This is a genomic window from Aeromonas salmonicida, assembly GCF_028355655.1.
In the GTDB taxonomy this organism is placed as follows: Bacteria; Pseudomonadota; Gammaproteobacteria; order Enterobacterales; family Aeromonadaceae; genus Aeromonas; species Aeromonas salmonicida.
Window position 1 is genome coordinate 2,372,227 of record NZ_CP110645.1, and the last position, 57,671, is coordinate 2,429,897.

The 57,671-nt window shown below is 58.9% G+C and carries 49 protein-coding genes (2 of these 49 only partly in view); 31 read left to right on the forward strand and 18 right to left on the reverse strand.

Features of this window, described 5'->3' with window-relative positions; translation table 11 throughout:
- From ONZ54_RS11415 to ONZ54_RS11515, 21 genes are all read left to right on the forward strand, one after another.
- A protein-coding gene (locus tag ONZ54_RS11415; RefSeq protein WP_271788209.1) for a tape measure protein crosses the window boundary here: on the forward strand, positions 1-290 show its 3' end. 3,277 nt of this gene lie to the left of the window's left edge; the window shows 290 of its 3,567 coding nt (coding positions 3,278-3,567); its start codon lies beyond the left edge, outside the window; it ends in the stop codon at positions 288-290.
- On the forward strand, positions 290-673 hold the full coding sequence (locus ONZ54_RS11420; RefSeq protein ID WP_271788210.1) for a hypothetical protein: 384 nt from the start codon (positions 290-292) through the stop codon (positions 671-673). Before ONZ54_RS11415 ends, ONZ54_RS11420 begins: the two co-directional genes overlap by 1 nt.
- Positions 670-4,284 (forward strand): curculin (mannose-binding) lectin protein, encoded by a 3,615-nt coding sequence (locus ONZ54_RS11425; protein WP_271788211.1) that lies wholly within the window; start codon positions 670-672, stop codon positions 4,282-4,284. Before ONZ54_RS11420 ends, ONZ54_RS11425 begins: the two co-directional genes overlap by 4 nt.
- A gap of 95 nt (positions 4,285-4,379) precedes the next feature.
- Positions 4,380-5,585, forward strand: coding sequence for a hypothetical protein (locus ONZ54_RS11430; protein WP_271788212.1), 1,206 nt, complete (start codon positions 4,380-4,382; stop codon positions 5,583-5,585).
- 2 nt (positions 5,586-5,587) lie between these two features.
- On the forward strand, positions 5,588-6,757 hold the full coding sequence (locus ONZ54_RS11435) for a LamG-like jellyroll fold domain-containing protein (protein ID WP_271788213.1): 1,170 nt from the start codon (positions 5,588-5,590) through the stop codon (positions 6,755-6,757).
- A 10-nt stretch (positions 6,758-6,767) separates the two neighbouring features.
- Positions 6,768-7,172 (forward strand): hypothetical protein, encoded by a 405-nt coding sequence (locus ONZ54_RS11440; RefSeq protein ID WP_271788214.1) that lies wholly within the window; start codon positions 6,768-6,770, stop codon positions 7,170-7,172.
- A 27-nt stretch (positions 7,173-7,199) separates the two neighbouring features.
- Positions 7,200-9,152 carry a hypothetical protein gene (locus ONZ54_RS11445; protein ID WP_271788215.1) on the forward strand — a complete coding sequence of 651 codons (1,953 nt, stop codon included), beginning with the start codon at positions 7,200-7,202 and terminating at the stop codon, positions 9,150-9,152.
- The gene (locus ONZ54_RS11450; protein ID WP_271788216.1) at positions 9,149-9,373 is read left to right on the forward strand and encodes a hypothetical protein; all 225 of its coding nucleotides are present in this window, start codon (positions 9,149-9,151) and stop codon (positions 9,371-9,373) included. Before ONZ54_RS11445 ends, ONZ54_RS11450 begins: the two co-directional genes overlap by 4 nt.
- 286 nt (positions 9,374-9,659) lie before the next feature.
- Positions 9,660-11,588: a threonine--tRNA ligase gene (gene thrS / locus ONZ54_RS11455; protein ID WP_021138702.1), complete on the forward strand. Its 1,929-nt coding sequence runs from the start codon at positions 9,660-9,662 to the stop codon at positions 11,586-11,588.
- Between the two features lie 21 nt (positions 11,589-11,609).
- Entirely contained in the window at positions 11,610-12,140 is a 531-nt protein-coding gene (gene infC / locus ONZ54_RS11460) for a translation initiation factor IF-3 (RefSeq protein WP_155603220.1), read from the forward strand.
- 86 nt (positions 12,141-12,226) lie between these two features.
- Complete coding sequence (rpmI, locus tag ONZ54_RS11465) at positions 12,227-12,424, forward strand: 50S ribosomal protein L35 (RefSeq protein WP_005315535.1); 198 nt, start codon at positions 12,227-12,229, stop codon at positions 12,422-12,424.
- Positions 12,425-12,439: 15 nt separating this feature from the next.
- Complete coding sequence (gene rplT, locus ONZ54_RS11470) at positions 12,440-12,796, forward strand: 50S ribosomal protein L20 (protein WP_005300683.1); 357 nt, start codon at positions 12,440-12,442, stop codon at positions 12,794-12,796.
- 322 nt (positions 12,797-13,118) lie between these two features.
- The gene (gene pheS / locus ONZ54_RS11475) at positions 13,119-14,102 is read left to right on the forward strand and encodes a phenylalanine--tRNA ligase subunit alpha (RefSeq protein WP_005315542.1); all 984 of its coding nucleotides are present in this window, start codon (positions 13,119-13,121) and stop codon (positions 14,100-14,102) included.
- 12 nt (positions 14,103-14,114) lie between these two features.
- Positions 14,115-16,502: a phenylalanine--tRNA ligase subunit beta gene (gene pheT / locus ONZ54_RS11480; RefSeq protein ID WP_271788217.1), complete on the forward strand. Its 2,388-nt coding sequence runs from the start codon at positions 14,115-14,117 to the stop codon at positions 16,500-16,502.
- Between the two features lie 3 nt (positions 16,503-16,505).
- A complete protein-coding gene (ihfA, locus tag ONZ54_RS11485; RefSeq protein WP_005300715.1) occupies positions 16,506-16,802 on the forward strand; it encodes an integration host factor subunit alpha in 297 nt (98 codons plus the stop codon).
- Positions 16,803-16,856: 54 nt separating this feature from the next.
- The gene (locus ONZ54_RS11490; RefSeq protein ID WP_271788276.1) at positions 16,857-20,819 is read left to right on the forward strand and encodes an ATP-binding protein; all 3,963 of its coding nucleotides are present in this window, start codon (positions 16,857-16,859) and stop codon (positions 20,817-20,819) included.
- Position 20,820: 1 nt separating this feature from the next.
- A complete protein-coding gene (locus tag ONZ54_RS11495) occupies positions 20,821-22,068 on the forward strand; it encodes a response regulator (protein ID WP_271788218.1) in 1,248 nt (415 codons plus the stop codon).
- 3 nt (positions 22,069-22,071) lie between these two features.
- Positions 22,072-22,671, forward strand: coding sequence for a GNAT family N-acetyltransferase (locus ONZ54_RS11500; RefSeq protein WP_271788219.1), 600 nt, complete (start codon positions 22,072-22,074; stop codon positions 22,669-22,671).
- 90 nt (positions 22,672-22,761) lie between these two features.
- Positions 22,762-23,535 (forward strand): Sir2 family NAD+-dependent deacetylase, encoded by a 774-nt coding sequence (cobB, locus tag ONZ54_RS11505; protein ID WP_005315566.1) that lies wholly within the window; start codon positions 22,762-22,764, stop codon positions 23,533-23,535.
- 87 nt (positions 23,536-23,622) lie between these two features.
- Positions 23,623-24,099: a putative pterin-binding protein gene (locus ONZ54_RS11510; protein WP_059167855.1), complete on the forward strand. Its 477-nt coding sequence runs from the start codon at positions 23,623-23,625 to the stop codon at positions 24,097-24,099.
- Entirely contained in the window at positions 24,099-25,751 is a 1,653-nt protein-coding gene (locus tag ONZ54_RS11515; protein ID WP_271788220.1) for a GGDEF domain-containing protein, read from the forward strand. Before ONZ54_RS11510 ends, ONZ54_RS11515 begins: the two co-directional genes overlap by 1 nt.
- A 61-nt stretch (positions 25,752-25,812) precedes the next feature.
- Here the strand turns inward: ONZ54_RS11515 and ONZ54_RS11520 are convergent, their stop codons facing one another.
- The 7 genes from ONZ54_RS11520 to ONZ54_RS11550 form a co-directional block, all read right to left on the reverse strand.
- Positions 25,813-26,823 (reverse strand): substrate-binding domain-containing protein, encoded by a 1,011-nt coding sequence (locus ONZ54_RS11520; protein ID WP_021138709.1) that lies wholly within the window; start codon positions 26,821-26,823, stop codon positions 25,813-25,815.
- Positions 26,823-27,755, reverse strand: coding sequence for a ribokinase (gene rbsK, locus ONZ54_RS11525; protein WP_271788221.1), 933 nt, complete (start codon positions 27,753-27,755; stop codon positions 26,823-26,825). Before rbsK ends, ONZ54_RS11520 begins: the two co-directional genes overlap by 1 nt.
- 110 nt (positions 27,756-27,865) lie before the next feature.
- Positions 27,866-28,741 (reverse strand): ribose ABC transporter substrate-binding protein RbsB, encoded by an 876-nt coding sequence (rbsB, locus tag ONZ54_RS11530; RefSeq protein WP_021138711.1) that lies wholly within the window; start codon positions 28,739-28,741, stop codon positions 27,866-27,868.
- 37 nt (positions 28,742-28,778) lie between these two features.
- Positions 28,779-29,747 (reverse strand): ribose ABC transporter permease, encoded by a 969-nt coding sequence (gene rbsC, locus ONZ54_RS11535; protein WP_021138712.1) that lies wholly within the window; start codon positions 29,745-29,747, stop codon positions 28,779-28,781.
- Positions 29,744-31,309 (reverse strand): ribose ABC transporter ATP-binding protein RbsA, encoded by a 1,566-nt coding sequence (gene rbsA / locus ONZ54_RS11540; protein WP_271788222.1) that lies wholly within the window; start codon positions 31,307-31,309, stop codon positions 29,744-29,746. The genes rbsC and rbsA overlap by 4 nt, the downstream gene beginning before the upstream one ends.
- A gap of 20 nt (positions 31,310-31,329) precedes the next feature.
- Entirely contained in the window at positions 31,330-31,749 is a 420-nt protein-coding gene (rbsD, locus tag ONZ54_RS11545) for a D-ribose pyranase (RefSeq protein WP_059112702.1), read from the reverse strand.
- Positions 31,750-31,972: 223 nt separating this feature from the next.
- Positions 31,973-32,590 carry a glutathione S-transferase family protein gene (locus ONZ54_RS11550; protein ID WP_271788223.1) on the reverse strand — a complete coding sequence of 206 codons (618 nt, stop codon included), beginning with the start codon at positions 32,588-32,590 and terminating at the stop codon, positions 31,973-31,975.
- 276 nt (positions 32,591-32,866) lie between these two features.
- Between ONZ54_RS11550 and ONZ54_RS11555 the strand changes: the two genes are divergently transcribed.
- Positions 32,867-33,604: a hypothetical protein gene (locus ONZ54_RS11555; protein WP_271788277.1), complete on the forward strand. Its 738-nt coding sequence runs from the start codon at positions 32,867-32,869 to the stop codon at positions 33,602-33,604.
- A gap of 76 nt (positions 33,605-33,680) precedes the next feature.
- Positions 33,681-34,361, forward strand: a complete 681-nt coding sequence (locus tag ONZ54_RS11560) for a DUF2987 domain-containing protein (protein ID WP_271788224.1) — start codon at positions 33,681-33,683, stop codon at positions 34,359-34,361.
- Between the two features lie 81 nt (positions 34,362-34,442).
- On the opposite strand, the gene ttcA is transcribed toward ONZ54_RS11560, so the two are convergent.
- From ttcA to ccoN, 11 genes are all read right to left on the reverse strand, one after another.
- Positions 34,443-35,351, reverse strand: coding sequence for a tRNA 2-thiocytidine(32) synthetase TtcA (gene ttcA / locus ONZ54_RS11565; RefSeq protein WP_155602655.1), 909 nt, complete (start codon positions 35,349-35,351; stop codon positions 34,443-34,445).
- Between the two features lie 82 nt (positions 35,352-35,433).
- The gene (gene uspE, locus ONZ54_RS11570) at positions 35,434-36,381 is read right to left on the reverse strand and encodes a universal stress protein UspE (protein WP_005315586.1); all 948 of its coding nucleotides are present in this window, start codon (positions 36,379-36,381) and stop codon (positions 35,434-35,436) included.
- Positions 36,382-36,522: 141 nt separating this feature from the next.
- Complete coding sequence (locus tag ONZ54_RS11575; RefSeq protein WP_005315591.1) at positions 36,523-37,278, reverse strand: FNR family transcription factor; 756 nt, start codon at positions 37,276-37,278, stop codon at positions 36,523-36,525.
- Positions 37,279-37,346: 68 nt separating this feature from the next.
- Positions 37,347-38,033 (reverse strand): sulfite exporter TauE/SafE family protein, encoded by a 687-nt coding sequence (locus ONZ54_RS11580; protein WP_271788225.1) that lies wholly within the window; start codon positions 38,031-38,033, stop codon positions 37,347-37,349.
- Positions 38,017-38,205, reverse strand: a complete 189-nt coding sequence (gene ccoS / locus ONZ54_RS11585; protein ID WP_005315597.1) for a cbb3-type cytochrome oxidase assembly protein CcoS — start codon at positions 38,203-38,205, stop codon at positions 38,017-38,019. Before ccoS ends, ONZ54_RS11580 begins: the two co-directional genes overlap by 17 nt.
- A 114-nt stretch (positions 38,206-38,319) precedes the next feature.
- Positions 38,320-40,710 (reverse strand): heavy metal translocating P-type ATPase, encoded by a 2,391-nt coding sequence (locus ONZ54_RS11590; protein WP_271788226.1) that lies wholly within the window; start codon positions 40,708-40,710, stop codon positions 38,320-38,322.
- 86 nt (positions 40,711-40,796) lie between these two features.
- Positions 40,797-41,285 (reverse strand): FixH family protein, encoded by a 489-nt coding sequence (locus ONZ54_RS11595; protein WP_021138722.1) that lies wholly within the window; start codon positions 41,283-41,285, stop codon positions 40,797-40,799.
- 130 nt (positions 41,286-41,415) lie between these two features.
- The gene (gene ccoP, locus ONZ54_RS11600; protein WP_271788227.1) at positions 41,416-42,393 is read right to left on the reverse strand and encodes a cytochrome-c oxidase, cbb3-type subunit III; all 978 of its coding nucleotides are present in this window, start codon (positions 42,391-42,393) and stop codon (positions 41,416-41,418) included.
- Complete coding sequence (locus ONZ54_RS11605) at positions 42,393-42,572, reverse strand: CcoQ/FixQ family Cbb3-type cytochrome c oxidase assembly chaperone (RefSeq protein ID WP_005315611.1); 180 nt, start codon at positions 42,570-42,572, stop codon at positions 42,393-42,395. Before ONZ54_RS11605 ends, ccoP begins: the two co-directional genes overlap by 1 nt.
- 11 nt (positions 42,573-42,583) lie before the next feature.
- Positions 42,584-43,198 (reverse strand): cytochrome-c oxidase, cbb3-type subunit II, encoded by a 615-nt coding sequence (ccoO, locus tag ONZ54_RS11610; protein WP_005315614.1) that lies wholly within the window; start codon positions 43,196-43,198, stop codon positions 42,584-42,586.
- A gap of 16 nt (positions 43,199-43,214) precedes the next feature.
- On the reverse strand, positions 43,215-44,639 hold the full coding sequence (ccoN, locus tag ONZ54_RS11615; RefSeq protein ID WP_219592367.1) for a cytochrome-c oxidase, cbb3-type subunit I: 1,425 nt from the start codon (positions 44,637-44,639) through the stop codon (positions 43,215-43,217).
- Positions 44,640-44,923: 284 nt separating this feature from the next.
- Between ccoN and ONZ54_RS11620 the strand changes: the two genes are divergently transcribed.
- The 8 genes from ONZ54_RS11620 to pyrD all read left to right on the forward strand — a co-directional run.
- Positions 44,924-45,382: a hypothetical protein gene (locus ONZ54_RS11620; RefSeq protein ID WP_271788228.1), complete on the forward strand. Its 459-nt coding sequence runs from the start codon at positions 44,924-44,926 to the stop codon at positions 45,380-45,382.
- Between the two features lie 109 nt (positions 45,383-45,491).
- The gene (locus ONZ54_RS11625; RefSeq protein ID WP_005315627.1) at positions 45,492-45,950 is read left to right on the forward strand and encodes a GAF domain-containing protein; all 459 of its coding nucleotides are present in this window, start codon (positions 45,492-45,494) and stop codon (positions 45,948-45,950) included.
- A gap of 106 nt (positions 45,951-46,056) precedes the next feature.
- Positions 46,057-46,689, forward strand: a complete 633-nt coding sequence (gene proQ, locus ONZ54_RS11630; RefSeq protein WP_017412180.1) for an RNA chaperone ProQ — start codon at positions 46,057-46,059, stop codon at positions 46,687-46,689.
- A gap of 8 nt (positions 46,690-46,697) precedes the next feature.
- A complete protein-coding gene (gene prc, locus ONZ54_RS11635; RefSeq protein WP_021138725.1) occupies positions 46,698-48,713 on the forward strand; it encodes a carboxy terminal-processing peptidase in 2,016 nt (671 codons plus the stop codon).
- A 136-nt stretch (positions 48,714-48,849) separates the two neighbouring features.
- Positions 48,850-51,474 (forward strand): aminopeptidase N, encoded by a 2,625-nt coding sequence (gene pepN, locus ONZ54_RS11640; RefSeq protein WP_271788229.1) that lies wholly within the window; start codon positions 48,850-48,852, stop codon positions 51,472-51,474.
- A gap of 113 nt (positions 51,475-51,587) precedes the next feature.
- Positions 51,588-51,809, forward strand: coding sequence for a DUF2835 domain-containing protein (locus ONZ54_RS11645; protein WP_005315647.1), 222 nt, complete (start codon positions 51,588-51,590; stop codon positions 51,807-51,809).
- A gap of 278 nt (positions 51,810-52,087) precedes the next feature.
- Entirely contained in the window at positions 52,088-56,929 is a 4,842-nt protein-coding gene (locus ONZ54_RS11650; protein ID WP_256688337.1) for an NAD-glutamate dehydrogenase, read from the forward strand.
- Between the two features lie 46 nt (positions 56,930-56,975).
- Positions 56,976-57,671 carry the 5' portion of a quinone-dependent dihydroorotate dehydrogenase gene (gene pyrD / locus ONZ54_RS11655; protein WP_005315654.1) on the forward strand. It continues 315 nt past the right edge of the window, so the window shows 696 of its 1,011 coding nt (coding positions 1-696); the start codon lies at positions 56,976-56,978; its stop codon lies off the right edge, out of view.

Genomic DNA, 57,671 nt, shown 5'->3' on the forward strand with positions numbered 1-57,671 from the left:
GGTCGAAATACTACGGAGAGAAGTTCCAGAAGGAGATGGAGGTAATGCGGGCTCAGCTACAGAAGGAGCTCGACAAGGCACAGCAGCAAGAAGTGGAGAAAGTTGCCAATAAGCTACCTGTAGAAACTGCCCAACCCAAGCCGCCTCAGAATGAACAACGTCAAGCTGCGAGCAGCAAGACGGTCACCATTCATCTTAAAACCCCCACCGGCAATGCAGAAGTCCAGTCCGATGAAGAGAATCTGGATGCCTTGCTACGCCTGTTGAAACAGCAAGGACTGAGAAGCTGATGATCAGACTAGCCGGCATTGAGTTACCCGATGATCTGGATTGGAGTGATGAGTTCGAATGGGAGCCTATCGGGCAGGTAATCACCCCGACCTTATCAGGCGCAATCATCGTGGAAGAGGCCGCTCAGTCAGAGGGGCGGCCCATCACGTTGCGATCCGATGGTGATTCATGGGTGAAGCGATCGATTGTTGTCGCCCTTTACGCCTTGGCTTCGGTGCGATCAACTCCAATGGTGCTCGAGCTCAATGGACGTCATTTCACCGTACTGTGGCGTCGTGAAAGTGGCGGGGGCTTTGAGGCAAAGCAGCTCTATCGAATTGCCGATCCGGATGACCAGACACCTTATGAAATAACTCTCCGCCTTATTGAGGTAGCCCCATGACTATTCTTTCCGGCGATATCAAGCTGATGGCCAGCCAGCGCATGACGGATACCACCGATGGCGGGGGCCGCCTCACCGGCAGGGAAATCGTCAGCGGCGAGCACAACAGCATATTCCCCGACATCAGCGATCTGGACCGCGCCTATGGTGTGGTCAATCTGCGCAAGGTGTTTCTGGCCGTGCAGACCGACGACACCGACACCTATTTCGGGGCCAATGCCACCGTGCTGCTGCCGCCGACCGACCCCAATGTGGGATTGGCGCTGATGACCACCAAAGACCACCACGACACCCGCGACAAAGCCCGCGACGTGGTGGAGCGCTATCTGGCCCGTGGGCCAAAGTGGCGGGGGTTTCTCTACGACACCCAGCTGGAAGGGCAGCGGGCGATCCGCTTCTTCCAGCGGGTCGAGGTGCGCCTGCCAGAGATTGGCGAGACCCTGGTGCTGGTCGGCAACGAGGGCAAGGCCGGCGAGTTCGAGCAGTATGTGCGCGTCCTTGAAGTGAATCAGCAGCTGGCCAAGTTCCAGGTGCAGGGGGTGCCCGAGTTCACCCGCAACGTCATCACCTGCACCCTGGCCGATCCCTTGCGCTACACCTTCGAGGGGGAACAGCCGACCCCCTATGACGTGGTGACCAACGTCAAGACCAGCCTGCGCGAAACCGTGGTGGCCGATGCGGCCAACTACTATGCCAGCACCAAGATGGCGGAAGATGCGGCGTTCGGCGCCCTGCAGGTGAAGGCCAAGACCATTTTCACCCAGCTGGTGCCGGCGGCCCGCAGTGAAACCCCGGCCGTGGATCTCACCGCCGCCGGCGAGCTGGCCAGTCTGGTGGATTCTGGTCAGGGGCTGGTGAGCTTTACCACTGCCGCCAATATCGCCCCGAGCAGGGGCCTGTTCCTTGGCAGCGGCGCCAAGCCAGGCACAGTGACCATCACCATAGGGGCGGCGGTGATCACCGACCGGGGCGGCGAACTGGTGGTGGCCGGGACGATAATCGGTGCCATCGACTATGGCCGTGGTCAATGTGAGTTCAATGCCCAGTGCCCGAACTACGGCGCGGCCAGCAAAACGGTGAGCTTCTGGCCAGCCGCCAGACCATCACGGATTGCCGACACGGCGCGGATCGAGGTCAAGGCCAACAACCGCGGTTATGCCTACACCATCACCCTGATGCCGACCCCGGCACCTGGCACCACCACTGTGTCATTCATGGCGCAGGGGAAATGGTACGACTTGAAGGACAACGGGCGAGGGGAGCTGCGCGGGGCGGATCTCTCCTATGGCTCGGGCACCATCAATCTGGCCACCGGCTCGGTCATGCTGACCCTGGGGGCGCTGCCGGATGTGGACACCTCCATCATGTTCAGCTGGGCCACCCCGGTGAACTACACCAACCGCAGCGGCCAGGCGATCAGCATCAGCAAGAGCGCCTGGCAACTGCCCCACACCGGGATCACCCCCAAGAGCCTGATCCTGACTTGGGGCGCGGGCCTGACCGCCAACGATTCGGTGGGGGATGGCAAGATCCGGGGCGACATCACCGGCACCATCAACTATGCCGAGGGCATCATCGATCTGGAGCACATCACCCTGCCAGCCCTTGGCCAGGAGTATGCGGCCCAGTATCAGTACGGTGAGCCGGTGACCGAGCGCCATATCGAACCGGGGCGGCTGAGCACACCGGGGCAGGTGGGGCACCTCTCCATCACCCTGGACGGGTCGGGCGGTGGGGCGACCAACCTCACCCCAGGCTCGGTGTTCGTCAAGTTCAATGCCCTGTACCACAAGTTTGACGTGGACGATCAGGAGCTGGTGATTGAGACCCGCGACCCCATCATCACCTTGCGCGATGACGGTCAGGGCAAGCTGCGCGATGCCAGCGGGGTGGAGCTGGGTGCCATCGACTACACGGCCGGCACCCTGCATTTCATGCCGGATGGCAGTGCCCCCTTGCCCAAGCCGACCTATGCCTGGGTGACGGTGGGCACCCGCTGGGATGGCAACAACCTGCTGGCGGTGCAGCGCTGGACCATGATCGGGATCGAGTACCACACCACGGCGTACACCTTCCCCGATGGTGAGCAGGGCTGGGTGGATGTGACCTACCGCAACAACAACAGTGCGCAGGCCCAGAATGCCACCCTGACCGCGCAGGCGCTGCGCATCGACGTGACCCCCGGCTTTGCCGAGGCGATCCTGGAGGGCTCGATGCGCTTTACCCTGGGCGGGTCTACCTACGTTGACCGGCAGGGGCTGCTCTATCGCAACCCTGACCCTGAAACCGGATCTGGCATTCAGGCAGGCACCATCGACTATTCCAACGGGTTGGCGGTGCTGGCTGACTGGGCAGCCGGGCAGGCGGCCCAGCCTGCGCTGCAATCCTTGGCCACCTCGTTCAGCGCCCAGTCGGTGGATGCGGTGACCTTCCGTACCCCGGGCGCCCCATTGGCCCCGGGTAGCCTCTACATCGCCGCCAACACCGCGAGCGGGCGCCGTATCGAGGCCACGGCAGACGGGGACGGCTATTTCACCACCACCGACATGGATGGCCGGGTGAGCTACCAGACCGGCATCGTACAGGTGCGCTTTGGCCGCAAGGTCACGGCCGCCGGCAACGAAAGCCAGCCTTGGTATGACGCCGAGGCAGTGGGTGAGGATGGCAAGATCTGGAAGCCCATCAGCGTGGTGGCTGACACCATCCGGTTCAACTGCGTGGTGTTCAGCTATCTGCCGCTCGATGCCGACATCATAGGGCTGGATCCGGTGCGGCTGCCGTCTGACGGCCGGGTGCCGTTTATCCGCAAGGGCAATATCGCCGTGGTGCATTCCACCCGCCGCAGTGCCTTCCCGATGGGGGTCACTGCGGGGCAGCAGCTCAATACCAACCGTGAGCGGCTGGCTTATGCCCATGTGGAGGACAAGGACGGCAAGCAACTGGCGCAGGCGCTCTACAGCGTCAACCTGGACAGCGGGATCGTCACCTTGGCCAGCCCGCTGGACCTGACCGGCTACGTGGAGCCGTTGGCGGTGGTGCATCGCATTGAGGACATGAGCCTGGTCACCGATGTGGAGATCTCCGGCCTGCTGCGCCTGGCTCGGCCCTTGTCCCATGCCTATGACGCCACCGATACCCATGTGTCGAGCGCGCTCATCATGGGGGATCTGTGGTCCCGTTACACCAGTCTGTTCGACCAGAAGGTATGGACGAACAAGTGGCAGGACTACGTGGACGGCGACCAGTCAACGGCCCAGTACAACGACACCGACTTTCCTCTGGTGGTGACCAACCGGGCAACCATAGAGGAGCGCTGGGCGATCATCTTCCAGTCCAGCACCTCCTTTGTGCTGGTCGGGGAGAACGTGGGCCAGATAGCGCTGGGTGACGTGAACACCGACTTTGCCCCGGTCAACCCCAACAATGGCCAGCCCTATTTTCGGCTGGACAAGCGGGGCTGGGGCACAGGTTGGGCCACTGGCAACGTGCTGCGGTTCAACACCAAATCGGCCAACTTCCCGGTCTGGGTTATCCGCACCATTTTGCAGTCGGTGGCGGCCAGTGAAAGCGACAAGTTCGAGCTGCAACTGCGCGGCAACGTCAACCGCTAATAGGTGGGGCACTCTTTTGCAGAGAGCGCCCCACCCCTTATTTTTCCGTGGGGCTGGACCTGACAGCCAGGGCCTCACTGATGGAGACTGACGCAATGGCTTATCCCGTGAAATGGTACGCGAGTGAAATGCAGGGCGCCCCGAGTCTGGGGGATACCGCCGATGGGGCGCTGGCTGCGCTGCTCAAGGCGGTCATGGTGACCGGCTTTGGCACCCTCACCATCAACGCCCTGGCCTGGGATGCGGCCAAGGGCTGGGCGGTGGCGACCTTCTCCGGTGGCCACGCCTACCTGCAAGACTCTGTGATTGAGGTTGGCGGGGTGAGCCCGGCGGCCTACAACGGCGAGCACAGGGTGATGCAGGTCAGCAGCACTCAGGTGTGGTTCGAGCTGGATGCAGGTGACCCGGGGGCGTCGGGGTCTGGCGCGGCCATGACCATGAAGGTGGCGCCGCTCGGTTGGACCATCAGCCACGAGAGCGGTGATGGCAAGGTGCTTATCATCCGGCCGACCAACGTCAGCGAGTCGGGCAATGTCTCTTTTCGCATCGACAACACGGCATTCAGCGGCTGGACCGGCACCTTTGGCGGATCAACCCATTACCTCGCCAAGATTGCCATGGTTGAGGATGTGGTGGACATCAACACCTACACCACAATCTACGAACACCGTTGGCCAGCGACCCAGCGTTATAGCCCAAAAGTATGGGATTTGATTGGTGACAGTCAGATGTTCTATTGGCTGCCCGCCATTGGCAACTATGGCTACCAGACCTTCTATTGTGCCGGGTATATCAAGTCTGTCAGGCCGGGGGATCGCTATCACGCTATCTTGCAGCATTATCCCGAGACCAATGCCGCCGCAGGCACCATCGTGTGGAGCAACAGGGATGGGTCAAACCCTAACTACTGGGGGACAACGCTGAGCGCATTTGATCAGTCAGGACAAAAGGCGATGGCGCGCCCCTACCATCAGCTGTTTGGCACCGTTGCGTGGTGGTTAAAAGGGGTGTTTGGCCGGTTTGGTACTGGTCTGGCTATGCCTAATGGACCTGACAATGCTTTCTATCTGTCAACCGATCCCGTCATGTTGCTGGAAACTGGCAACCACTTGCGTGGCTATATGCCAGGCCTGATTGTTCCGTATGCAGAAAGTGTGCCTTGGGCCCGCAAGAACTTTGCAAACTTGCCTGCTGTTGCGGGAAAAATAATCCGGTTTATCCGGCCGCTCTATCAGCTTGATGTGCGTGCCGCCGATCCCCGTTCCTTGGTCGGTTTCGACATCACCGGCCCCTGGAGGTAGCGATGAACCCAGCCTTGCATCAGCTAATCATGGATTCATCCCCCGCTTTTTACTTCCAGTTGGAAGATATGAGCGTTTACCCATCATTGGTGAACTTGGGCAATCAACCCATCACCAGCGCATGGAAAGGAGGAAGACCGTCTCTGGTGGAAACCCAAAACGGGAAAATGGCATGGCTAAAGGGGCCGGAATGGGTTGAGCTGAAAAATGGGCCTGCGGCCCTGGTGACAGGCAATGGGTTCACTATTGAAACCCTGTTGTTGATAGATGAAGAAAAACGCCTTTACTGGCGGTTGTTTGAGCTTGGGGTTAATACCACTAGCCCATTAATCGGTCTCTATTGCAATGGGTCATCTGATGACTTTGGTGTGCGTTATTGGACCCCCGCACAAAGCAGCTCATCCGCGATTGTCACCTATCCAAACATCAGGAATCGACTGCGCCATATTATGGCTGTGGTTGACCCGGTATCAGGGAAGGCAAGGCATTACATCGACGGCGTGCTTGTTGGTGAGGTGGCAAACACCTACTCCCTTGCCACATTGAACGCTGCCCTTGGCAACTTTTTCTTTTCTTTGTGGGGGCAGCTGGTCACATCAGGAGATCAAACATTCATCGGGTTAGCCAGCTATATCGCTGTTTATATGACGCCACTCAGCGCAGCGGATGCCGCTGCAAGGGCGGCCGAGATCAGCGGCTTGGGTGAAGACTGGGGGATAATGCAGATTGATTTCGTCAATCACAGGCAGACACTCACCCCCGCAAACCAGGAGCCCAGAGCCGTCTTCCAGCCGCAGGATGTGGCTTGGCGTGGCACCCCGCCGATGTATGCCGGTCCAGTCAATCAGCAACAGATGAGCCAGTCCATTGTCTGCAAGGGACATGACTATTTCTGGATCCGCGATGGGGTACAGAACGTGGCCCAGGGTTACATCAGCAACAGGGTGACCATCAACGGGGAGGGGGTCAGGCGCCGGGTGCTCTGCTTCAGCCAGGATGGGTATCTGGTGGACGAAACCTACAGCAGTGCCGTCGATGGGGTCTACCGGTTCGATCACCTCTGGTTGAACCGGCGTTACATGCTGGTCGCCCAGGACGATCCCGCCTTTGGCCCGGCCGATTACAACGCCGTGGCGGCTGACTACCAAGCCCCGACTCCTTACATCGTCTAGCGAGGTTTCCATGCTCACGTTCCACGACTCGGTGCGCACTGCCCGCGCCCAGATACTGGCCGACGCCATCGACCAGGGCAGTGCTGCCGCGGCCACCTTCAAGATCTACGGTGGCAGCCGCCCCGCAGTGGGTGCTGCCATCACCGACCAGCCGTTGCTGGTCACGCTGCAGTTCCAGCTGCCGTGTGCCCAGTCGGTGATGGGTGGAGTGCTGACCCTCAAGCCGCTGGCCGAGCAGATGGCCACCGGATCCGGTGCTCCCACCTGGGGGCGCTTTGCCAATCGGGATGGTGACTTTGTGGCGGATCTCGACGTGGGGCCACCGGGTAGTGGCGCCGATCTGGAGATCCCCACCAACGAGCTGTTTACCGGGGCCCTGGTGCGCATCAACACCGCCACCCTCACCGAACCGTAAGCCAAGACCTAACCACCGGAGCCACCTATGGCCAGAAAGGATGCGGCGCTTGAACTGCGCAAGGCGCGCCAGAGCAACGGCGATCTGGAGCTGAACCAGGCCGAGGTGGTGCGCTATGAGGCGGTGCTGCAGGGCACCTGCTTGCCGCCTGTGCTGGCCTGTTCGCCCGGGCTGGTGTTGCCTGCTGTGTTGGCTGGCCAGATAGCCGCCCCCGCGCTGGCTGCCGATGTGGGGCTCATCTTCCAGGGGGCGCTGGCAAGCCAACTCCCGGCTGCCGTGGCCGAGTTCCGGGGCACCATCGTCATTGAGTGCGCCATGGCCGTGACCACCGAGCGGGTGATCCACGACTTTGATGCCGGTTATGACGTGAACGTGTTCCGGGGGCCGAGCCATGCCAGCGCCAGTGATTGGGGGCGGGCGGATCTGGTGAGCGGTGGGGTGGCCAGTGACTGGCAACGTCCCGCCATTGAGCGGGCCACCTGCGCCGCTGATTGGCAAGAAGCCGCGCCGTTAGAGGCCGCCATTGCCGAGCACGGGGATCTGATGCCACCCCGCTATGAGCTGAACCGAGGGGTGTTTGAGGAAGGGGCACCGCTGGGTCATGCCCATGGCCAACAGGTTGACAACCTGCCCCCTGGCCATGCGGCTATCCGTTCGCTGTGGGTGGAGGGGGAACAGGTCGGCCGCTGGCAGTTAAGCGGCTATCGCAACCCGCCGCGCTTTGATCAGGTGTGGCAGGCCGACCAGTGGCAGGAAGGGGCCAAGCTGGGCAAGGTCATCGGTGGCCAGCGCTGGCAGTTGGGGGCCTCGCTGCATCTGCACTGGCTGGATGGTTGGGACGAAGCCATGCTGCCCCCGTGGGGCACAAGCCCACCACCCAAGCCGCCGATCACCCCGGAGCGCCCGGACAAGCGCACCAAGGCACTGGCGTTCGGCCGCCAGCGTGGCGATGCCAGCCTGGAGTTTGTCTGGCACGGGCAAGGCGCCCACATCGTTATCCCGACCCGGAGGGTTTATCTGGTGAGTAACACAGCAAGCATTGTGCGCGTGCGCGATGGCCTCGACATCCCGGCCACCGCTGTGAATATCGAGCTCGACACCGACTCCTGGGCCTGGCAGTTCAGCGCCCAGATCCCGCGCATCGCGGCGGCGGCCCTGACTGATAAGGAAGAGGTGAGCATCCACATCAACGGCCAGCAATGGGAGTGCGTGTGCGATGGCTGGCAGTCGAGTCAGAGCTTTGCCCGCGAGTCGGCCACCCTGACCGGTCGCTCTCGCACTGCCTACCTGTCGCCGACCCATGTATTGGCACAAGCGGTGAGCGAGAGTGCTGCGGCTACCATGGCCCAGTTGGCGGCCGCCGTGCTGCCGTTTGGCTGGACACTGGAGTGGCAGGCGGCGGATTGGCTGGTACCGGCCGGCTTCTTTAGCTTGGATAACCAGACGCCAATCGAGGTGGTCAAGTACCTGGCCGAGGCGGCCGGTGGCTTTGTGCTGCCACACCAGCGCAACCGGCATCTGGTCATCAAGCCGCGCTATCCCACTGTGCCCTGGCAGCTTGAGACGGCGTTGGCCGATGTGGCCATCCCCCGCGCCATCATTACTACCCTTGGCAGTGACTTCCAGCCGGGGCAGGCGGCCAACGGGATCTGGGTCAGCGGTGGTCATCAGGGGATCAGTGCGCGGGTCATGCGGCAAGGTACTGCTGGCGAGCAACTGGCCCAGAGCATCACCCATCCGCTGGTGTGCGATGTGGTGGCGGCCCGCGCCCAGGGTGTGGTGGGGCTGACCAAGACCATGCCCAAGCGCACCCAGACCATTGAGCTGCCGTTGTCTGCAGATACGGGCTTGATCCTGCCGGGGGCGCTGCTCGCGGTGGATGGCTGGAAGGGGTACAACCGGGGCGTCAGGGTCTCTGCTGCGTTGCAGAACAAGGCCATGACGGTGCGCCAGCAATTGAGTGTGGAGCGATTTGTATGAACCTGTTCAAGCGATTCCTGGAGCTGGTACCTGGTGCCGACCCGCTGCTGGTCGGTACCGTGACAGCCATGACCAGTACCACCACCACCCTGGATACGTTGGCAGGCGGTACCGTCACAGTACGAGGTGTCGGGGTAACCATCGGCAAGAAGGCATTTTACAGGGGAGGGGAGCTTGCCGGAGAGGCGCCGGACTTACCGACCTATGAGATAGAGGTGTAATTCGGTCCAACCTATTTGATGTACCAACTGCTTTGACAGCTTCTGAATTAACAAAGCAGTCGCTCAAGGAGCAACCAATCACGCTTGTCTGAGTCGTGACGTCTGATACAATCCTCGGCGTACATGCTTATTGATGGTTTCAGACACAAAATAAAGTGTGTACCGCTATGTGTACCAACCGTATTGTGAACGGTGAAACTCATAAGTGAACCTCTTGAAATTTAAAGATTTCTCTAGCCTACATGTGCCCTTTGGTAGGGGGCACCACTGTATAAGGAAACACACAATGCCAATCATTACTCTGCCTGACGGCAGCCAACGTCAATTTGCCCACTCCGTTTCCGTTATGGACGTGGCCGCGGACATAGGTCCCGGTCTCGCCAAGGCGTGCATTGCCGGTCGGGTAAACGGTGAACTGGTGGATGCCTGCGAGCTCATCGAAGCCGATGCCTCCCTGGCCATCATCACCGCCAAAGACGAAGAAGGTCTGGACATACTGCGCCACTCCTGTGCTCACCTGCTGGGTCATGCCATCAAGCAACTCTGGCCCCAGACCAAGATGGCCATCGGTCCTGTCATCGATAACGGTTTCTACTACGACATCGATTTGGATCGCACCCTGACCGACGACGATCTGGCTGCCCTGGAAGAGCGCATGCTGGCGCTGGCCGCCAAGGATTACGACGTCATCAAGAAAAAAGTCTCCTGGCAGGAAGCGCGCGACGTGTTCGAAGCCCGTGGCGAGACTTACAAGGTCGAGATCCTGGATCAGAATATTGCCCGTGATGATCAGCCAGGTCTGTATCATCACGAAGAGTACGTCGACATGTGTCGTGGTCCGCACGTGCCCAACATGCGTCACTGCCACCACTTCAAATTGCAGAAAATGTCTGGCGCCTACTGGCGTGGCGATTCCAACAACAAGATGCTGCAGCGCATTTACGGCACTGCCTGGGCTGACAAGAAGCAGCTCAAAGGCTACCTGCAGCGTCTGGAAGAGGCGTCCAAGCGCGACCACCGCAAGATAGGCAAGCAGCTCGACCTGTATCACATGCAGGAAGAAGCGCCTGGCATGGTGTTCTGGCACAACGATGGCTGGACTATCTTCCGTGAGCTGGAAACCTTCATCCGTGGCAAGCTCAAAGAGTACGACTATCAGGAAGTGAAGGGTCCCTTTATGATGGACAGGGTGCTGTGGGAGCGTTCAGGCCACTGGGAGAAGTATGCCCAGGCCATGTTCACCACCCAGTCCGAAAACCGCGAGTACGCCATCAAGCCGATGAACTGCCCGGGTCACGTCCAGATCTTCAACCAGGGTCTGAAGTCCTACCGCGATTTGCCGCTGCGCATGGCCGAGTTCGGCTCCTGCCACCGCAACGAACCGTCCGGTTCCCTGCACGGTCTGATGCGGGTGCGTGGTTTTACCCAGGATGACGCTCACATCTTCTGTACTGAAGAGCAGATCATGGAAGAGGTGTCTGCCTGTATCCGTATGGTCTATGACGTCTACGGCACCTTTGGCTTCGAAAATATCGTGGTCAAGCTCTCGACTCGTCCTGAGCAGCGTATTGGCTCCGATGAGGCCTGGGATCGCGCCGAGGCCGCTCTGGCCGAAGCCCTGGTGCTGAACGGCCTGAAGTACGATTTGCAGCCGGGTGAGGGGGCCTTCTACGGTCCCAAGATCGAATTTACCCTGCATGATTGCCTTGATCGTGCTTGGCAGTGTGGTACCGTGCAGCTCGACTTCGCCCTGCCTGGACGTCTGGGTGCCACGTATGTGGGTGAAGACAACGAACGCCACGTACCGGTGATGATCCACCGGGCCATTCTGGGTTCACTCGAGCGTTTCATCGGTATTCTGACCGAAGAGTACGCCGGATTGTTCCCGACTTGGTTGGCTCCGACTCAGGCTGTGGTCATGAATATCACAGATAATCAGGCCGATTATGCGGTAAAAGTAGCCAAAGCATTGAATGATGCGGGTCTTCGCGCAAAAGCGGACTTGAGAAATGAGAAGATTGGCTTTAAAATCCGCGAGCATACTTTGAAGCGAGTACCTTTCATGCTGGTCTGCGGCGATAAAGAAGTTGAAGCCGGTAAGATTGCAGTACGGACTCGTAAAGGGGCTGACCTGGGCACTTATCCTGTTGAAGAGCTAGTTGCTCTGTTGACCCAGGAAGTTCAGACCCGCGGACAAAAGAAAGTGGAGGAATAAGCTATAAAAGGCGGAAAAAAACTGGGCAAGCAACCGCAAGCCCGCGCTCACCGGATCAATACCGAGATTCGTCTGAAAGAAGTTCGTCTCACTGGTATTGACGGAGAGCCTTTGGGTGTCGTCGAGATCCATGATGCACTGAACTTGGCCCTTGAGGCTGGAGTAGATCTGGTCGAGATCAGTCCTAACGCTGAACCGCCCGTTTGCCGCATCATGGATTACGGCAAATTCCTCTACGAAAAGAGCAAAACAACCAAAGAACAGAAGAAAAAGCAGAAAGTCGTCCAGGTCAAGGAAATCAAATTCCGTCCTGGTACTGACGAAGGCGACTATCAGGTAAAACTACGCAACCTGGTTCGCTTTCTAGAAGACGGGGACAAGGCTAAGGTCACCCTGCGCTTCCGTGGTCGTGAAATGGCTCACCAGGATCTTGGTATCAAGGTTCTGGAGCGCGTCAAGAACGATCTGGAAGAGTTGGCCGTAGTGGAGTCGTTCCCGAAAGTCGAAGGCCGTCAAGCTGTGATGGTCCTCGCACCCAAGAAGAAATCTTAAGGCCCACAAGAAATTGACTCATGGGTTCGCGCCCATGAGTTGGTTCGCCTTGCGATTTTGTTGTCACTCACAATGCGGAGTATGAAATGCCGAAGATGAAAACCAACCGGGGTGCTGCAAAGCGCTTCAAAAAGACTGGCTCGGGTCGCTTCAAGTGCAAGCATAACCACCTGCGTCACATCCTGACCAAGAAGAGCAGCAAGCGTAAGCGCAAGCTGGGACCGAAGTTCATGGTTTCCGCTGCCGACCACAAACGTGTTGTCGCTTGTCTGCCGTACGCATAAGGGGGGATGTAAAAAATGCCAAGAGTTAAACGTGGTGTGACTGCTCGAGCTCGTCACAAGAAAGTAATGAAAGCCGCCAAAGGTTACTACGGCGCCCGTTCCCGTGTTTACCGCGTAGCGGTACAAGCGGTAACCAAAGCTGGTCAGTATGCCTACCGTGACCGTCGCCAGAAAAAGCGTCAGTTCCGTCAGCTGTGGATTGCGCGTATCAACGCTGCAGCCCGTCAGAACGGTCTGTCCTACAGCCGTCTGATCAACGGTCTGAAGAAGGCTTCTATCGAGATCGATCGCAAGATCCTGTCCGATATCGCCGTTCACGACAAGTTGGCTTTCACCGCCCTGGTTGAAAAGGCTAAAGCAGCACTGGTTTAATCCGGTTCTGTTATGAAAGATAAAAGGAGGCTCAGGCCTCCTTTTTTGTTGTCTGCAATTTATCCAGTTCTGTTGTCAGACCCGACTGTTACCTCTGCATATCTGCAACATGATTTCATCATATGCCAACAAACTAGTATTGTTTCCCCATATTTAACGGGGATAGGGGAGCGGGTCAGCCTCTTCCCCGATAACAAAATGATTTCTAGGGAGAAAAGGCCACCTTAACTATGGTCAGCGAAGGGGCTTTTTTTGTATTATTCCCCTCTTGACCTTATTTAGCCTAACAGGCTCCTGTTTCGGGAGTGGTGACGAGGAAGACATGCAACAGCTTGAAGAAGTAGTCGGCCAGGCCAAGGCCGAAATTGAGGGCGTCAACGACGTTGCGACCCTCGACGAAATCCGGGTCAAATATCTGGGTAAAAAAGGCTTTTTTACCGAGCAGATGAAGACATTGGGCGCCTTGTCCGCCGAAGAGCGTCCCGCCGCGGGCGCCGTGATCAACCAGGCCAAGCAGCAGGTTCAGGATGCCCTGAACGCACGCCGTGATGCACTGGTGGAGCAGGAGCTGAACCAGAAGTTGGCTGCCGAGACCATCGATGTGAGCCTGCCGGGCCGTCGCATCGAGAACGGTGGTCTGCACCCAGTGACCCGTACCATTGAGCGCATCGAACGCCTGTTTGGCGAGATGGGGTTCAAGGTGGAGCGCGGTCCCGAAATTGAAGATGGCTTCCACAACTTCGATGCGTTGAACATTCCGGCCCATCACCCGGCACGTACCGATCACGACACCTTCTACTTCAATCCCGATCTGATGCTGCGTACCCACACCTCGGGTGTGCAGATCCGCACCATGGAACATCAGCAACCTCCGATCCGCATCATAGCGCCGGGCCGCGTCTATCGTAACGACTACGACATGACCCACACGCCAATGTTTCACCAGGTTGAAGGCCTGCTGGTTGACGAGCATGCCAGCTTTACTGAGCTCAAAGGCATACTGCACGACTTCCTGCGCAACTACTTCGAGGAAGATCTCACCATTCGCTTCCGTCCTTCCTATTTCCCGTTCACCGAGCCGAGTGCCGAAGTGGACGTCATGGGCAAGAACGGCAAGTGGCTGGAAGTGCTGGGTTGCGGCATGGTGCACCCGAACGTACTGCGTTCGGTCGGTATCGATCCGGAAAAATACTCCGGCTTTGCCTTCGGCATGGGCGTTGAGCGCCTGACCATGCTGCGTTACGGGGTCAACGACCTGCGTGCCTTCTTCGAAAACGACCTGCGCTTCCTCAAGCAGTTCAAGTAAGGGCGAGAGAACATGAAATTCAGTAAATCCTGGGTGATGGAGTGGGTCCGCACCGAGTTGAGTGACAATGCACTGGCCGAGCAGATCACCATGGCTGGTCTGGAAGTGGACGCCGTGGAAGCGGTGGCTGGCCAGTTCAACAATGTGGTCGTGGGTGAAGTGGTCGAATGCGCCCAGCATCCGGACGCCGACAAGCTGCGGGTGACCAAGGTCAACGTGGGCGAGGCCGAGCTGCTGGACATCGTCTGCGGCGCGCCGAACTGCCGCGCCGGCTTGAAAGTGTGCGTGGCCAAAGTAGGGGCGACCCTGCCGGGTGATTTCACCATCAAGAAAGCCAAACTGCGTGGCCAGCCGTCTCACGGCATGCTCTGCTCTTTCAGTGAGCTGGGTATCGACGTTGAAGCCGATGGCATCATCGAGCTGCCGGCCGATGCCCCCATCGGTACCGACATTCGCGACTACCTCAATCTGAACGACGTCTCCATTGACGTGGATTTGACCCCGAACCGTGCTGATTGCCTCGGTATCGCGGGGCTCGCCCGTGAAATCGGCGTGCTCAACAGCGTGGACGTGGTTGAGCCGACCTGGACGCCTGCTGCTGCCACCTGTGATGCGACCTTCCCGATCCGGGTGGAGGCGCCAGCCGATTGCCCCCGTTATCTGGGCCGCGTCATCAAAGGGCTGAACCTGCAAGCCAAGAGCCCGCTCTGGATGCAAGAGAAGCTGCGCCGTGGTGGTATCCGCTCCATCGACGCCATCGTCGACATCACCAACTTCCTGCTGCTGGAATATGGTCAGCCGATGCACGCCTTCGATCTAGCCAAACTGGCAGGGGAACTGGTGGTGCGCCGCGCCCGTGCTGACGAGCCGATGACTCTGCTCGATGGCAACGAGGTGAAGCTCAAAGAGAGCACTTTGGTGATTGCCGATGCCAAAGGCCCTGCCTGTATGGCCGGTATCTTCGGCGGTGATCGCACCGGTGTGTCCGAGACCACTACCGATATCCTGCTGGAGTGCGCCTTCTTCGCGCCGCTCTCCATCACGGGTCGTGCTCGCGCTTACGGTTTGCACACCGATTCGTCACATCGCTTCGAGCGCGGGGTCGATCCCGAGCTGCAAGCCAAGGTGATGGACAGAGCCACCCGTCTGCTTCTGGATATCTGCGGCGGCGAAGCGGGTCCGGTCATCGAGGTCAAATCCGATGCCCATCTGCCCAAAGCGGCGCCCATCAAGCTGCGTCGCACCAAGCTCGACAAGGTGATTGGCATCAGCGTGGCTGACGCTCAAGTGGTCGAGATCCTGACTCGCCTCGGCATGCAGGTCACTGTGGATGCCGACGGCTGGACTGCACTGGCACCCTCCTGGCGTTTCGATATCGCCATTGAGGAAGACCTTATCGAGGAAGTAGCCCGCATTTACGGCTACAACAATATCCCGAACCTGAAACCCGCAGCCTCTCTGGCGATGGTTGAGCAGGCAGAAGGGCAGGTGACCCTCAAGCGGGTGCGTGACCTGCTGGTTGACCGCGGCTTCCAGGAAGCGATCACCTACAGCTTCGTCGATCCCAAAGCGCAGCAACTGCTCTATCCGCAAAGCGATGCCATAGTGCTGCCGAACCCGATTTCGGTCGAGATGTCCGCTATGCGTGTCTCCCTGTTCCCGGGTCTGGTGCAGGCAGTGGTCTACAACCAGAATCGTCAGCAGCCGCGGGTACGTTTGTTCGAGCAGGGTCTGCGTTTCATCAAGGACGCGAGCGCCGAGAACGGCATCCGTCAGGAGCCGATGCTGGCCGGTATCATCACCGGCAACCAGAGCGACGAGCACTGGGACATCAAGAGTCGCGCAGCTGACTTCTTTGATTTGAAAGGGGATCTGGAAGCCGTGCTGGACTTGACTGCCGAAGGAGCTACTTTCAGCTTCGAGCGTACCGAGCACAGTGCCCTGCACCCGGGCCAGAGCGCAGCCATTTTGCGCAATGGCGAGGTGTTCGGCCATATCGGCGTGATCCACCCGAGCCTCGAGAAGAAGCTGGGTCTCAAGACCCGTGCCATCATGTTCGAGCTGGAATTGAACAAGCTGATCCCGGCCAAGGTGCCGGTTGCTGCCGAGGTTTCTCGCTTCCCAGCCAACCGTCGTGATATCGCCGTGGTGGTAGACCGTCAGGTTCTGGCCGGTGATGTCCTCGCAGTAATTAAAAAAGTTGGCGGAAATCAGGTAGTTGGAATAAACTTGTTTGACGTATACCAGGGTGCTGGTATGGCCGAGGACAAGAAGAGCCTGGCCATCAGTCTTGTATTGCAAGACACCCAGCGCACTCTGGAGGAGAAAGAGATTGCCGAGACCGTAGACAATGTCGTGCGGGCCCTTGGTGAAGAGTTGAATGCATCCTTGAGGGATTGATCTATGGCGCTTACCAAAGCCGACATTGCAGAGCACCTGTTCACCCAACTCGGGATGAGCAAGCGTGAAGCCAAAGATATGGTGGAAGCCTTCTTTGAGGAAATCAGACAGGCGCTTGAGCGTGGTGAACAAGTCAAGATTTCAGGCTTCGGTAACTTTGACCTTCGTGAGAAGAATCAGCGTCCCGGACGTAACCCCAAGACAGGCGAGGATATTCCTATCAGCGCCCGTCGGGTGGTGACCTTCCGGCCTGGCCAGAAACTCAAGGCCAGGGTAGAAAATGTTGAACCCAACGAGTGACAAAAAGCCAGGCAAACGCCTGGCTTTTACTTTTTCATGATGAAATCCAACTTATTGTTCGGTCTGTTGCTGGCCATGCCGGTGCAGGCCATGACGCTGCCTCTGTCTCCCGCCACCCAGGCGTATGCTGACACTCTCACATCGCTGACCATCTGTTACCCCGCCCTGATCCGGCCGCCCTATCTCGAGGAGTCGGGGGGACTGCTTATCGATCAGCTGGACCGGCTGGCTGAACAGCTGCCGGTGCCCTTGCTGCACGAGAAGCTGCCAAACTGGCCCGCGGTTCAGCAGGCCCTGCTGGCGGGGCGCTGCGATCTCATCCCTGACATAGGCCCTTCACGGCAGGCGTTGCCTGGCATGGCGCTCAGTCGCGCCCTGCTGGAAGCCGAGTCCGCCATTCTTTACAAGGGTGAGCTGGAGCGTGCCACCTTCCTGGTGTCACCCCTTTGGCAGGCGAGCGAGGTGCTCAAGACACTCTATCCCCATTCGACCCAGCGGGTCCTGACCGATGCCGTCAACTGGTACTCGTCACTGGTGGCGGGCAAGGGAACGGCCTACCTCGGCGACTACCTGCAACTGCGTTACCTGATGCGCGAATACCCGGATGTGGGACTGCGTCTGCGCCGTTTGCGCAGCGATGAGCTGGTGCTCAGCTATCGGCTGATGATGCGCGACAAACCAGAACTCAGGGCGCTGGTCGACATGGCGATCCGCTATATGCCGCCCGGGGGCGTCTACAAGGATCTCGAGCGCTATCTGGAGCAGGGGGAGCAGGACATCAACCCCTTGCACTTTACCGACAAGGAGCAGGCCTGGCTGGTCGGTACCTCCCGTGCCGTCAAGTTGGTGGTGAACCCTGCATTGATGCCTTATAGCGGCATCGACAAGCAGGGGCAGCTCAGGGGCTGGAGTGCAGATGTGCTGCGCCGGGTGAGCCAGCAGACCGGGATGATTTTTCATGTGGTGCCAGTCAAGGACACCGAAGACGCCCTGGCCAAGCTGCGCAGTGGCGAGGCAGACATGATGGCGGGTCTGCTGGAGACACCGGCGTTGACTGGCGAGTTTGATTTCACTCGCATCGTGGTAGCCAGTCGTTATGCCCTGGTCAGCCGCAAGTTGCGGTCTTTCGATCGACTCGAGGAGATCAAGGGTGAGCTGGTCGTGCCCGCCAGCCTCTATGATCCCGACATGCTGGCCCGTCTTGGCAAGCATGCATGGCGCAAGAGCCAGACCCTTGAGTCAGGCATTGCAGAGGTACAGGCGGGCAGGGCGGAGGCCATGCTGGCCGAGCTGTATCAGTTGCAATATCCGCTTCGCAACAATCTGCTGGCTGGACTGGATATCAAGGAGCTGCCGGATCGTTTCGGGCTAGGGTTTGCCATCAGTCCCCGCAGCCCCAGGCTGGCCGGTGTGATGGAGCAGAGTCTGATGACCATCACAGGCCAGCAGAACGCTGATCTCAACCAGCGCTGGCGTCAGCTGGTGCTGACCCAGCAGAGCGGCGTCAGCTATGGCATCTGGCTGGGATCCGTGTTGCTGGCATTGCTGATCAGTGCTGGTGTCATCTGGTTGATCTGGCGTTCCCGCCAGCAGCTGGCGCGAGAAGTGAGCCGGCGTCAGGAGATGGAGCAGACGCTGGCACTGGAGAGTCAGTTCAGGGAATCCCTGTTCCAGGCACTGCCTGTGCCCGTCTTCCTGCGAAATGATCAGGGAGAGATCATCAAGCGCAACAAGCAGGCCAAACGGCTGGAGGCTCGCTATCTGGCTGAACTCAGCCTGCCGCCGTCCCAGTTGCAGGGAACAGAAGGGGAAATGACCCTCGGCGATCAGGTGTTCTCCTATGCCCAGATCCCGCTGCGACTGGGCAAGCAGGCGCCGGCGGGGGATCTGATCGCGCTCTCCGACATCAGCGCCCTGCGCGAGCGTACGCGTTTGCTGCATCAGGCCGAGCGACGTCTGCGCGCCCTTACCAATACGGTGCCTGGCGTCGTCATCCAGTTCCTCTTGCAGCAGGGGAAAATAACCCGGGTCGAATTTATCAGCCGTGGCAGTTACGAGCTGCTGGGCCTGGCCAGCCAGCAGATCCGCCGCCATCCCGACAGCGCACTCAGCCGTCTTGTACATCAGGACAGGCGCGAGATGCGGGCGCCCATGCTGGCCATGTTGCATGCCGGCCAACCATTTTCCTACGCGCTGCGCTATGAGCATCCGGTCAAGGGCACGCGCTGGCTGCAATGTTATGGTCGCGGCCGCAGCCAGCAGGAAGGGGGGTGGCGGGTTTACGGTGTGGTGCAGGATGTGACCGCCAGGGTCGAGCAGGAGCGTGCCTTGCAGGCATCCCATGAGCGGGCTGAACAGGCCGTCCTGGCCAAGGGGCGCTTCCTCGCTGCGGTGAGCCATGAAATTCGTACTCCCATGAATGCCATTCTGGGGCTGCTGGAGTGGCTCAATCACACCCCCTTGTCAGCGGAGCAGCACTCAGCGCTCTCCCATGTCAGACAGGCGGGGGACGAGCTGCTCGGTCTGCTCAACGATGTGCTCGATTTCAGCCGCAACGAGAACCGGCAGCTGGCGCTGTCTCCCCAGCCAACCGACCTGGTTGATTTGTGCGAGCATGTGGCGGCGGTGCACTGGTCCAAGGCCCGCTCCAAGCGGTTGCAGCTGCGACTGGATATCGACCATCACCTGCCCGCCCAAGTGGAGCTGGATCCCCATAGAGTGCAGCAGGTGCTGCACAATCTGCTCGCCAATGCCATCAAGTTCAGCTGTGCAGGTGAAGTCGTGCTGTGGGCACGCCGTCAAGGCGACCGTCTGCTGTGCGGCGTGGATGATGACGGGCCGGGTATCAGCGACGATCTGCTGCCTCGCCTGTTCCTGCCATTCGAGCAGGGAGGAGAGGAGGGCCAGCCCAGGGCTCAGGGCACCGGATTGGGGCTGGCCATCAGCCGCCAGCTGATGGAGCAGATGGGTGGCGAGATCCGGGTCGAACCGCGTCCTCTCGGGGGCAGCCGTTTCACCTGCAGCTTGCCCTTGGTGCTGCTGCACGAGATGCCACGCTGGCAACCGAGAGTGGCCAGCGTCAATATCCAGCTGAACGATGCGGAGCGTGCCTATCTCGTGCCCTGGCTTGGCGAGCTCGGCCTGACCGAAGATCCCGCCGGCCCATTGCTGCGCGCCGCCGAAGATGATCAGGGTCTGCGTTACTGGGACTGGCAGGGCGAGCCCTGGGTGCCAGGCTCTGTGGTCAGCCTGTTGCAGCCAAGGCTGGTGTCCTCTGCCCTGGAGGAGATGAGTTTGCCAGGGCAGGGGATGCGGGTGTTGCTGGTTGAAGATCACGAAGTGAATCGGGTGTTGATCTGCATGCAGTTGACCCAGCTGGGGGCCGAGGTACTGAGTGCGGCCAATGGTCGGCTGGCGCTCGATATTCTGCAGCACGAAACCGTGGATCTGGTGCTGACCGATCTGCAGATGCCAGTGATGGATGGTGCCCAGCTGTGCCAGCAGTTGCGGGATTCTGCGCGCTGGCATCATCTGCCTGCCTACGTTATCACCGCCGATCTCAGCGAGCAGGCGGCGCAGCGACTGGCCAGCTGTGGTTGTCGAGGACATCTGGACAAGCCCTTGCTGCTTAAAGATCTGGCCAATTTACTGCGCAGCGTGCCAAGGCTTGCGGACACGAGTGTCCTCTTGTCCGCACCCTCTCCCGGCACCGCAGGCGAGGAAATGGGAGCCGGGTGGCATGAGCCGGCACTGCCCCTCCTGAGTCGCGAGTTGATAAACCTCTATCTGGAGGCAACTCGTCAAGATCTGGCTGACATTGAGCAGTGCATCACACAAGGAGATGCTGAAGCGCTTGATGCGGCTTTACACAAGATGAAGGGGGCGGCCAAAATGGTGGGCGCCACCCCGCTGATCCAGGTGATCGAGCAGTGGAAACGGGATCCACAACAACCCCTGATGTCCCCGCTGCGGCACGCTCTGGATGAAGTCTGCCGGCGATTAGGTGAGAGAGTCTGACATGATCATCACAGATGAAGAGTTATTGGCGTTGCTGAACTCGGAAGAGACCCAGGAGCGTTTTTTTTATCCGGTGACCCTCTATGCACTGGACGGAGTGGCCTATCAGGCGGCAAAAGCCGTTGCCTTGCCCGAATTTGCCACCTTGCGTCGTACGCAACCCGATGCCCGCTGGCCGTGGGAGGGGTTGTTCGCCGCCGGTGCCATCGCCCTGTTTGACCCCGCCTCACACGCCGGTGCCGACTATTTGCCGCAGTTGATGAACCAGAGCGATGGCATCTATCGCCTCTCGGATGACTGGCTGGCAGGGGTCCATGACAGGTACCAGCAGTGGCTGCAGTGGCTGGCACAGATGCAGATCTTGTTGCTGGAGGATCACCCGTTTCAAGGCGCCCATATCCAGCAGGAGATCCAGGGATTGGGGCTGTCCTGCCAATGGGTGCAGGATGGCGATGCCTGTATCCATGCCCTGGAACAGGGAGGCGTCAAGCTACTCATCAGCGATCTCAGCCTGGTGGAGCAGGATGCCATCGGTCTGCTGATGAGCCAGCCTCAATATCAGCAAAGCGGCCTGCCCATCATATTGCTGTCGGCACACGATCAGACCCTGATCGACGGGGCCCGCCGGCTGTTGCACGATGCGGGTTTCAATGTGGTGGCCGCCCTGGCCAAACCGCTGTTGAGCGATGATCTGCTGCGGCTGCTCAAGGCGCTCTATCTGGGGCCACAGCGGCAGCAGCGGCTCAGTGGCCTGCGCCGTACCGTCCGCAGCTGGCAAGGGGAGGAGAAGGGGCTGCTCGGGCTCTTGTCAGACCCGCCATCTCCGCTGCCCATCTGGCTGGCGGTGACAGGTTTGCCGCCACGGTGGGAGCTGGTGCGGGATTGGCTTGGCAGGCAGGGACGAGATGCCACTGAACTGACTCTGGTCATTCACCGCCGTGATCATCTGCTCAGCCAGGCCGAGCGGTTCGCACTGGTGCTGCAAGCCAGTCTGGCTGGCGTCAAGCTTGCGCTGCTGCTCGACAATGACCAGCATATGCCGTTTGATTTGCTGGAGAGGGTGCCATTGCAGCACCTGCTGCTGGGGCAGAGCCTGCTCCCGGGGCTCGAGGCCATGACGGCGGACTCCCTGCTGGGCCGCTTCATCTATAGGGCCAGAGAGCTTGGCATTGCCCTCTATCTGGATGATCCCTTCAACCTGCTCGACAGCACCCTGTGGCGCGATCGCGGCATGATGGGGCGCTGGTAACCCGTGCCCCGTTACCTCTGCTGGCCCCCCGATGAGGCGCGTTTGCGACGCAGCCTGGCTGGCTGGCTGCATCCGACGTCACGGGCCTCCTTGCCCTTGATGATGGAAGTGGGCGGGGTCCCCTGCCGCTTGCAGGAGTTGGCTGGCGCCGATCCGGAATCGATCAGAGCCGCCTACGAGGCGTTGAGCGAGCAGAGCATTTACCTGCGTTTCATGCGGGCAAAAAAGCCGGCTACCGATGATCAACTCGCCTTCTTTCTCGACTATCCCAGAGCCCCCCAGATAGCGCTGCTGCTGACCGATGGTCAGGGGCGGCCGCTGGCCCAGGCCCAGTCCATACGTCGGCGGCTGCACCCGGATCGGGCCGAATTCTCCTGTCTGGTCGCAGATCACTTCCAGCACAGAGGGGCGGGCAGGCGCATTCTGCTGGCACTGGCACTGCTGGCGCGCGCCGAGGGCATTCGGGAGTGGACGGCGGAAGTATTGGCCCAGAATCGCCCCATGCTGGCACTCCTGCGCGGGTTGGGGCTGCCGCTCACCCTGGTGACGGGGCGGGAGCTGGTGTTTGTCCGGCTCGATCTGAGCGTACTCGATACCCTGTGAAGCGGGTATCCTCATAAGACCAAGGGTGAATAGGCTGCCTTTTCAGCCTGTGCTAAGGTCAGCCTTGTATGGGATCAGAGGGAAGCAGTCATGGTGCAATCAGCGAAACACATCGTCATTCTTACCGGCGCCGGTATCTCTGCCGAATCCGGCATCAAGACCTTCCGTGCCTGTGACGGCTTGTGGGAAGAGCACAGGGTGGAGGATGTGGCGACCCCGGAAGGGTACGCCCGGGATCCCGCCCTGGTGCAGGGTTTCTACAACTCGCGCCGTCATCAGCTGCAACAACCGCAGATCCATCCCAATCCTGCACACTATGCCCTGGCCCGCCTCGAGCGCCTGTTGCCTGGCACTGTCACCCTGGTGACCCAGAATATCGACAACCTGCACGAGAGTGCGGGCAGCAAAAATCTCATCCACATGCACGGAGAGCTGCTCAAGGCCCGCTGTCCCGAGTCGGGCCAGGTGATCGAATGGCGCGGCGATCTTCATCAGGATGAACTGTGCTCCTGTTGCCAGTTTCCCCAGCCGCTGCGCCCGCACGTGGTCTGGTTTGGCGAGATGCCGCTGGGGCTGGATCGCATCTATGGCGCCTTGGCCCAGTGCGACCTTTTCATCTCCATCGGGACCTCGGGGGCCGTCTACCCTGCTGCCGGCTTCGTGCATGAGGCCGGGCTGAACGGTGCCCATACCATAGAGCTCAACCTGGAACCGAGCGAGGTGGGCAGCCAGTTTGACGAGAAGCGCTATGGACCGGCCTCCCTGCTGGTACCCGCTTTCGTTGACGAGTTGCTGGAGCGCTGCGGCGTGCATCAACCCAAACAGATAGAGGGTCACAACTGGATGGAGATGCGTGGATCCTGAGCTACTGTGTGACGTCACAGTTGCAATGAGAGTGTGAAATCGCGACACTGACAACCAAAATATGGGACGCAGTTGGCGCAAATGATCATGACCCTAGTGAAGCAATGGATCGCTTTTTTTCTCCTGATGTTGGTCAGTGCCAGCGCATTGGCATCGATACCCCTGATGACACTGGTGCTGCCCGATGGTCGGCAGATAGCGCTCGATGACGCTGCGCTGGCCGCCTTGCCGCAAACCCAATTCAAGACAGCGACCCCCTGGACCACGGATATGCATGACTACCGTGGCCCGACCCTGGCGGCCGTGCTGGCGGCGCAAGGGGTCAAGAATGCGGGCAAAATTGCGGTCTCGGCGCTTAATGGCTATCAGCAGGTGGTGGATCTCGCCCTGTTTGAGGAGGCACCATTGACCCTGGTGCGCCATGAGGATGGCAAGCCGCTGACCCGCCGCAACAAGGGACCGCTCTGGTTGCTGATCCCCCTTTCCAGTTACCCCAAGCTGGATATCCCCCTCATTCATAACTGCATGGTCTGGCAGGTAACCCGCATCGAGATCATCGGCTGATGGGTCGTCAGCGTCACAATCTGCTCCTGGTCTCAATCACCCTGCTGTTTCTGTTCTCCTCGGGTTGCGGGCTCTATCTGCAGCACCGCCAGGAGCAGCTGGTCGATACCTTCTATCGCAACATTCACTGGAACATCAGCCAGGTGATGCTGGAGTCCCAGCGTTTTCTCTACGACTTGCGCCTCTACCGGGCCGGGCAACTGGATATGGAGACCCTGAGCCTGGATTACGATCTGTTGTGGAACCGGCTGGATATCTTCCTCATCAGCAGCGAGACCGCCGATGCGCGGGAGCGTCACGGACTGGGCAAGGCCCTGGCCGGACTGTTCGAGCAGATTAAACTGCTCGAGCCCCAGATGCAGGCCGGGCAGTTGCGCGAAGGGGCCGAGCTCGAGCAGTTGCAGACCAGGATTGCCGAACAGACCCATCAGATAGGGGTGGTGGGCGATCGGATCCTCTCCAGTCAGGAGCGGGAAGCCTCGGTCAACCAGATCCGCAGCAGCCTGTTCTGGCTGCAAATCTGTCAGTTGATCCTGTTGGTGACCGGTGGTGCCCTGGTGTTTGCCCTCATTCGAGCCAACTTGCAAAACCGGCGCCTCTCTTTGCTCGACCCCCTGACCCAGCTTGGCAATCGCCGGGCCTTGCAGGAGCAGCTGACTCGCTCGTTGCAATCTTCCCGCGCTCAGGCACTGGTGGTGCTTGATCTGAAGCGCTTCAAGCAGGTCAACGATCTGCTTGGCTATCAGGTGGGGGACAGGTTGTTGCAAACGGTGGCGAACAAGCTGCAGCAGGCCTACAGCGGGCACGCGTATCGGCTGGGAGGGGACGAGTTTGCGGTGATCCTGACCGAAGACATACAGGGCATGGAGGAACAGATCCAGGCCCTGAAGCAGCTGCTGCATTTCGAGTTTGTGACCCGGGAGAGCCGTTTCGAGCTGGCGTGCCGGCTGGGGGTTGCCCAGGTAGAGGAGACGCAGGATCCCAATCGACTGCTGGATCAGGCCATCCTTGCCCTCAATCAGGCCAAACGCGATGCCAATGGGGATATCGCCTGGTTTCAGCCAGGTATGTTGCAGCAATTGCAGCTGACCCAGCGTCAGTTGCACCAGCTGCGGGACTGGTTGGCACACCGGATACCATCCCCTCTGGTGGTCGATATGCCATTGCTGAGCAGTGAGAACGGGCTCAGAGTGAGGGGGGTGTTGCTGCGCTGGCAGGAGAATCTGGCACCCTGCGAGATGAGCTGGCTGCAGGAGGGGGGCATACTGGGGCCCGTGATCGCGCGGTTGCTGCAAGAGCATGAACAAGCCGCACTCGGTGAGCCTCAACCACTGCTGATAGCGCTCAATCATCAGGCCCAGCTGGCCCATGTGCTGGCCTATCTACCTGCCACTGTGCATGTCGAGCCGATCTTGCTGTTACCTGCCTTGCAACAGGATGCCAGCTTGCTGGCCAAGGTGAATCAGCGCGGTTGTACCCTGGCGCTGAGCGAGCTTGGCAGCAGCACGCCAACGCTGCTGGCCGCCGGCTGGCCGGTGCGCTACTGGTTGCCGGAGAGCGCAAGCCACACCGGCTTGTTGCAACCGCTGGCACAACAGTTGGGGTTGGTGCGCCTCATTCCGGCAGATGTTCAGGCTGCGCGGCAGGCCTGACTGGCTGCGATAAAAAGGGCGATCCTATGGATCGCCCTTTTTGCATGCGTCTTTCAGCGGGTCAGGGGGATGGGAAGGGCGCGCAGGATTGTCTGATCACCAGGTCTGGATCAACAGTGATCAGGTGGTTATCCACTGTCACCCCATTGATACGTGCCAGCAGCCGGGTAACGGCGAGGCGCCCCAGCTCCTCCTTGGGTTGATTGATGGTGGTGAGTGGCGGCGACAGATACTGCGCCAGCGCGACATTGTCATAACCGACGATGGAGATGTCCTGCGGTATGTTCAACCCCGCCTGATGGGCGGCACTGATGGCCCCCATGGCCATCATGTCGTTGAAGATAAACAGGGCGCTTGGCCGTTTGGGCTGAGCCAGCAGGCGCTGCATGGCATTGAAACCACTGGCACAGTCGAAATCTCCCTCCTGGATCCAGGCCGGATTGACGGTCAGACCCGCTTCCTGCATCGCCTGCTCAAAGCCAGCCTGTCGCTGATTGGCGGGGGCTCGGCTGTGGGGGCCCGTGATGCAACCGACATCGGTGTGACCGAGCGCCAGCAGATGGCGGGTGGCCAGATAACCGCCGCGATGGGAGTTGTCGGCGATGAGGTCCACGTCCTTGCTCTCCATGCCCCAGTCCATCACCACAACGGGCAGGCTCTTGAGCCAGTCGAGCTGGTTGAACACCTCCTGTTGCCCCTCGCTGCACATGATGAGCAGGCCGTCGACCCGCTTGCGCAACATCATCTTGAGGTAGGAGAGCGCCGTCTCGGCTTGACCTTCGGTGTTGCCCAGCATCAGGTTGTAGCCCTGCTCGAAGCAGTAGCGCTCCACCCCGCGCACCACCTCGGCAAAGAAGGGGTTGCTGGAGGTGGTGACCAGCATGCCGATACTGTTGGTCTCCTTCACCTTGAGGCTGCGGGCCACCAGGCTGGGGGCATAATTGAGTTCGCGCATGGCGGCAAAGACCCGCTCACGGGTCTCTTGTGCCACGAAGCGGGTCTCGTTGATGACATGGGAGACGGTAGTGGTGGAGACCTCTGCCCGCGCCGCCACCTCCTTGATGTTGGCCATCAGTGCCCCTGCGCAGTCTGGGCAAGCAGGAAGGCGTCGACCTCAACCTTGCTTGGGATCGAGCTCTGGGCGCCGAACTTGGTGACAGAAAGCGCCGCCGCGCCGTGGGCAAAGCGCACCGCGGCGTTGAAGTCTGCACCGGCAAGCTCGGCGGCCAGCAGGGCGCCGTTGAAGGTATCGCCCGCGGCCGTGGTGTCTACTGCCTCAACCCGAAACCCCGGGATGAGCGGTTGCTGCCGGGCGTTGCTGCAATAGACCCCTTGAGAGCCCAGGGTGATCATCACATCGCTTATTCCCATCTGGTGGAAGCGGGCCGCCGCCTGAGCCGCGCTAGCCTCGTCGCTCACCTTGACGCCGGTCAACAGCTCGGCTTCGGTCTGGTTGGGGGTGATGAGATCCACCAGCGCCAACAGCTCGGCCGGGAGCGGGCGGGCAGGCGCCGGATTGAGTACCACCCGGGTGCCGTGGGATCTAGCCAGCTTGGCGGCTTCAAACACGCTTTCAAGCGGCACTTCCAGCTGCAGCAGCAGGGTATGGGCATCGGCAATCATGGCTTCATGGCGTTTGACCATGGCAGGAGAGAGGGCGCCGTTGGCCTCGGTGGAGATGCCTATGCTGTTTTCCCCCTCGTCGCTCACATAGATGATGGCGATGCCGGTGGGCAAGGTCTCATCGAGTTCTACTGCACTGACGTCTATGCCATCTTGCTCGAAACCCTGGCGCATCTGCTGGCCGATGGCGTCATCACCGATGCGGGCAATAAAGGAGACAGGGGCGCCGAGACGTGCGGCAGCCACCGCCTGATTGGCCCCCTTGCCACCCGGTACCACCTGATAGCTGTGGCCGGTCAGGGTTTCACCGGGGCGAGGAAAATGAGGGACGCGCAGTACATGATCCGCATTGACACTGCCCAGAACAACGAGACGATTCATTCTTATCACCCTTGATTTGGAACATCTTGGTTTGAGTGGGCCCAAGCCAAGATGCACAGCTGATGGAAACTCAAGAAACAAAGGGGGAGGCCAAGCTCCCCCCTATCACATTACTTGCTGACGATTTGCAGCGGTACCGGGATGGATTTTTCTACCGGCTGACCCTTGAGTACCTTGTCGGCAGTTTCCACGCCGATGGCACCGATCAGGGCCGGTTGTTGCGCTACTGTGGCGGCCAGTTTGCCACGGGAAACGGCGGCCTTGCCATCATCAGTGCCGTCGAAGCCGACGATCATCACCTCTTTGCCAGCCGCCTGTACGGCGCGGATGGCACCCAGCGCCATTTCGTCGTTCTGGGCAAACACGGCTTGCACGCCCGGGTGCGCTGCCAGCAGGTTTTCCATGACGTTCAGCCCCTTGGTGCGGTCAAAGTCGGCAGGCTGGGAGGCCAGCACTTCCAGCTTGTTGGCAGCCACGGCCAATGCGAAACCTTCGCCACGGTCACGGGCGGCGGAGGTACCTGCGATCCCCTCAAGCTGGATCACCTTGGCGCCAGCGCCCAGTTTCTGGGTGATGAAGTCGCCAGCCAACTTGCCGCCAGCCACGTTGTCGGAGGCAATGTGGGCTTTGACCTCACCCTGAGCGGCACCGCGATCCAGGGTCAGCACAGGGATGTTGGCCTTGTTAGCCAGGCGGATGGCATTGCCAACTGCCTCGGAGTCGGTCGGGTTGATCAGGATGGCGTTGACCTTGCGCACGGTGAGATCTTCCACGTTGGAGAGCTCCTTGGCCGGGTCATTCTGGGAGTCCAGTACCACCAGTTCATAACCAAGCTCCTTGGCTTTGGCTTCGGCCCCCTCTTTCATGGTGACGAAGAAGGGGTTGTTGAGGGTGGAGACCACCATCGCCAGGGTCTGATCGGCGGCCTGGGCGGTGCCCAGCACAGACATGATGGCGGCAGCGAGCAGGGTATTGAGCTTTTTCATCATTTCATTCCTTGTGTGTGTGGCATGGCTTAGGTTGTTATCGATTGCTTTTGTTATCGACCATCACGGCGAGCAAAATGACGCTGGCCTTGGCGATCATCTGGTAATAGGACGAGACGTCGAGCAGGTTGAGGGCATTGTTCAGGAAGCCGATGATGAGGGCACCGATCAGGGTTCCCATGATGCGGCCCTTGCCCCCCATCAGGCTGGTGCCACCCAGCACAACGGCGGCGATGGCGTCCAGCTCGTAGCCCATGCCGGCAGTCGGCTGGGCAGAGGAGAGGCGGGAGGTGACAATGAGGCCAGCCAGAGCTGACAGCATGCCACACAGACCATATACGGCGAGTTTGACCCTGGCCACATTGATGCCGGAGAGGCGGGTGGCAGATTCGTTGCCGCCCAAGGCATAGATGTAACGGCCCAGACGAGTGTGGTTGAGCAGGTACCAGGCCAGCAGGAAGACGATGGCCATCAGCCAGATGGGCACAGGCAGACCAAGCAGGTAACCGGTACCGAGCCAGGCGAAGTGATCGGATCCCTCGCTAAAACCGGTGGAGATGGGGCGCCCCTCGGTATAGACCATGGTCACGCCGCGCAGAGCTGTCATGGTGACCAGGGTGGCGATGAATGCCTGCACCTTGCCCTTGGCGATAATGAGGCCGCTGATGCCGCCGAGCAGGGCACCGGCCCCCAGGGTCAGTGGCACCACCAGCGCTATGGGCAGCTCCATGGCTACCATGGTGGCTGCCAGAGCGCCGCACAGGGCCAGCACAGAGCCGACCGACAGATCGATGCCGGCGGTGAGGATGACCAGCGTCATGCCGACCGCCATGATGGCGTTGACCGACGTCTGGCGCAGTATGTTGAGCAGGTTGTCGGCGGTGAAGAAGTTGGGGCTCAGGAAGGAGACCACGCCAATCAACACCAGCAGGGCGACCAGGGATTTGTTCTCAATCCACCAGGCCTTGCTCATGATGCCGCGGCGGGAAAGGGTTTGGGTTGTCATTGAAAGGCCTCTTGCTCTGATTGCCACTGTTTACCGACTGCCGCCGCCATCAGTTTCTCCTGATTGGCGTCCGCGGACATGAATTCTGCGCTGATGCGCCCTTCGTGCATCACCATGATGCGATCGCTCATGCCGAGCACTTCCGGCATCTCGGAGGAGACCAGGATGATGCTCATCCCCTCCTGCTTGAACTGGTTGATGAGCTGGTAGATCTCTTTCTTGGCACCCACGTCGACGCCGCGGGTCGGCTCATCCAGGATCAATACCTTGGGCTTGGTCAGCAGCCCCTTGGCGATGGCCACCTTCTGCTGGTTGCCACCGGAGAGCAGCTTTATCAGCTGATCCTGACTCGGGGTCTTGATGTTGAACAGGCGCACATAGTCGCTCACTGCCTGGCGCTCGGCCTTGCCGTCGATCTTGCCGCCACGGATGAACTCATCGAGGGCGCACAGGCTCATGTTTTCCCGCACCGAGAGTTCCAGTACCAGCCCATCCCCCTTGCGATCTTCGGAGATATAGGCGATGCCGACGGCCAGCCCATCGGCAGGGGTGCGTGGCACCATGACCTTGCCATCGACCTCGACAGCGCCGGCGCTGATGGGACTTGCCCCGTAGATAAGTTTCATCAGCTCGGTACGGCCTGAGCCCATCAGGCCACTAAAGCCCAGTATCTCCCCCTGACGCAGGGAGAAACTCACCCCGCGCACACCCGGGCCAGCCAGATCTTTGACTTGTAGGCTGACGGGACCCAGTTCCCGATGCATGCGCGGGTACTGCTCTTCCAGCCGCCTACCCACCATCATCTCGATGATCCTGTCTTCATCGAGATCGCTCACTGCTTTCTCGCCGATCCATTTGCCATCGCGCAGCACGGTAACCCGGTCGCAGATTTGGAAGATCTCCTTGAGGCGATGGGAGATATAGACGATGCCGCAGCCCTGCTGGCGCAGTTCGCGGATTACGGTGAACAGTTGCTCTGTTTCGGTGTCGGTCAGGGCATCTGTGGGCTCATCCATGATGATGACGCTGGCATCGAACGAGAGGGCCTTGGCAATTTCCACCATCTGCTGTTCACCAATCGACAGCTCTCCGAGCCGGGTATCCGGACCGTGCTTGACGCCGAGACGACCGAGCAGGCTGCTGGCGCGCTCGCGCAACTGCTTGTGGTCAATGCTGCCAAAACGGGTACGCGGTTCGCGGCCAAGGAAGATGTTGGCGGCAATGGAGAGCTCCGGCAGCAGGTTCAGCTCCTGGTGAATGATGCTGATGCCCTGATCCTGGGAGTCGCGGGGACCCTTGAAGTGCACAGGCTGGCCGCGGTAACTGACGCTGCCCGCATCGGCTTGATAGATGCCGGTCAGCACCTTCATCAGGGTGGATTTGCCGGCGCCATTCTCGCCGAGCAAGGCCATCACCTGGCCCGGGTAAACCTTGAGTCCTGCCTCATCGAGGGCGCGGACACCGGGAAAGGTCTTGACGATCCCGGTCAGCTCCAGAATGGGCGAGGGGGGCGTGTCAACGCTCCCGGTGAGCCCCGAAAGGGGGGAGGGAGTTGTGCTCATTGCAGCTTCCTTGAAGAGGCTTAAAACGCCACGCCGGCGCAGAGAATGAGGTTGGCATAGGGCGTTACTTCGCCGCTGCGTACTATCGCCTTGCTCTGGCGGGAGCGGGTCTTGAACTCCTCATGCAGGCAATATTCGATGGCAATGGGTTTGCCTTGCTCGAGCGAGTGGGTCTCGATCTGATCGAGCAGGGCTTGATGGGTGTCAGGGCTGATCAGCTTTATCTCGCTGGCCATGATCACTTTTTCCACCACAAGATCCGTCAGGAGCGCTTTCAGCACTGTCTGCAGGTTGGGGGTGCCCGCCATCAGCGCCAGATCGATGCGCTCCGGCCCCGCCGGAATGGGTAATCCCGCATCGCACACTGTGATCTCGTCGGTGTGGCCCATCTGTGCCACCAGGGCACTCAAGGGAGCATTGAGCAGTACGCCTCGTTTCATAACAGCACCTCGGCAGACTTGCGTCTGCGTATCTGATGTTTATCAAGGCAACCGGTTACGCAACCGGTTGCGTCATGAGGTAAACGATAGGCGCTAAAGCACGCTTGATCTACAGGGAGATGGCAGAAATGTGAAAACGATCTCAATGCCGGGGGAAAAGGATGAAAAGAGGTGCCAGACAGCGTGCAGGCACCCATATGCAGAGGATTGAAGGAGCGCGGGATCAGAGGGCGAGAGCCTGCTGCACGCCGGGGCGTGCGAGCATTTGTTGATAGTGGGCTGCTACCCTGGGGAACTCGCTGATGGCCACCCCATCGCTCTCGAGCCAGCCGGCGACCACGAACAGGTAAATATCGGCAAGGCTGAAACGCTCCCCCAGCACCCAGGGGCCGACCAGATAGTGGCGTTCAATGTCGGCAAAGCCATCGCGCATGTTTTGCGGCACCTTGGCCTGCATGGCGGCGACAGCCTGCTCATCATCGGCCCAACGGCTGCCGCGGCGTCCGTGGGCATGGGAGACATGCACGGTGGAGGCGAGGAAGCTGTTGACCTCCTGCATGCGGGCCAGCAGAAAAGGGTCATCCAACGGGGCAAGCTTGGCATCGGGAAAGCGCTGCGCCACATAGAGCAGCAGTGCCGGGGTTTCAGTCAGCACGCCGCGCTCGGTAACAAGCGCCGGCACCCGGCCTTTGGGATTGATGGCGAGATAGGCGGCAGAGCGCTGCTCCCCCGCCGCCAGATCGAGTCGCTTGACCTTATGGTGGGCCTGGGCCTCGGTCAGCGCTATGTGTACGGCCATGGCGCAAGTGCCAGGGGCGAGATACAGGGTCAAATCAGACATGCATGTCTCCTTGTGAAGTGTGTCTTCCTCGCGTCGCCCGGATGGGAAAGGGCGGAGGCAGTCAGCAAATGCGGTATATCTGTTGGCATCCTACGCCCATCACAACGGCGGGCCAAGGCGGGAAAGGAAGGAGGTGAACCGGTCTGCGCTTATGAAATCAAAGGCTTTCCCACCAGCAGATAAGGGGAAAAACGGCTACGCATACCGGGTCAAATCGCTATAATGTGCCCCCTGAATAGTGTTTTTCTGATGTTGGATAGTCCATTGAGTAATAAAATGCGGATCGGTGGTTCCCTCGAGCAATCCCTGAGTCAGGGATATCGCCTCGACCTCAAGGGGGTACTGCAAGAGAGTTGGCAACAGACGCGCCGTACCGGTTTTGGCCTGCTGCTGGCCATAGTAGGGGTTACCTCCATCTGGATGTTGCTGAGCAATACCCTGCTGGCGCCTTACGTCAATCAGGAAGGGGGGATGGATATTGCCCTGGTGCTGAGTCTGCTCATCACCATCATGATGGCCCCCATGACCTCGTCCCTCGACATGCTGGGATTGCAGCAATCGGTCGGCGTCCGTGCCCGTCCGAGCCAGGTATTCGATTTCTTTCGCCACTTCCTGCGCCTCGGCAGCCTGAGCCTGCTGGGCAGCATGATCACCAGCTTGTTCGGTCCCCTGTTTGAACTGGTGGGCTTGCCGGTGATACTGGCGTTCATACCGTCTGCGCTGATCGGCATGGGGCTGGTGTTTACCGTGCCGCTGGTGCTGGAACGCGGCTTGTCACCGGTGCAGGCCATTCTGGTGTCGCTCAAGTTGTTTGTTCGCGGCTGGCCCAGCATAGTGCTGCTGCACGGTGTCATGCTGGCGCTGTTTTTCCTGGCGCTGCTCCCCATGGGCCTGGGGCTTATCTGGGTGGCTCCTCTCTACTTCAACTGCAAGGGGATCCTCTATCGGGATCTGTGCGGGGTCGCGGTAGAAGTGACCGAAGTGAGTGAAGGTCCCGATCATTTCAGCGCTTGACCGGCGTATGCAGTGCCAAGAGATGGCACACCAAGATTTCAACGCATGACGAGTGCGTGATGCAAAAGGATGGCACATGAAGATGGCTCGACATGGCGTAGCGGCAAGCTTGCTGCTGTTGCCCACCCTGGGGTTGGCACAGCCTTCACTGGATCTGCAATACAGTACTTTCTACAGCCAGATGAAGACCTTTGCCAAGGGGGAGTTTGGCCATGCCAGACTGGGGTTTTATCTGACAGATCAACAGAATGGACAGCGTTGCCTGCTCACCTCGGCCCGGGTTTCTACTCTGGATCGGGACGTGGCTGCCGAGGTGACGGTAGACAGCGAGCTGCGGCTGCCCTACGACGATGATCTCAATCTGGACAAGGCGACCGTGGTGGTGGGCTTGACCGAGGCGCACGCTGCCTGCGATCTTTCGGTGCAGGTGATGGCCGATACCCCGCCCGTGTCAGGCAGCCAGTGGGAGCTCAAGGTGGCCGAGGTGGTCAAGCGCCAGCAGGATATGCAGGCCCTGCTGAGTAAGCTGGCCGGCATGGTCGGCAAGTATTTCCTGCCCAAGATGGCGGGTGTGCGGGTGACACTGGTGCAACCGACTGGCACTGCCTATCTGGTTGATGGCGCCCGCCAACTGCCACTCTCCTGGCAAGAGGGGCAGTTGCTGCTGAGCAACGCACAACTGGCAGACTTCGCCGCGGGCAAGCTGCAACTGAAGGGGGACATACTGCGACTGACCCCCTGGTTGCACAAGGGCTGAGCAAGCGTCACGCCAGAAAGATAAAAAGGAGCGCCAGGCGCTCCTTTTTCGTTGCAGATTTCGTTACCGATTGTGCAGTGCCTAGCGCACTTCAATCACATCCAGCATGTCCATCTCGTCGATGTTCAGCAAGGGGGCTGTCGGCAGTTCGGGCGGATCAAATGCCTTGTCGCCGCCATCTATGATGCCGGAGTCTCGGTTGATGCTCTTGAAGTCGAACAGCTTGTGATCGAGCAGGTGGCTCGGGATCACGTCCTGAATGGCGGTGAACATGGTTTCGATACGACCCGGGAAGCGACGATCCCAATCCTGCATCATCTGCTTGATGGCCTGACGCTGCAGGTTCTCCTGCGAGCCGCACAGGTTGCAGGGAATGATGGGGAAGGCCTTGACCTCGGCGTAACGTACCAGGTCTTTCTCCTTGCAGTAGGCCAGCGGGCGGATCACCACGTTCTTGCCATCGTCGCTCACCAGTTTTGGCGGCATGGACTTGAGCTTGCCGCCGTAGAACATGTTGAGGAACAGGGTTTCAAGGATGTCATCCCTGTGATGGCCGAGGGCAATCTTGGTGCACCCCAGCTCTTGCGCCGTGCGATAGAGAATACCTCGACGCAGGCGGGAGCAGAGGGCGCAGGTGGTTTTGCCTTCCGGTACCTTGTCCTTGACGATGGAATAGGTATCTTCTTCGACGATCTTGAAGTCAACGCCCAGGGTCGCCAGGTACTCAGGCAGCACATGCTCGGGGAAGCCAGGTTGCTTCTGATCCAGGTTGACGGCCACCAGATCAAAATGGATGGGGGCGCTTGCCTTCAGGCTCATCAGGATGTCGAGCATGGCAAAGCTGTCTTTGCCGCCGGACAGGCACACCATGATCTTGTCGCCCTCTTCAATCATGTTGAAGTCGGCGATGGCCTGACCTACGTTGCGCCGCAGGCGCTTTTGCAGTTTGTTGAAACTGTATTTATCTTTGGCGTTCAGCTCTTCTAGCATGCTCGTAAAACCCGGGACACAAATAAGCGCGTTATTATAGCCATGTCCCGGGGGAGGGCAAGGTGCCAGGATAAAAGGCGCCTTATGATTGACGACGCCGGCTGTCTACCGGGCAGCTATAATCGTCGGGTTTGAGGATCAGGATGTCGCAGGAAAGTCTGTCTACCACGTGTTCGGCGGTATTGCCGAGCAGGGCGGCAGAGAGGCCGGTGCGACCGACACACCCCATGATCATCAGGGTGGCTTGCAGGTCGTCAGCCAGGTCGGGCAACACCTCTTCCGGCAATCCTTCCGCCACCCGGGTCCACAGATGGCCTATGCCATATTTGTCGGCATGGCTCAGCAGCAGGCTCTCATGGTGTTTGCGAATAGCCTCGTTGTAAGCGTTTGGGTCGAACTCCGGCAACTCTATGGCCACATTGACCGGGGTACCGGGATAGGTATTGACCAGATAAAGGTTGGAGCCGAGCAACTCGGCGATACCAATGCCTTCCTCCGTGATCCGTTCGTTCAGCACTTTCTGATCCTGATCGTCGCTGGAGCAGTTGATGGCCGCAATGATGTTGCCACCCCGTTGCCAGTGGCCCTCCTTGACCAGCAGGACAGGGCAGGGGCACTTGCGCAGCAGATGCCAGTCGGTCGGAGTAAAGATGAAGGTTTGCAGGAAGGAGTGATGATGGGTCGCTTTGACCACCAGATCGTGGCGATTCTCCAGGACTTCCTGAATGACACACTCGAAGGGACGATTGTGCCAGACTACCTTGACCTCGTAGTCCAGTCCCTTGGCACGGTAGGGTTTGAGAATGTCGTCTAGCCATTCACGACGCTGGGCGATCACGCCGTGGCGCATCTCTTCCCGTTCATCCACCGACAGCATGGCGGTCATTTCGTACGAGAAGTCATAAATAGTGAGTAACAGGGTCAGTTGAGCGCCTTCATCGAGCTCAGCTACTTTGACCGCACGTTCGAGGGCAACTTGCCGCTCTTCTTCCGGGTTGATAACAACCAGAATTTTTCGGTACTTGACCATGTTCTCTTCCTCCTTGGCAAAAATACCAATGATGACAGACCTTTAGCCATTACAGCTTAGCTCAGGAGGAGGCTGGGGGACATGTGCCGGATCAAATTTCAGACTAAACCGATCCGGCAACGAGGGCAGACAGAGGGGAAATTAACCGCAGGCAGGACGGGGGGCGCCAGCCATGACGCCGAGGGCCATCTGATCCAGCACGGTAATGTATTTGCCTTTGACGCTGATGAGGCCGGACTTCTGAAAACGGCCAAGCAGACGGCTGATGGTCTCCACCGTGAGGCCTAGATAGTTGCCGATATCACCCCGGGTCATGGAGAGGCGGAATTCCTTGGCGGAGAAGCCGCGCTCGGAGAAACGCACCGACAGATTGTGCAGGAAGGCGGCGAGGCGCTCTTCCGCATTCTTCTTGGAGAGCAGCAGTATCATCTCCTGATCGCCCATGATTTCGTTGCTCATCAGTCGCATGATTTGCTGGCGCAACTTGGGCATTTTGCCGGAGAGATCGTCGAGTACGTCGAACGGGATCTCGCACACCATGGCCGTTTCCAGCGCCTGGGCAAAGGACGGATGCGCATGCTTGTGAATGGCATCAAAGCCAACCAAGTCCCCTGCGAGGTGAAAAGCGGTGATCTGCTCGTCACCCTGTTCTGTGATGGTGTATGACTTGATGGTCCCGGAACGGATCGCATAGAGCGACTTCAGCTCATCGCCGGCTTTGAACAGCTCCTCACCCTTCTGGATCGGCTTCTTGCGCTCAATGATGCTGTCGAGCTGATCGAGTTCACTGTCGTTCAGAGTGAAGGGAATGCAGAGCTGGCTGATGCTGCAATCCTGGCAATGAATTGCACAGCCACCGCTCTGAATACGTCTGCCAGGTTTCTTTTCCGGGATCATAGGCTCATACGAATAATTGATTTATATCAAACAAGTTTACCATCAACTCATCCGTTTTGGATAGGGTTTCAAAAGGACGCTATCCCGACCCAGAGGGTATGCAGCCCATATGCAATGAGCAAAACAGCCCCGCCTTGACGCAAACTGCGCAAGGTCAGCCAGTAGCGCAGCCGGTCCGCCAGTCCCCCCAGTGCAAAGAGTGTCGGCAGTGTCCCCATGCCAAAGCAGAGCATGATCAGTGCCCCGCCACTGGCAGAGCCAGCTGCGGCACTCCAGGTCAGCATGGAGTAAACCAGACCGCAGGGCAGCCAGCCCCATATCATGCCGAAAGGGAACGCCTGCCAGGCCGAGGTGAAGGGAAGAAACTTGCCTGCCAGCGGCTTGATCCGTGGCCAGAGTCGGGCACCGATCCGCTCGAGCAGCAGTATGCCTTGCCACCAGCCGGCAAGGTACAGGCCGAGCGCTATCATCAAGAGCGCCGCCATCAGCCGCAATCCGGCGATGGCATGTTTGCCTGCACCGAGCTCGCTGGTGGTGGCCAGCAGCCCGCCTACCAGAGCGCCAGCGATGACATAGCTGAGGATCCGTCCCAAGTTGTAGTTGAGGAGATAGCCAAGTCGGCCCCAAAAGTGCTGTTTCTCGGGGGGAATGGCCATGGAGAGGGCGGCCGAGACGCCACCACACATGCCGATGCAGTGGCCAGATCCTGCAAGCCCCACCAGCAGGGCCCCTAGCAGATCAAGGCTGGCGGTCATCGGACTTGGACTCGATGGGTTTCTGGGCAGGTTTGTCTTCATCAAACAGTATGTTGGATCCCTGGCGGTCGAGATCTTCAAACTGCTCGGAGCGAATGGCCCAAAAGAAGACGGCGCCTGCGATGATGACAAACAGGATGGCGATGGGGATCAGGACGAAGATGATGTTCATGATGCAAGCCTTGCTATGAGAGTGGTCATGGTAAACCAGTTACCGGCCAGGATCCCTCTTCATTCAATATGTGTTGGCGCGCTCATATTCGCATGAGCACGCCGTCTTCACGGTTCAGCGATTGAGCCTCATGGAGTTGGTGACCACGATGAGGGAGCTCAAGGACATGCCAGCTGCCGCCAGATAGGGGGGTAACCAGCCGCTGGCCGCCAGCGGCAACACCAGCAGGTTGTAGCCGATGGACCAGGCGAAGTTCTCCTTGATGATCTTGCGAGTGCGGATGGCCAGGGTGCGGGCGTCCAGCAGGCGCGACAGGTCATCGGCCAACAGGATGGCATCTGCGCTGTTTTTCGCAAGATCCGTGCCGCCCGCCATGGCAAAAGAGGCGTGGGCTCCAGCCAGTACGGGGGCATCGTTGATGCCGTCACCCACCATGATGCTGATATCACCTTGGGCTTCGCGCGCCTTGAGGTAGGCCAGCTTGCCATCCGGGGTGACACCTTTTACCAGCTCATCCACTCCAAGCTCGCGGGCCACTTCGTCAGCCTGGGCTGAGCTGTCACCGGTGAGAATGGTGGTCTGCAAACCGGCGGCCTTGAAGGCCTGGATCAGGGCCCTGGCATCCGGGCGCAGCGTATCGGCCAGGATAAAGCGGGCCAGCACTCGGGATTCATCCGCCAGATAGATGGCAAGGCCCTGGCTGGCAGTGTGCTCTGTGGGCAGAGCCAGCCAGCGGGCGCTGCCGATGCGATAATGCTTGCCTGCCACACACCCCTCAATACCGTGGCCGATGACTGGGACCACCTCGCTTGCAGGCAGCAAGACGTCGTCGGCTGCCGTGCTTTTAAACGCGCGGGCGATGGGGTGCTCGGAATAGGCTTCCAGTGCCCGTGCGATGGCGAGGCATTGATCTTCGCTCAGCTCCGCCAGCGCCGTTGTGCTGGTCAGGCTGATATTGCCCGTGGTCAGGGTGCCGGTCTTGTCCATCACTATCCGGTTGGCCTTGGTCAGCACGTCCAGCACATGGCCGCGACGCAACAAAATACCGGAGCGAGTGAGGCGTGCGGTGGCCGAGGTGAGGGCGGTCGGCGTGGCCAGCGACAGGGCGCAGGGACAGGTGGCGACCAGCACGGCCAGGGTGACCCAGAAGGCTTGCTCCGGTTGATGGAAGTGCCAGAAGGTCCACACGGCTGCGGCAATGATCAGCAGCACCAGGATGAAGTGGCGGGAGAGCACATCCGCCATCTGGGCGATGGCTGGCTTGTCGTCGAGAGCGTGATCCTGCAGCCGCATGATCTGGGCGATGCGCGACTCTTCGATGCGATGGCTGACCCTGATCTGAAGCGGTGCATCCGTGTTGATGGTGCCGGCATAGACGCTGTCGCCCATCTGCTTGAGCAGTGGCAATTGCTCGCCGGTCAGCATGGATTCGTTGAGGCTGGCCTGTCCCTCGACAATGATGCCGTCCGCCGGCAGGGTAGCACCGGCCAGCACTCGTACCCGATCGCCGGCCTGCAAGGTCTTGGCCGCCACCTCGTGTTCACCCTCCTCATCAATGCGGGTGGCCATGATGGGCACCAGCCGTGCCAGGTTGGAGCTGGACTCGGACGCCTTGCGCCGAGCCCGCAACTCCAGAAAACGTCCCAGCAGCAAGAAGAAGACAAACATGGTGATGGAGTCGTAATAGACCTCACCCGTGTTGAAGACGGTGGCCCACATGGAGGCGACGAAGGCGCCGATCAGTGCCAGCGACACCGACACGTCCATGGAGAGGTGGCCCTGTTTCAGGCTGCGCCATGCCCCCACGTAAAAGGGCTGGGCCGAATAGATCATGATGGGGGTCGAGAGCAAGAGGCTGATCCACTTGAAGTAGACCATGAACTCATCCTCGACACTGATGAAGAGATCCATGTAGAGCGCCACGGCGCACATCATCACCTGCATGGACCCCAGGCCCGCCAGCGCCAGCCGGAACATGTAGTTGCGCACTTCTTTGGCGTAGATAGCCTCTTGGGTGTGGGTCTGGAAGGGGTAGGCTCGATAGCCTATCTTGGCGAATCCCTTGAGAATGTCGCTCAACGAAAGCTGGTCCGGATCCCACTTGATGCGGGCGCGGTGAGTAGTGGTGTTGACGTTGATGTAGTGCAGACCGGCAAGGCCGGTCAGATGGCGTTCGATAAGCCAGGCACAGGCGGCGCACGTAAGCCCCTCAACGCTGAGCTGGATTTCTCGCACCCGGTGGCTGCCCGTGCCGCTGTTGGTGACAAAATCCTGTTGCACTTCGGCAAGATCATAATGGGTGAGTGCTGCCAGCTCTTCGGGCACCAGTTCTCCCTTGGTTCCGGGCGCTGTGCGGTGATCGTAATAGCTGGAGAGACCGCACTCCATGATGGTTTCTGCCACGGCCTGACAGCCCGGGCAGCACATGGGTTCCACTATGCCCTTTATCTCGAGGGCATAGTGGCTGGCGGGAACCGGCTCGCCGCAATGAAAGCAAGCCTTCATGGTGTGTTACCCCGGGGGATGGCAAGCAGGGCACCTGGACTGTTGGCGGCAACCGGCTCGCCACAGTAAAAACCGCCTGTCATGACTTAACGCCCTTTGGGATCGAGTTCGACGGGTGCAGTGGTCGGGAGCTGGACTGTCTCTTGCAACCGCCACTCATGGTCGAAGGCATCGACCCGTATATGCCACTTGCCACTCAAGGGCTGGTCGAGCAGCAGGCGATAAACGCCGCTGGCATCAGCAGTCACCATGTGTTCGCTGTCCATGCCGGCCAGGGTCGGGTGAAACAGGGAGAGGTAGAGGGCCTGACGGGGTGGGATCTCTCCCGAGAGGGGCTTGAGAGTCAGCTCGTTGCCGTTCACTTCCAGCGCAATGCGGATATTGAGCGCTTCGGATCGATCGAACTTGCTCAAGTCCTGATTAATCTCTTTGCCTTGTTTGTAATAGTCTTCTGCGACCAGATTGACCCCATCCTTGCTGGCGATGATTGCCGTGCTGATGCCGGCAATCACGGCGGCGGCCGGGAGGGCGATGATAAACCAGGGCCAAAATTGGCGATACCAGGGTTGGGACATAGTGCTACTACCGTGAAACCTGTGATTAACGAAATAGAGGGGATTTAGCCAACACAAGATAACAAAAAGCCTCGAAGAGTCGAGGCTTTTTGCTGAGTAATCACGTGCTTATCACATGTTACTGCTGATTTTACTTGTCGGTGTGGGACAAGCTGTAAACGTAGGAGGCAAGCAGGTGCACCTTGTCTTCACCCAGAATATCCTGCCAGGCTGGCATCACACCGTGACGACCGTGGGTGATGGTCTGCTCGACCACCTGACGGGAACCGCCGTACAGCCAGATGTTGTTGGTCAAGTCTGGGGCACCGAAGGCGATCCGTCCCTTGGCATCCGGACCGTGACAAGCGGCGCAGACGGCAAAGCGGGCTTCCCCTTTCTTGGCTTCCACCAGGTCAACCTTGCGACCGGACAGACCCAGCACGTAGGAGGCCACTTCCTTGACGCCGTCCTTGCCCAGGATCTCGCCCCAGGCAGCCATCACACCCTGACGACCGCCCATTATGGTGGTCTTGATCTGGGCAGGCTCTCCGCCCCATTGCCATTCGCTGTCGGTCAGGTTCGGGAAACCGCGACCGCCGCGGGCATCGGAGCCGTGGCACTGGGAACAGTTCTGCAGAAACAGGCGTTGTCCGACTTTCAGTGCTTCCGGATCCTTGGCGATCTCGGTGATATCTTTGTAAGTCTTGCCGTCTGTCTGATAGGTCAGCTCGCGGAACTTGGCGCCGTAGATCTCGTCAGCCTTGAGCAGCTCACGGTCATACTCCACCGCACGCCCTTCAGCCTTGGCAGAGGCTGCCGCCGCCTTGGACTCCGCCAGGGAGCGAACATCCTGATTGGAGCTCTGCCAGCCCAGCAGACCCTTCCAGTTGCCCAGGCCCGGGAAGGCCAGCAGGTAGACCAGGCCGGTGACGATGAAGAAGATGAACATATAGGTCCACCACTTCGGCAGCGGATTGTTGATCTCTTCGATGCCGTCGAAGGCGTGTCCCATGGACTTGCCTTCCTCTACACCCATCTTGTCCCGCAGGCACCACACCAGCAGCAAGAAGCAGCCGAGAATGGTTCCCAGACTTATGACGGTCACAAAAATGCTAAACAAAGTGCTCATTATTGTTTCGCTCCTGCGTTTTTGTTATCAGCACCGGGTTGCTCGTCATCGGCAAAAACCAGGTTGGCTGCCTCGTCGAAAGAGGCCTTGCGGCGTTTGCTGTATGCCCAGACGATGATGCCGATCATGATGGCCATCAACAGCAGGGTATAAAGGCCGCGAAATGTGCCGTAATCCATATCCTGACTCCTTATTTCAGGGCATGACCCAGTGATTGCAGATAGGCTACCAACGCATCGAGCTCTGTCTTGCCCTTGACGGCGTCGCCTGCACCTTGCACGTCGGCCTCTGTGTAGGGCACGCCAAAGTGATCACGGAACAGGGCCAGCTTTTTGCCAGTCAGTTCACCTGTCATCACAGTGGTATCGAGCCAGGGGTAGCCAGGCATGTTGGACTCAGGCACCACATCGCGCGGGTTGATGAGGTGAGCTCGGTGCCAGTCGTCAGAGTAACGACCGCCCACACGGGCCAGGTCCGGACCCGTACGCTTGGAGCCCCACAGGAAGGGGTGCTCCCACACACTTTCACCAGCGACCGAGTAGTGACCGTAACGCTCGGTTTCGGCCCGGAACGGACGGATCATCTGGCTGTGGCAGTTGGTACAGCCTTCGCGAATGAAGATGTCGCGTCCTTCCATCTGCAGGGCGGTATAGGGCTTGAGGCCCTCCACCGGCTCAGTGGTCTGCTTTTGGAAGAACAGCGGGGTGATTTCAACTAGCCCCCCCAGGCTGATGGCAAAGATGATGCCGACCACCAGCATGGGTACGCTTTTTTCAAAGATCTCGTGACGGTTATTGTTGCTCATGGGTTGACCTCTTCAATCATGCGGGCGTGGCGACAGGTTCCAGGGAACCCTTGGGCGCAGAGATGGTGCGATAGGCGTTGTAAGCCATCAGCAACATGCCGGTGACGAAGAAGCAGCCTCCCAGGAAGCGCACGAAGTAGAAGGGATAAGAGGCCTGCAACGCTTCTACGAAGCTGTAGGTCAGGGTGCCGTCATCGTTGACTGCACGCCACATCAGACCCTGCATCACACCGGAAATCCACATGGCAACGATGTAGAGTACTGTCCCCACGGTCGCCAGCCAGAAGTGCACGTTGATCAGGCGGATGCTGTACATGCGGCCCTGATCGAACAGGTTCGGGATCAGGTGATATATGGCGCCGATGGATACCATGGCAACCCAGCCCAGGGCACCAGAGTGAACGTGGCCCACTGTCCAGTCGGTGTAGTGGGAGAGGGCATTGACTGTCTTGATCGCCATCATGGGGCCTTCGAAGGTGGACATGCCGTAGAACGACAGGGACACGATCAGGAAGCGCAGAATGGGGTCATAACGCAGTTTGTGCCAGGCACCGGACAGGGTCATGATGCCGTTGATCATGCCACCCCAGGAGGGAACGAACAGGATCAGGGACATCACCATGCCCAGAGACTGAGCCCAGTCAGGCAGGGCGGTATAGTGCAGATGGTGAGGACCGGCCCAGATATAGAGGGAGATCAGCGCCCAGAAGTGCACGATGGAGAGGCGGTAGGAGTAAACCGGACGTCCCGCCTGCTTGGGCACGAAGTAGTACATCATGCCAAGGAAACCAGCAGTCAGCAGGAAGCCAACCGCGTTGTGGCCATACCACCACTGCACCATGGCATCCATGGCACCGGAATACATGGAGTAGGACTTCATGCCGGAAAGCGGCACTTCCATGTTATTGACGATGTGCAGCACGGCAACCGTGATGATGAAGGCGCCGAAGAACCAGTTCGCCACATAGATATGGGAGGTGGTGCGCTTGACCAGGGTGCCGAAGAAGACCACTGCATAGGCAACCCAGACCACTGTGATGGCAATATCAATCGGCCATTCCAGCTCTGCGTACTCCTTGGCGGAGGTGAATCCCATCGGCAGCGAAATGGCGGCAGAGAGGATAATCGCCTGCCAGCCCCAGAACACGAAGGAGGCAAGCTTGCCTCCAAACAGTCTGACCTGACAGGTGCGTTGCACCACATAGAAGGAAGTCGCCATCAGGGCGCTACAGCCAAATGCGAAGATAACCGCATTGGTGTGCAGAGGGCGCAGGCGGCTGTAAGTCAGCCAGGGTGTTTCGAAGTTGAGGGCGGGCCAGATCAACTGGGCTGCGATCAGTACGCCAACCGACATGCCGACAATTCCCCAGACAATTGTCATGACGGTGAACTGGCGAACAACGGTGTAGTTGTACTCAGGATGGTTAGTTATATGGCTCATCGTTGTATTCCGCTTCCGATGCTGCTGTTGTTTGATTTTTGTGTCCAGTGACATGGACCGACATCATTGGCTACTGCCCTGCCTCTTGTTAACAACTGTTAATGAAAGGAAAAGCAAAAAGTAGCTAAATGAAAATTCAATGGGAATGATACTGAACCGACAGGTAAAATAACAGTATAAACAGTGATATATTTGGCTCCGTCGGGTCCCGCCTGCTTAATAAATTACCTTGCGCGAGATCACGAAAATGTCATTTTTTAGGCATCTTAAAAGGTTGTTTTTTCATGAAAGAGAGACTCACTTCACGCAAAATTGTGCACTTGGCGATCGTCCTGGCTATTTTGCTCGGATTGGTTGCCTATCGAACCTGGTTTGGCGGGGGGCAGGCCCAGGTGGCGGGATCAGAAAAAGATCAAATCTGCGATCTGTCTCACACCTCATGCAGCACGGTTCTGGGTGACAAACCCTTGACCGTCAGTATCGCGTCGCTGCCGGTACAGGCCGAACATGACTTCATGATACTGCTTCAGGGCGGGGATCCGGGGATCAAACCGGTAAAAGCCTGGCTGGAGGGACGGGACATGTTCATGGGCACCATACCGCTCAGTTTCGAGTTCACAGGCACTGGCTGGCAGGGGACGACCATGGTGGGATCCTGTACCTCGGCGATGATGATCTGGCTGCTCAATATCGAGTGGAGCAATGGCCAGCGCCAGCAGCTGGCGCTCTCGGTTGCCCGCTAAATCCTCTTCTTTAATAAGAAGAGGATGGGGTTGAAGTGAAAATTGATTTGAAATTTTCAGGCAGGGCGTTACCTTGCACAGATTATCAAGGAGTGAAGTTCATTTAATCATGATTGAAAAACAAGCATTTTATCGCGGACTCAACCAGCAAGCACAGGCCCTGCTGGAAGGGGAGCCGGACCTCATTGCCAATCTGGCCAATCTCTCCGCCTTGCTGGCACTGGAGCTGACCGACATCAACTGGGTGGGTTTCTACCTGTTGCAGGGAGATACTCTGGTACTCGGGCCCTTTCAGGGCAAGCCGGCCTGTGTACGTATTCCAGTCGGGCGTGGGGTATGCGGCACTGCGGTTGCTGAGGGTAAAACCCAGCTCATTGACGATGTGCATCAATTTGAAGGGCATATCGCTTGCGATGGTGCCAGCAATGCCGAAATCGTGATCCCGGTGCGCCGTGGTGGCGAGATCATCGGCGTGCTCGATATCGACAGTCCAATTTTTAACCGTTTTGATGAGAAAGACCGGATTGGACTCGAAGAAACGGTGCAAATATTGGAAAGCATGCTCTAAGTCATTGCTAGATGGTTCGCAAAAGGCCCCAAGCTCTCTATAATGGGGCCTTTGTTGTGTTGTGCTCGGGCGTACCCGCGCGTTTATATGAAAGCCAAGGTTATACATGGAAAACACTGAAAAGCTGAAGAACAGTAAAGAGATCGTTGCCTACCTGGTCGAGAAGTTCCCGGCCTGCTTCATCGCTGAAGGAGAGGCCAAGCCGCTCAAGATTGGCATCTTCCAGGATTTGGCCGAGCGTCTCGCTGACGATGCCAGAGTCTCCAAGACCATGCTGCGCTCTGCACTGCGTCAATACACCTCCAGCTGGCGTTACCTGCATGGCCTCAAAGCCGGCCAGGCCCGTGTCGATCTGGACGGCAACCCGGGCGAGCTGCTCACCGAAGAGCACATCGAGCACGCCAAGCAAGCGCTGAAAGAGAGCAAAGAGCGTGTCTTTGCCAGCCGTCGCACCAACAATAAAGAAGAGAAGGCCAAGCAGCCCCGTCGTCCTGCCCCGCGCAAGGCTGATGCTGCTGCCAAATCTGACAAGCCCAAGGCCGCACCCAAGGCAGTCGTTGCCGATGCGCCTCTGGTGAAGGTCGATGCCGCCAATCTGAAAGTGGATCAGGGTGTCAGGGTCGTGCTGGGCAAGTCTCCGGTGCCGGCGACCATCAAGGAAGTGACCAAGGATGACGTTCAGGTCCAACTGCAGACCGGCATGATGCTGCGGGTCAAATTTGAGCATCTGGTTCTCTAAGGAGACAAATGTTGAAGCATGGCGTAATTCGTTTTTCCCTCGTTGCCTGTAGCCTGGCGCTTGCCGGGCTTGCACAGGCCATCGAGCCGGTGCTCAAGGAAAGTGATTTGCCTGTGTTGGCTCAAGAGAGCCAACATGCTACGGCTAGCAAGCGAATTGCCAATCTGTTTACCCGCTCGCATTACAAGCAGTTCAAGCTGGACGATGCCTTTTCCTCCGTGATTTACGACAAGTATCTGGAGAATCTGGACTACAGCCGAAACCTGTTTTTGGCCTCTGATATCAGCCGCTTTGAAAAGTACCGTAACGGCTTTGACACCGATCTCGAAAGAGGACGGCTGGCGCCTGCTTACGAGATGTTCAATCTGAGTCAGCAGCGGCGCTATGAGCGGTTCGAATACGCCCTCAAACTGCTCGATACCCCTTTCGATTTTACCCAGCCCGACAATTACCTCTTTGATCGGGAAGGGGCGGCTTGGCCCAAAGATGAAGGCGAACTCAACGAGTTGTGGCGCCAGCGGGTCAAGTTCGATGCCCTGAGCCTCAAGCTCAGCGGCAAGGAGTGGCCGGAGATCAAGGAGCTGCTTGGCAAGCGTTACAACAACGCCATCAAGCGGATGTCCCAGACCGAGAGCGAGGATGTGTTCCAGCTCTTCATGAACTCCTTCGCCCGTGCCATCGAACCGCACACCAGTTATCTCTCCCCGCGCAGCGCCGATCGCTTCAACACCGAGATGAACCTCTCGCTGGAAGGCATCGGAGCCGTGTTGCAGGCAGAGGATGACTTTACCGTCATTCGCTCCCTGGTGCCGGGTGGCCCGGCTGCCAAGTCCAACCACCTCAAACCCGATGACAAGATCACCGGGGTAGGGCAGGACGATGGCAAGATTGTCGATGTGATTGGCTGGCGTCTTGATGACGTGGTCGAGCTCATCAAGGGACCCAAAGGCAGCAAGGTCAAGCTGGAGATCCAGCGCGGCAAGGGCGCCGGCGTCAAGACCGAGCAGATCGAGCTGACCCGCGACAAGGTGCGCCTGGAAGACAGGGCCGCCAAGTCCAAAGTGATCACAGCGGAAGGCAAGAAAATTGGGGTGCTCGAAATCCCGAGTTTCTACGTCAACCTGCACGATGACGTGATCAAGGAGATCTCCAGCCTCAACAAGCAGAAGATCGAAGGCCTGATCGTCGATCTGCGTGGCAATGGCGGCGGTGCGCTGACCGAAGCCTCTGCCCTGAGCGGTCTCTTCTTTGCTGGCGGGCCCGTGGTGCAAATTCGTGATCACATGGGCCGTATCACGGTCAATGGCGATGACGATGGCAACATCTATTACGGTGGCCCCATGTCGGTGATGATCGACAGGTATAGCGCGTCTGCATCCGAGATCTTTGCCGCCGCCATGCAAGATTATGGCCGCGCCCTGATCCTCGGCGAGAACTCGTTCGGCAAAGGCACAGTGCAGCAGCATCGCAGCCTTGCCAAGGTCTATGACTTCTACGAGCAGCCGCTGGGTCACGTGCAATACACCATTGCCAAGTTCTACCGGATCAACGGTGGCAGCACCCAGAACAAGGGCGTCGCTCCCGACATCGGTTTCCCCACTGCGGTTGCGCCGGATGAGACGGGTGAAAGTCGCGAGTTCAACGCCTTGCCCTGGGACAAGATTGCCTCGGCCAGTTACGAAAAGCTCGGTAACTTCGCCAGCCTCTTGCCCAAGCTGAAAACGGCCCACGAGGCACGGATCGCCAAGGATCCCGAGTTTGCCTATGTGATGCAGGACATTGCCGACTACAAGGTGGAGCAGGACAAGAAGTCTGTCTCCCTCAATGAGGCGGAACGTCTGGCAGAGCAGGCCAAGCAGGACGAGAAGGCGCTGCTGCGCACCAACGAACGTCTGGCACGCCTTGGCAAACCTGCGGTGAAGAGTCTCGACGAATTGCCGGCGGATTTTGAAGCCCCCGACGAGTATCTGATCGAAGCGGCCAATATCACGGCGGACCTGGCCAAACTCAGCAAACAAGGCTGACGTTGGCTTGGCAATAACAGGTACACAAGGGCGACTCAGGTCGCCCTTTCTTTTGCCTGAATGCAAACTATTTGACCCTGCCAACCGGTTGTGACAGCCTCTGACACGTCAATTACAAGCGTGGAAGCAAACAATAATGACCGATCACTCCCAGGCCATGACGGCCAAATATCGCCAGGATTATCAGGCTCCGCTCTACTGGATCGACAGCATCGATCTGGATTTTCAACTGCAGGATCCGCTGACCCAGGTCACCGCCATCTCCCGTCTGCGCCGTAACGGTGAACATAATGAGCCGCTGGTACTGGATGGTGAGGGGCTCTCCCTGCACAGTGTCAGCGTGGATGGCGTGCCTTATCAAGAGTACGAACAGGGTGAGAATACCCTGACCCTGTTCAACCTGCCGGCCGAATGTGTGCTGACCATAGTCACACTGCTGGATCCTGCCGCCAACACGGCGCTGGAAGGACTCTACAAGTCAGGTGATGCCTACTGTACCCAGTGCGAGGCCGAAGGTTTTCGCCGCATCACCTATTATCTGGACCGCCCCGACATACTGGCCCGTTACAGCACAAGGATCACTGCCGACAAGGCCAAGTATCCCTTCCTGCTTTCCAACGGCAACAAGGTCGACAGCGGTGAGCTGGATGGCGGTCGCCACTTCGTGCAGTGGCAGGATCCCTTCCCAAAACCCAGTTACCTGTTTGCCCTGGTGGCCGGTGACTTCGATGTGGAACGCAGCCACTACACTACCAAAAGCGGCCGCAAGGTAGCCCTCGAGATCTTCGTTGACAAGAGCAACCTGGACAGAGCAGGTTTCGCCATGGAGAGCCTGATCAACTCCATGCGCTGGGACGAGCAGCGCTTTGGCCTCGAGTACGACCTCGACATCTATATGATCGTCGCGGTGGACTTCTTCAACATGGGCGCCATGGAGAACAAGGGGCTAAACGTCTTCAACTCCAAGTTCGTGCTGGCCAACCCGGCCACCGCCACCGACAGCGATTACCACGGTATCGAGCGGGTCATAGGTCACGAATACTTCCATAACTGGACCGGCAACCGGGTCACTTGCCGCGACTGGTTCCAGCTCAGCCTCAAAGAGGGGCTGACGGTGTTCCGGGATCAGGAGTTCTCTTCCGATCTGGGATCCCGTGGTGTCAACCGCATCAACAATGTGCGTACCGTGCGCGGTCCGCAGTTTGCCGAAGATGCCGGCCCCATGGCCCACCCCATCCGCCCGGATGTGGTGATCGAGATGAACAACTTCTACACCCTGACCGTCTACGAGAAAGGGTCGGAAGTGATCCGCATGCTGCATACCCTGCTGGGAGAAGACAATTTCCAGGCGGGTATGCGCTTCTATTTCGAGCGCTTTGACGGTCAGGCGGTGACCTGTGATGATTTCGTGCAGGCGATGGAAGATGCCGGAGGCCGAGATCTCGGTCGGTTCCGCCGCTGGTACAGCCAGTCCGGCACCCCTGAGCTGACAGTGACCGATGAGTACGATGCTGCCAGCGGCGTCTATCGCCTGCATGTGAGCCAGCACACGCCGCCGACTCAGGATCAGCCGCAGAAACTGCCGCTGCACATCCCCTTCGACATCGAGCTGTATGACCAAAATGGCGCCGTCATCCCGCTGCAATATCAGGGTAAGGAAATAGGCCAGGTGCTCGACGTGCTCGAAGCAGAGCAGACCTTTATCTTCGATAAGGTGCCAGTCAAGCCGGTTCCCTCTTTGTTGCGGGACTTCAGTGCGCCGGTCAAGCTGCACTATGACTACAGCGACGAGGCTCTGGCCTTCCTGATGCGCCACGCCCGTAACGAATTTGCCCGTTGGGATGCGGCCCAGATGTTGATCAACAAGGCGGTGATGGAAGGGGTTGTGCAGGTGCAGCACGGGCAGGGAGTCGACGTCTCCGAGACCCTGCTGGCAGCCTTTGTCGCCATCCTGGACGACGCCTCGCTGGATCCGGCACTCAAGGCCGAGATCCTTGCCCTGCCGGGGGAAGCTACCCTGGCCGAACTGTTCGAGGTGGCCGATATCGATGCCATCCATCAGGTGCGCGATGCTATTCATGCTCGTCTTGCTGCAGCGTTCGGCGCTCGATTGGCAACCACCTATGCGAGCCTGCAACTGCAAGGCTATCAGGTGGTGCATGCCGATATGGCAAAGCGTGCGCTCAAAGGGGTTGTGCTCGGTTATCTGGCGGCACTGGATGCCGCGCATGCTGATGCGCTGGTGCGCCAGCAATACGCCAATGCCGACAACATGACCGATACCCTGGCGGCGCTGCAGGTGGCCAACGGCTATCTGCTGCCGTGCCGTTCCGAACTGCTGGCCGATTTTGAAGGCAAATGGGCCAGGGATGGGCTGGTACTGGACAACTGGCTGCGACTGGTGGGCAGCAAACCGGCGACCGATGTCCTCAGTGAGGTTCGTCAGGCGATGGCCCATCCCACCTTCAGCATTCGCAACCCGAACCGGCTGCGAGCACTGATCGGCAGTTTTGCCATGAGCAACCAGGTGCAGTTCCATGCCATCGATGGCAGTGGTTACCGTTTCCTGACCGATATCCTCATCGAGCTCAACGAGGTCAATCCCCAGGTTGCTTCTCGCCTCATCACACCGCTCATTCAGTTCAAGCGACTGGATGAAGGGCGCAAGGCCCTGATCCGCGCAGAGCTGCTCCGGCTGTTCAACCTGGACGGACTGGCACGGGATCTGTTCGAGAAGGTGAGCAAGGCGCTACAGCAGTAAGTGTTGACGGGGCAGGGGAGCCTGGCTCTCCTGCCCTTTTTGTTGAAAACACCATCGAGCAAGGCGCCGCAGTGACCGCATCATGGTCGGGCGCTATCGAGAAGGAGTCAGTGTTGAAGCAGTTTACCTTTCGGCTGTCACTCAGTAGCGATGACATACTGTTGATGTATCAGGGGCACGCCAGGCGTCTGGTGGTACGTACCGAACAGGGGCTCACCATAGAGCTGGCCTTGGAAAAAATCCGGCCATTTGTCACTATCAGTGGGGTATACGGCTATTTTCGGCTGAAAACACAGGATGATTATCGCTTTATCAGCCTGGAACGCATAAGTTAACAAAATTCGAACAGGATCCCGAGTAATTATCTGCTTTCAGTCACTATCTATCCGGTAAATCCGTAATCACCCAGTGGGATTTTCTGTTTTTTGCCGAATTGGCAAAATATTTCACAGCTCAAGCCGTGATCTGCCCCTTGTTTTTAACAAGTCGTTATCACCTTTGCTCGCCTTCCTTGATCTAAGACATTACACTTCGCAGCAACTCTGTACCGGTGGGCATCCAGGGTGGATGTCTTTCCGTCGGTGGTTCATGTCGTCCGATAAGGAATATAGCAATGGCATTGAAAGACGCCCCTACCTCAGTTCTGCTCGAAAACGTTCTCAGCCTGATCCATCAGAAGTTGCCCAAGAAGAGTGCCTCCCTGGTCGAATGCTTCGTTGCCAAGTTCTATGGCAACATGGCCAGCACCGATCTGCACGATCGCAATGACAGCGATCTCTACGGCGCCGCGCTCAGCCTGTGGAATGCGCTCAACCAGCGTACCAGCACACAACCCTACATCCGGGTCTACAACCCCGAGCTGACCCGCCACGGTTGGCAATCTCCCCACACCATAGTCGAGATCATACTGCAGGATTCTCCCTTCTTGGTTGACTCCATCCGGATGGCACTCAAGCGTTTGAACATCACGGCGCACATGATGCTGCACCAGCCGCTGCACCTTATTCGTGGCAACGAAGGCAAGATCAGCGCCATTCTGGATCTCGACAATACGGCCGGACAAACCTCGGTCGAAACCGCCTTCCTCATCGAGATCGATCACCTGACCGGTGATGAGCAGATGGATGCGCTGGCTGCCGAGCTCAACTCGGTTGCCGGGGAAGTGGCACTGGCGGTGGGGGACTGGCAACCCATGCTGGGTCGCCTGAACGAGATCATCGACGAGCTGCCCAAGCGCAAGAACCCGGTCAGCAAGGAGGAGGTCAACTCCTGTGTGGCTTTCCTCAAGTGGGTCGCTGCCCACAACTTCACCCTGATGGGATATCGCCGCTATGACGTCAAGGCGGTGGAGGGCGATCACGAGATACTGCCGCTGCCGGAATCCAGCCTGGGCCTGATGAAGAACTCCATCAAGGATGAGGGGCAGCGCCTTGGCAATATGCCGGCCAGCGCCCGCCATGCTGCGTTGAGCTCCGACCTGCTTATCCTCACCAAGTCAAACAGCAAGTCCCGCGTCCACCGCCCTGCCTATGTGGATTACATCGGCATCAAGCGCTTTGACGAGCACGGCAAGGTAGTGGGGGAGGATCGTTTCATCGGTCTCTATGCTTCTTCCATCTACAACACCAGTGCTACCCAGATCCCGCTTATCAGCCACCGGCTGGAACGCATCATGGCCTCCTCCGGTCACGAGAAGGGTTCACACGCCTACAAGGCGCTGCTCAACGTGCTGGAAACCTACCCCCGCGACGAGCTGATCCAGGCTCGTGAAGAGGAGCTGCTGGCCACCGGTCTCGGTGTGCTGGAGATGCAGGAGCGGGACATGTTGCGCTTGTTCGTGCGCCGCGACGTCTACGGTCGTTTCTTCTCCTGCATGGTCTATGTCACCAAGGAGCGCTACAACACGGCGCTGCGAGTCAAGACCCAGCAGATTTTGCAGAAATATTTCGGCAGCAGCGAAGAGGTGGAGTTCAACGTCTACTTCTCCGAAGGCGTGCTGGCGCGGACCCAATACATAGTGCGGGTCAACAATAACAACGTGGATGTGGACGTGAACGAAGTACAGAACAACCTGATTGAAGCGGCCCGCAGCTGGGACGACCGACTCGATTCCGTGCTGCTCTCCCATTATGGCGAGGCCCGCGGCAATGCCTTGCGTGGCCGTTTCAGCAGCGCCTTCCCCCGTGCCTACAAGGAAGATGTGCTGCCGGGATCTGCCGTGGCCGACATCATGGCGCTGGACAATCTGAGCGAAGCCGAACCGCTGGGCATGCTGTTTTACCGCGCTCAGGAAGAAGAGAACGATCGCCGGGTTCGCCTCAAGCTGTTCCATCGCACCGAGCCCATTCACCTCTCCGATGTACTGCCCATGCTGGAAAACATGGGGCTGCGGGTGATCGGTGAGACCCCGTATCAGGTGCGTACCCCTTCAGGGGATATATTCTGGATCCTCGACTTCTCCATGTTGCTGCGCGGTGAACAGCCCTTTGATTTGGAGCAGAGCCAGCAGCGCTTCCAGGAAGCCTTCGCCGCCGTCTGGAACAAGGGGCTGGAAGATGACGGCTTCAACCGTCTGGTACTGGGGGCCGGCCTCACGGGTCGTCAGGTTTCTGTGCTGCGTGCCTACGCAAAATACATGCGCCAGACCGGTGTCTCCTTCAGCCAGTCCTATATCGAAGAGACGCTTACCCGTTATCCTGACATCGCCCAACTGCTGTTTACCCTGTTCGAGCAGCGCCTCGATCCTGCCGGCAAGCAAGATGCCAAGGTACAGGCCAAGCTCCATGATCAGCTGGCGGCCAAACTGGATCAAGTCGCAAACCTGGACGACGATCGCATCATCCGCCGCTTTGTGGAGATGATCGACGCCACCTTGCGTACCAACTACTACCAGCTGGACAAGGCTGGGCAGATCAAGCCTTACATCTCCTTCAAGCTGGCACCGGCCAGCATTACCGACATGCCGTTGCCGCTGCCCAAATTCGAAATCTTCGTCTACTCGCCGCGGGTGGAAGGGGTGCATCTGCGCTGGGGCAAGGTGGCCCGTGGTGGCCTGCGCTGGTCCGATCGCAAGGAAGATTTCCGCACCGAGGTGCTGGGTCTGGTCAAGGCACAGCAGGTGAAGAACACCGTCATAGTGCCGGTGGGCGCCAAGGGTGGCTTCTACTGCAAGCAGATGCCGGTGGGGGCCGCCCGGGCCCTTATCCAGGAAGAGGGAAAGGCCTGTTATCGCCTGTTTATCCGCGGTCTGCTCGATGTCACCGACAACATCATTCAGGGCGAGGTGATCCCGCCCAAATCCGTGGTGCGTCACGACGAGGATGACTACTACCTGGTGGTGGCGGCTGACAAGGGGACGGCCACCTTCTCCGACATCGCCAACGAGATAAGTCAGGAGTATGGCCACTGGCTCGGCGATGCCTTCGCCTCCGGCGGCTCGGTCGGTTATGACCACAAGAAGATGGGCATCACGGCCCGTGGTGCCTGGGAATCGGTCAAGCGTCACTTCCGTGAAATCGGCATCAATTGCCAGACCACTGACTTCACCTGCGTAGGGGTGGGTGACATGGCCGGCGACGTGTTCGGCAACGGCATGCTGCTCTCCGAGCACACCCAGCTGGTGGGTGCGTTCAACCACATGCACATCTTCATCGACCCGACCCCCGATGCAGCCAAGAGCTTCGTCGAACGCAAGCGCCTGTTCGAACTGCCTGGCTCCAGCTGGGATGACTACAACCGTGACCTCATCTCGGCAGGGGGGGGCATCTTCCTGCGCTCGGCCAAGTCCATCAAGCTGAGCCCGCAGATCCAGACACTGCTTGGTACCGACAAGGCCAGCATGGCCCCGAACGAGCTGATCAAGGCGCTGCTCTGTCTGAATGTGGACCTGCTCTGGAACGGCGGTATCGGCACCTATGTGAAGAGCGCCCGCGAGAGCGACGCCGAAGTGGGGGATCGCAGCAATGATGTACTGCGGGTCAATGGTCGCGACCTGCGTGCTCGCATCGTCGGCGAGGGTGGCAACCTGGGCTTTACCCAGCTCGGTCGGGTGGAATACGCCAGCCAGGGTGGGCGCATCAACACCGACTTCACCGACAACGTGGGCGGGGTGGATTGCTCCGACAACGAGGTCAACATCAAGATCCTGCTCAACCAGCTGGTGGCTGCCGGTGATATGACCCTCAAGCAGCGTAACCAGATGTTGTATGAGATGACCGACGATGTGGCGCAAATTGTCATTACCAACGCCTACCGCCAGTCCCAGTCCATCTCGGTCACCAGTTTCCGTGGCACCGAGCAACTGAAAGAGCAGCAACGCTTCATCCAGGGGCTGGAGCGCGAAGGCAAGCTGGATCGGGGGCTGGAGTTCCTGCCATCCGATGAGGAGCTGTCCGAGCGGATGGCGGCAGGGCAGGGCTTGACCCGACCCGAGCTGGCGGTGCTGGTGGCTTATGGCAAGATGGTGCTCAAGGAGCAGCTCAACTGCCCTGAGATAACCGAGGAGCCTTTCCTGGCCAACATGCTGGTCACCAGCTTCCCGGCCAAGTTGCAGCAGCAGTTTGGTGCAGCGCTTGCCCAGCACCCGCTGCGTGGCGAAATCATTGCGACCCGGGTGGCCAACATGCTGGTCAACGACATGGGGCTCAACTTCGCCAGCCGGATGAAGGACGAGACCGGTGCCTCTGTGGCGGAAGTGGCTTGCTGCTTCGCCATGGCCCGTGAGGTGTTTGGCCTGGGGGCCCTGTGGCGTGACATCGAAGCGTGTGACAACCTGGTGGATGCCCAGACCCAGCTCGAGCTGATGTTCTACAGCCGCCGCATTGTGCGTCGTGCTACTCGCTGGTTCCTGCGTGCCCGCAATCGCAGCTGGAGCATCGCTGAGAACATCGCCTTCTTCCGTCCGGCGTTCGAGACATTGGGCTCGCACCTCTATGAGGTGATGGACGAGAGTGAAGTGGTAGAGCACAGCCAGGCCGTAACAGCCCTGGTGGCCAGGCAGGTGCCCGAGTCCATCGCCCGTCAGGTGGCCCATATGAGCAGTCTCTTCTCCAGCCTGGATCTGGCGCAGATTGCCGCTGAGCACAAGACCGACATACTGCGTGCCGCCAATGTCTACTATCGTCTCGGTGCCAAGCTGGATCTGCACTGGTTCCTCGAGCAGATCAACCATCAGCCGGTGGGTAACCACTGGCAGGCAATGGCACGGGCATCGTTCCGTGAAGATCTGGACTGGCAGCAACGCAGTCTCACATCTGTGGTACTGGAAGGGTGCAAAGAGCAGGGAGAATGCGCTACCATACTGGCCGACTGGATTTCGGAGCATGAGCAACTCTTGTCCCGTTGGACCCATATGTTGGCCGACTTCAAGACCACGAGTACCCACGAGTTCGCCAAGTTCTCGGTGGCCTTGCGAGAGTTGAACCTGCTCCAGTTGAATTGCCGAACCTCGGCATAACCCCGAAAGCCCCGGCCAGTTGCCGGGGCTTTTTTAAGGAGCAAAAATGTTGTACCCCCTCGCCAGGCATTTCTTGTTCAAGTTCAATCCCGAACAGGCACACGATCTCTCCATCAAATATTTGCCCCGCCTTCTCGGTACGCCACTTGATTGTTTCTTCCGCCATTCATTGCCCAAACGCCCCGTCACTGTCATGGGGCTTTATTTTGCCAATCCGGTCGGATTGGCAGCCGGGCTGGATAAAGACGGGGAGTGCATCGACGCATTTGGGGCCATGGGGTTTGGCTTTATAGAAGTCGGTACCGTCACCCCCAAACCCCAGAGTGGCAATGACAAGCCCCGTCTGTTCCGGGTTATTCCGGCCGAGGGGATCATCAACCGCATGGGATTCAACAACAAGGGTGTCGATCATCTGGTGGCGCAGGTCAAGAAAGCCAAATACCAGGGTGTCATCGGCATCAATATCGGCAAGAACAAAGACACTCCCATAGAGCAGGGCAAAGACGATTATCTGATCTGCATGGACAAGGTCTATGATCATGCCGGCTATATTGCCGTCAATATCTCTTCCCCCAACACTCCGGGCCTGCGTTCGCTCCAATACGGTGATGCCCTCGATGAGTTGCTCGCAGCCCTCAAAGTGCGTCAGCAAGAGCTGGCCGCCCAATATAAAAAGTACGTGCCGCTCGCCGTTAAAATTGCACCGGACTTGAGTCTGGATGAAATTAATCAGGTCGCTGCA

Coding starts and splice junctions, on each gene's coding strand:
- ONZ54_RS11420 (WP_271788210.1), top strand. CDS start 290: ATGATCAGACTAGCCGGCATTGAGTTACCCGATGATCTGGATTGGAGT.
- ONZ54_RS11425 (WP_271788211.1), top strand. CDS start 670: ATGACTATTCTTTCCGGCGATATCAAGCTGATGGCCAGCCAGCGCATG.
- ONZ54_RS11430 (WP_271788212.1), top strand. CDS start 4,380: ATGGCTTATCCCGTGAAATGGTACGCGAGTGAAATGCAGGGCGCCCCG.
- ONZ54_RS11435 (WP_271788213.1), top strand. CDS start 5,588: ATGAACCCAGCCTTGCATCAGCTAATCATGGATTCATCCCCCGCTTTT.
- ONZ54_RS11440 (WP_271788214.1), top strand. CDS start 6,768: ATGCTCACGTTCCACGACTCGGTGCGCACTGCCCGCGCCCAGATACTG.
- ONZ54_RS11445 (WP_271788215.1), top strand. CDS start 7,200: ATGGCCAGAAAGGATGCGGCGCTTGAACTGCGCAAGGCGCGCCAGAGC.
- ONZ54_RS11450 (WP_271788216.1), top strand. CDS start 9,149: ATGAACCTGTTCAAGCGATTCCTGGAGCTGGTACCTGGTGCCGACCCG.
- thrS (WP_021138702.1), top strand. CDS start 9,660: ATGCCAATCATTACTCTGCCTGACGGCAGCCAACGTCAATTTGCCCAC.
- rpmI (WP_005315535.1), top strand. CDS start 12,227: ATGCCGAAGATGAAAACCAACCGGGGTGCTGCAAAGCGCTTCAAAAAG.
- rplT (WP_005300683.1), top strand. CDS start 12,440: ATGCCAAGAGTTAAACGTGGTGTGACTGCTCGAGCTCGTCACAAGAAA.
- pheS (WP_005315542.1), top strand. CDS start 13,119: ATGCAACAGCTTGAAGAAGTAGTCGGCCAGGCCAAGGCCGAAATTGAG.
- pheT (WP_271788217.1), top strand. CDS start 14,115: ATGAAATTCAGTAAATCCTGGGTGATGGAGTGGGTCCGCACCGAGTTG.
- ihfA (WP_005300715.1), top strand. CDS start 16,506: ATGGCGCTTACCAAAGCCGACATTGCAGAGCACCTGTTCACCCAACTC.
- ONZ54_RS11495 (WP_271788218.1), top strand. CDS start 20,821: ATGATCATCACAGATGAAGAGTTATTGGCGTTGCTGAACTCGGAAGAG.
- cobB (WP_005315566.1), top strand. CDS start 22,762: ATGGTGCAATCAGCGAAACACATCGTCATTCTTACCGGCGCCGGTATC.
- ONZ54_RS11510 (WP_059167855.1), top strand. CDS start 23,623: ATGACCCTAGTGAAGCAATGGATCGCTTTTTTTCTCCTGATGTTGGTC.
- ONZ54_RS11515 (WP_271788220.1), top strand. CDS start 24,099: ATGGGTCGTCAGCGTCACAATCTGCTCCTGGTCTCAATCACCCTGCTG.
- ONZ54_RS11520 (WP_021138709.1), bottom strand. CDS start 26,823: ATGGCCAACATCAAGGAGGTGGCGGCGCGGGCAGAGGTCTCCACCACT.
- rbsK (WP_271788221.1), bottom strand. CDS start 27,755: ATGAATCGTCTCGTTGTTCTGGGCAGTGTCAATGCGGATCATGTACTG.
- rbsB (WP_021138711.1), bottom strand. CDS start 28,741: ATGAAAAAGCTCAATACCCTGCTCGCTGCCGCCATCATGTCTGTGCTG.
- rbsC (WP_021138712.1), bottom strand. CDS start 29,747: ATGACAACCCAAACCCTTTCCCGCCGCGGCATCATGAGCAAGGCCTGG.
- rbsA (WP_271788222.1), bottom strand. CDS start 31,309: ATGAGCACAACTCCCTCCCCCCTTTCGGGGCTCACCGGGAGCGTTGAC.
- rbsD (WP_059112702.1), bottom strand. CDS start 31,749: ATGAAACGAGGCGTACTGCTCAATGCTCCCTTGAGTGCCCTGGTGGCA.
- ONZ54_RS11550 (WP_271788223.1), bottom strand. CDS start 32,590: ATGTCTGATTTGACCCTGTATCTCGCCCCTGGCACTTGCGCCATGGCC.
- ONZ54_RS11555 (WP_271788277.1), top strand. CDS start 32,867: ATGCGGATCGGTGGTTCCCTCGAGCAATCCCTGAGTCAGGGATATCGC.
- ONZ54_RS11560 (WP_271788224.1), top strand. CDS start 33,681: ATGAAGATGGCTCGACATGGCGTAGCGGCAAGCTTGCTGCTGTTGCCC.
- ttcA (WP_155602655.1), bottom strand. CDS start 35,351: ATGCTAGAAGAGCTGAACGCCAAAGATAAATACAGTTTCAACAAACTG.
- uspE (WP_005315586.1), bottom strand. CDS start 36,381: ATGGTCAAGTACCGAAAAATTCTGGTTGTTATCAACCCGGAAGAAGAG.
- ONZ54_RS11575 (WP_005315591.1), bottom strand. CDS start 37,278: ATGATCCCGGAAAAGAAACCTGGCAGACGTATTCAGAGCGGTGGCTGT.
- ONZ54_RS11580 (WP_271788225.1), bottom strand. CDS start 38,033: ATGACCGCCAGCCTTGATCTGCTAGGGGCCCTGCTGGTGGGGCTTGCA.
- ccoS (WP_005315597.1), bottom strand. CDS start 38,205: ATGAACATCATCTTCGTCCTGATCCCCATCGCCATCCTGTTTGTCATC.
- ONZ54_RS11590 (WP_271788226.1), bottom strand. CDS start 40,710: ATGAAGGCTTGCTTTCATTGCGGCGAGCCGGTTCCCGCCAGCCACTAT.
- ONZ54_RS11595 (WP_021138722.1), bottom strand. CDS start 41,285: ATGTCCCAACCCTGGTATCGCCAATTTTGGCCCTGGTTTATCATCGCC.
- ccoP (WP_271788227.1), bottom strand. CDS start 42,393: ATGAGCACTTTGTTTAGCATTTTTGTGACCGTCATAAGTCTGGGAACC.
- ONZ54_RS11605 (WP_005315611.1), bottom strand. CDS start 42,572: ATGGATTACGGCACATTTCGCGGCCTTTATACCCTGCTGTTGATGGCC.
- ccoO (WP_005315614.1), bottom strand. CDS start 43,198: ATGAGCAACAATAACCGTCACGAGATCTTTGAAAAAAGCGTACCCATG.
- ccoN (WP_219592367.1), bottom strand. CDS start 44,639: ATGAGCCATATAACTAACCATCCTGAGTACAACTACACCGTTGTTCGC.
- ONZ54_RS11620 (WP_271788228.1), top strand. CDS start 44,924: ATGAAAGAGAGACTCACTTCACGCAAAATTGTGCACTTGGCGATCGTC.
- ONZ54_RS11625 (WP_005315627.1), top strand. CDS start 45,492: ATGATTGAAAAACAAGCATTTTATCGCGGACTCAACCAGCAAGCACAG.
- proQ (WP_017412180.1), top strand. CDS start 46,057: ATGGAAAACACTGAAAAGCTGAAGAACAGTAAAGAGATCGTTGCCTAC.
- prc (WP_021138725.1), top strand. CDS start 46,698: ATGTTGAAGCATGGCGTAATTCGTTTTTCCCTCGTTGCCTGTAGCCTG.
- pepN (WP_271788229.1), top strand. CDS start 48,850: ATGACCGATCACTCCCAGGCCATGACGGCCAAATATCGCCAGGATTAT.
- ONZ54_RS11650 (WP_256688337.1), top strand. CDS start 52,088: ATGGCATTGAAAGACGCCCCTACCTCAGTTCTGCTCGAAAACGTTCTC.